The organism is Bacillus sp. DHT2 (assembly GCF_026241455.1).
GTDB classification, from domain to species: Bacteria; Bacillota; Bacilli; order Bacillales; family Bacillaceae_G; genus Bacillus_A; species Bacillus_A pseudomycoides.
Window position 1 is genome coordinate 1 of sequence record NZ_JAPHWH010000006.1, and the last position, 57,671, is coordinate 57,671.

Here is a 57,671-nt window from a genome sequence, read left to right on the forward strand (position 1 = left end):
AGGTCTCATAACCCTTTTGATGAAGTTTATGGGGTGAGCTGCTTGAGGGAAAACCTCACGAGCAGTTCTTATGGGGAGGGGTTGGAAACGGGTCATAACTGATACCGCGCCAGTTCTTTACCCGACAAATTTTATTTAAAACGTGGAAGTCATTCTTTCAAATCCATCATTGTAAAAAGATAAAACCAGAACGATTGGAGTGCCATTTATATGGTCAATTGATTGCCATTCTACTCTGTTCTTCTATCATGTTTCAAATGCGCCAATTGCTCCTCATGAAGAAAAAACGAGAGCTTAGTGAGTATAAAGCAATATATATGATTAAAGACTATTTTCTTCTTCTATTCCAAACTATTCAAAAAGACACCCAAGAGCTATCAAAGGTGTTACTTCGCCTGTTCAATCTCCTACAGCAAAACGGGCGGAAATCTCATCGATATGAGAAAAAAACGGTCTTTGATATATTAGGTGTCGTTTACAATTGTACCATGTCTGATAATCAAGCCGCTTAATTCAAAAAAGTGAAACCCATTAGGGTTTATTTCGTATGCAAATTTTTAAATTACCTACACTTGCCCTTTAGAAAAAAGAAACAATCTCGCCTAAAATTGACTTTGCATAAGCTTAGCTTGATAGCGATGTGGTGCTACCCCTTGATAGACTGTAATATCACCCAAAATAGTAGAAATGGTATAAGTACCCATACACATCCATTAACAATTTAATAGACTGAGAATATAAAGTAGTATAGTACCTCAAAAAATTAAATAAACGAATTAGGAGTGTTATATCATGTCATTTGGAATTGATGTGAGTCACCATGAGGGAAATATTGATTGGAATGAAGTAAAGAATGATCCAAATCAAGTAAACTTTATGATTGCAAAAGTAACAGAAGGTTCTGAGCAAGGCACCAATTTTGTCGATCCAACCTTTCAATACAATATCAATGGTGCAAATAGTGTTGGCATCCTTACAGGAGCTTATCACTTTTTTCGGGCAATCTCTGTTAATGATGCAAGACAAGAGGCTGCTTTCTTCATTAAAAATTTACAGAGCGTAACATTAACTGCACCTGTATTTGTCGATGTAGAAGTTAATGATGCAAATTTAGATCCGGATACATTAACAGATGCTGTGAATGCATTTTTAACAGAATTGAAAAATGCAGGGTATACAAATACCGGCGTTTACAGCAATCTATATTTCTTTCAAAATAGTCTAAACGTTTCACGCTTACAAGATACTTTATTGTGGGTTGCACGTTATAATCCAAGAGGCGCAGGAATGGAATGTGATATTTGGCAATACACAGATACCGGAAGTGTACAAGGCATTAATAGCAATGTCGATTGCAATATATCCTATGTGGATTTGGATAACGGGAATAATAACAACAATGGACCTAATAGCTCCTATATAGGAATTGCTACTATCGCAGGTGATAATGTGAATTTACGAGATCAACCTTCTATGAGTGGCAATGTCATTGGAACATTGCATCGTAACGAGTCCTATAAAGTATTTTACGAACAAAATGGCTGGTTAAACTTAGGTGGGAATGAATTTGTTTTTTATGATCCTAGTTATATTTGTTACTGTAACTATATAGGGATTGCTACAATTACAGGCGATAATGTAAATTTACGAGATCAACCTTCTATGAGTGGCAATGTGATTCGAACATTACATCATAACGAAGCTTATAAAGTATTTTACGAACAAAATGGATGGCTAAACTTAGGCGGAAACCAATTCATTTACTATGACCCTAGCTATATCGATTATCAATTACTTTCTGCATGTTCCGATTGTTAAATAGTGGACAACCTCTACTAGGGGCAGCTGAGATACGTGCATCTCAGCTGCCTCTCTCCTTTTTACTCTACACCTTCTTCTGCTACGATATCACTTTCTAGATTTTCTCTTGATAATTCATCTGTCATAAAAAATAGATTCTAACCTTGAAATCCAATTGTTTTTCGCTCCCTCAATAAGATGTTCAATCACCCATAAAGAGTTTATTCTTCCTGGACCATTAGAATAGTTTATTAGGGGATCGCCGCATGTCCATCAAGCTATTATTTTGAGGTATCCTCATTTTTTCGTATTGAGGAACATTATGTTTCTTAAGGTGATAGCAATAGGGTAGCACCACATGCCCATCAACTTAAGAATTTTATAACACCCCCAAAACAAAAAAATTGTATATTTTCACATGAAGATGTCAATTTTCTCGTTTTGGGGGTATTTGTATTTCTTATCTTGATAGTGATGGAGTAGTGCCACACAGCCATCAACTTAAGAATTTTATAACGCCTAAAAACAAAAAATGAACTAAATTCCTATGGATAACTATAAAAGGATAAAATTTTCGTTTTTGGGGGACTTAGAATTCTTAACTTGATAGCGATGTGGAGGTACCCCTTTAAAGAGTTGTTGTATTTTAGACTCAATAATCATTAATCCCTCATGCCTCCTTACAGCGGGAATGATAAGGCATTTTTTATTTACCCAATTACCGAGTTCTCAAATGTTTTAAATAGTTATCCAACCCCTAATCACCGAGTATGTTTATTTCTCTAAACCGTTGTCCATAATAATAAATAAAGACAAACCCTTTATCCTTAAGATACAAGCTCTTTCTCAAGAGTATCAAACTCGGTGATTAGGGTAGAGTGGTATACCATCACTAATTAGATGTAAATAGTTATTAATGTCTTTTTATGAATAACTGGTGCCAGAATTTATGAACACTAACTGGATAGAGAATTGTGAATTGGTTCACTTAAAGTAATGGGGGCGTTAGTTCAACAACAAAAAATAATGTTGTTGTGGTAAATGAGGTCATTTGTGGTACAAAAAAAGGATAGAACATACAGAATTATTCTGTCTGTCACTATCCTCTTCTTTTATTCTTATATAATGTGTAACATTATATGTCTATTCTTGTTAAGACAAGGATTGATTCAAATTTCTTGAAACTAAATAAAAGAACCGTGCTTCATCCTTTTTGTTCGAAATCAGTTAAAACTGGAAGCAAAGGTAACTTAATGTTCCAAGCTCATAGCTACGATGAATGACTTTCCCTTCAGCATTACCACTTCCCATAGCGATGAAAAGAGGGACAAAGTGCTCTGCTCTTGGAACGGCTAAACGGGCGTGAGGAGCGGCAGTTTCCCAGTTAAACAATGAATCTTTATCGTTATTTTGCATATGATTTATAATCCAATCATCAAATTCAACAGCCCATCGTTCAGGAGTCACTTGATCCCATTTGAGTGCACGTAAATTATGGACAGTAACACCGCTGCCGATTGCTAAAATATCCTCTTGACGAAGTCCTTGAATCGCTTGTCCAATTTCATATTGCTCTTTTGCGGGAAGGAATGGATTTACTGAAATTTGAACGACAGGTATATCAGCTTTTGGATACATACGATGTAATAGTGTCCATGAACCATGATCTAATCCTCGAGTTGTATCTTTGTGAACGGGAATCCCGTTATTCTTAAATTTTGTTTCTAGCATTGTTGCAATGGCTGAAGAACCTTTTGCTTTATATTTTATTTCATATAATTCAGGAGGGAATCCGCCGAAATCATAAATTGTTTCATATTCATTATCTGAAGATGAGATAGTTAATACTTCAGTTTCCCAGTGTGCTGTAAAAATAACAATTGCTTTTGGTTTATATGTTTCTCCAAGTGTTTTTAGAAAACGTGTATAATCTGTATCTTGAATAGCAAGCATTGGTGAGCCGTGCGCTAAAAATAATGATGGCATCATAAGTGAAACCTCCTAAAATATATTAATTACTTTATGTAAGTAACTATAATATTTAATTTGTTGTTCGTCAAGATAATGGTTTGAGTCTTTGCTTAGAAAGTGCAGTGTTTGTCATAATACAAACAATTGCATATAATACATAGTAAGAAGAATGAATAGTGATTCATTTTTTAGATATATAGATTGCTATTGTTAATAGATTATATAGATTTGGGGGCCTTCAAAATGGACATACAGGAAAGCTTTATTACGGTATTGGATGGATCGGAAATTTATTTGCGTAAGTGGCTGCCGGAAAGTGAAATTCGTGGAATTGTACAGATTGCACATGGTATGACGGAGCATGCTGGTGTCTATATAGAATACATTGATGCCTTATTGAAGGCTGGTTATGGTGTATATGCTCATGATCACCGGGGACATGGAAAAACAGCAAAACAAGAAGAGGATTATGGCCATTTCGAACCGAATGTTGGCTGGGATCAAGCTGTTTCTGACATAATCTTTGTATCGGAACTTATTCGTAATGAACATACTTGTCCGCTCTTTTTATTAGGTCACAGTATGGGTTCTTTCTTATCTAGACGTACTGTACAACTTCGTGGTGACCTATATGCTGGATTCCTTATTTCTGGGACAGGTGGAAACCCTGGATTTTTAGGTGTACTAGGTCATAAAGTGGCAACGATTGAAATGAAGCTTCGCGGCACAAAAACGAAAAGTCCAATGTTGAACTTTTTGTCATTTGGAAACTTTAATTCCAATTTTAAACCGAATCGGACAAAGTTTGATTGGCTTTCTTCAGATACAAATCAAGTTGATAGATACATAGAAGATCCGTTATGTGGTTTTATTTGTTCAACGAGTTTTTACCGTGAATTATTTAGTGGTATGCTGGAAGTGAATAGACCAGAAGAATATAAAAAAACGCCGAAAGACCTTCCTATACATATTTTTTCCGGAGATCGTGATCCAGTGGGAGATATGGGGAAAGGCGTAAAAGAAGTATACGATATGTATAAAAATTGCGGTGTGAAAGATGTAACACTTCGCCTATATGAAAATGGAAGGCACGAAATGTTCCATGAAGTAAATAGGGATGAAGTATTTCAAGATTTGATTTCTTGGTTAGATGAACATATTATATAAAAAGAAACCTCACTTTTGTTGTAGTGAGGTTTCTTTTTGGGAATTTGGAGGGAAAGCATGAGTGAATTTGTAAATAACGAGTATATAGAAATAGATTTTCGTGATGTTGCTATAAAAGAAGAGGAATTAAAAAATTGTACATTTATAAAGTGTCGTTTTAGAGGTGTAGATGCATCAGAAATTGTAACGGAAAATTGTAATTTCATAGAATGTGACTTCACAGGCGCTCTTTTTAATGCTTCAATTCACCAGGGAAGTACGTTTGCAAATTGTAAATTTTCTGGAGCGAATTTATTTGTTTCTAAGTTTGAGGAATGTAAAATGACGGGTTCTGATTTTGAAGAGGCGAATTTAGATGGAATAACGATTGTATTTGGCGATTGGTCATATACAAATTTAAGATTTGCGAATTTAAGTAAACAAAAATTAAAGGGTATTCGCTTAGTTGAAGCGGATCTTTGTGAATGTAATTTAGAAAAAGCTGATTTACGTGATGTTGATTTAACAGGTGCACAATTAGGAAAAGCGAAGCTTATAGGTGCAGATTTAAGAGGAGCTGTAGTGGATAGAATTGACTTTAGAGCATTTGATTTACAGAATGTAAGATTGGATATAACGCAGGCGGTTGCTGTGGCGAGGTGTTATGGAGCGAAGGTAGATTAAAATGATGAGAGAACTCTTACTATGATAAAGTATCAGTAAGGGTTCTTTTTGTAATTTAAAGGAAAGGGAGAGGGGGAAATGGTAGTGAGGAAAGCATTATTAAACGAGGCAAATGAACTAAGTCATATAGCACTAGCATCAAAGGCAACTTGGGATTACAGCGAAGAATTTATACTAGCATGTAAGGAAGATTTAACGATTACGGAAGAGTATATTAAAAATCATTACGTATATATTTTAGAAAATAAAGGAGTGAAAATTGGTTTTTTTTCATTTCAACGAAAAGAAGAAGATGTTCTCGATTTTTTATATTTACATCCAAATTATAAGGGAAAGGGTTATGGTAACATTCTATGGCAAAGTGTCGTAGAAAAAGCAGTTGAATTAGGAATTAAGAGTTTTACAATTGATAGTGATCAAAATGCGAAAGGCTACTACATGAAAATGGGTGCAAAATTGATTGGAGAGACACCTTCAACAGTTTTTAAAGATCGTGTTCTGCCACTTTTGCAATATGATGTATAAAAATGAGTATACATGGGAGATGCTGAAATGGATGGTTTTGAAATCGCACAAATCTACAAGATTTTAATGAAATCTTGGTCACTTGAAACAAGTTCAAAGTGGACGATAGAAAATCCGGCAAAAGGGCAATGTGGTGTAACAGCACTTGTTACACATGATTTGTTTGGAGGGGAAATAAAAAAGACGCAAGTTGGCGAAGATTGGCACTTTTACAATGCTATAAATGGAAAGCGATATGATTTTACCGCAACACAATTTTTTGAAGAGATAGCTTATATGGATATTCCTTCTAATAGAGAAGAAGCATTTGCAGACACAAATGATAGGCAATATTATGCTTTAAAACAGAAAATGCATATCTTTATGCAATAGAATTTGTTTGAAGTGAAATATCTTTTGACTCTTAATGTCCAATGAGTTACTATAATGGTGGTAACTTTTTAAAGGGAAACTACTTTATAGAGTCGAGAGGGGAAATACTTTTGAAAACAGCTTATGTAAGCGCTACGATTGCAACGCTAAATGAACAGAATGAATTGTTTGAAAACGGATATATCATTGTAGAAGATGATAAGATTATAGAAGTACAAAATGGAGAATTTTCTAATCGAAATCAAGTGGATCAAGTGATAGATTTGAAGGGAAAGTGGCTATTTCCAGGTCTTGTGAATACGCATACACATGTTGTGATGAGTCTTTTACGTGGCATTGGTGATGATATGTTATTACAGCCGTGGCTTGAAACAAGAATTTGGCCTCTTGAAAGTCAATTTACGCCAGAGCTTGCTGTTGCTAGTACAGAACTTGGTTTATTAGAAATGGTAAAAAGCGGGACAACAACATTTTCTGATATGTTTAATCCAATCGGTGTAGATCAGGATGCGATTATGGAAACGGTTCGTAATAGTGGAATGCGAGCAGCGGTTTCAAGAACTTTATTTAGTTTTGGAACGAAAGAGGATGAAAAGAAAGCAATTCAAGATGCTGAAAAATATGTAAAACGATATTACAGTGAAAACGGCATGTTAACAACGATGGTTGCTCCTCATAGTCCATATGCATGCTCTACCGAAATGTTAGAAGAGTGTGCGAGAATCGCGGTGGAAAACCATACGATGGTTCACATCCATCTTTCAGAAACAGAGCGTGAAGTACGCGATATTGAAGCGCGATATGGCAAACGTCCTGTAGAATATGCAGCGAGCTGTGGTTTATTTAAGAGACCGACAGTTATTGCACATGGCGTTGTGTTAAATGAAGATGAGCGCGCATTCTTAGCGGAACATGACGTTCGTGTAGCACACAATCCAAATAGCAATTTAAAATTAGGGTCTGGTATAGCGAATGTTAAGGGAATGTTAGAAGCGGGAATAAAAGTTGGTATTGCAACAGATAGCGTTGCATCTAACAATAATTTAGATATGTTTGAGGAGCTTCGAGTTGCAACTTTATTGCAAAAGGGTATTCATAAAGATGCGACTGCATTACCAGTTGAAACAGCTCTTTCACTCGCAACAAAAGGAGCGGCAGAAGTCATTGGGATGAAACAAACAGGTTCCATTGAAGTAGGAAAGTGTGCTGACTTTATTACAATTGATCCATCCAATAAGCCGCATCTACAGCCAGCAGAAGAAGTGTTGTCACACCTTGTGTATGCAGCAAGTGGAAAAGATGTATCTGATGTTGTAATTAATGGGAAACATATTGTGTGGAATGGTGAATGTAAAACATTAGATGAAGAGCAAATTATTTTTGAGGCAAGTCGTTATAAACGAGGATTGGAGATGTAGTTGAAATAGAGGAATTGATAACGAACGCTTCCCTTTTTAATAAAATACAAGAGGGAAGCGTTTTTTTTGTGAATTTTATGTGAAACGAATAAATATTCAATAGAATATCACGACTTTATACTGGTCCTTCTGTTATAATGTATAACGTTTTATAATATTATTTGAATTTAAGGAGAAAAATTCATGAAGCAGAAAAAGAGCCGCTTACTAGTAATTACACTTGTCACATCTTTGATTTTATCGGCTTGTAGTAGTACAGCGAATAAAGTTAATAAAGAGGATCAAAAACAAGTGTTAAATGTAACAGTATCAGAAGAAATTCCTTCTCTTGATACAGCGAAAGTGATGGATGGTACATCATCACATGTGATGCAAAATATATTTGAAGGGTTGTATGTGCTAGATAATCAAGACAAGCCCGTACCTGGTGTGGCGAAGTCATTTGAGAAAAGTGAGGATGGGAAAAGATATACATTCCATTTGCGTAAAGATGCAAAATGGTCAAATGGGGAATCGGTAACAGCACATGATTTTACTTTTTCGTGGAAACGGACATTGAGTCCTGAAACAGCATCTCAATATGCATACATGCTATTTTATATAAAAAACGCACAAGAAATTAATAAAGGTACATTGGCTACTGATCGACTAGGAGTAAAGGCATTAGATAATTATACGCTAGAAGTACAGTTAGAGCAGCCTGTCCCTTATTTATTGCAATTATTAGCGTTGCCTATTTATTTACCACAGCATGAATCATTTGTGAAAGAACAAGGAGATCGTTATGGATTAGAACCAGATAATCTTATATATAATGGAGCGTTTGTGTTAGAAAAATGGAAGCATGAACAAGAATTTCAATTGAAGAAAAATGATACATATTGGGATAAGCGGAAAGTGAAGCTAGATGAAATAAACTTTCATATTATAAAAGATACAATGACAGCTGTAAATTTATATGAATCTGGTAGTCTTGATCGAGTACCTATTAATTCTACATTTGTAGACCAATATAAAAACAATAAGGAGCTACATGTGTCAAGTGATCCTGCTATAGCTATGCTTCGCTTTAATGAAGGGAATACTTCACTAGCAAATAAAAAACTTCGGCAATCAATTTCTTTAGCAGTAAATAAAGAAGAGCTTATAAATCACTTTATAAACAACGGTGCATCTCCTGCGCATGGCTTGATTCCAACAGGGTATAAGAATGAAGTAACCGGGAAAGATTTTCGAAAGGAAAATGGGAATATTGCTGATTACGATTTAGAAAAAGCAAAAGAACTTTGGGAAGACGCGAAAAAAGAGCTTGGCACGGAAAATGTTACAGTGGAGTTCTTGACATTTGAGCAAGATAATGCAAAACGTATAGCTGAATATATAAAAGGAGATTTAGAAAAGCATTTACAAGGTTTAACAGTGCAGATTAAACAGCAACCATTTAAGCAAAAATTACAACTAGAACAAACAGGGCAATATGATATATCTATGGTAGTATGGGGACCAGATTACAAAGATCCGATAAATTATTTAGAATTATTTACGACAGATAGCCCTAATAATAAGATGGATTACTCAAATTCTAATTATGATGATCTTATAAAGAAAGCAAAATATGATATTGTACTAGATCAACAAAAAAGATGGAAAGCCTTACAAGAGGCAGAACGAATAGTATTGGAAGATGCGGCAGTTGCTCCTCTTTATCATACTGGTTCAGCATATATACAGAAGGAGCGTATAAAGGGCATTGAGAAGCATCAATTTGGCGGTGTATACACGTATAAACATGCTTTTATAGCTGAAAAATAAAAATACTGAGGTGGAAAAGAGCTAATTGCTTGATACAGAAATATTAGCTCTTTTTTAATTGGTTTTTGAATCATTTTAAAACAAATTTAGAAAAAGCTTTTTCAAGGGAAATGTTGTATTTAAGTTTGAAAATTATATTTTAGTTAAAGTAAAGGGATTGTGTTATTCTTTTTATTAAACAGATTTTAGTAAAGAATAAACGTTTGTATCATATGGAATTCCATTTTGATACATATAATTTTGTAGAACTCCTTCTTTTTTAAACCCTAGTTTTGTTAACAATTTATTGGATGATTCATTTTCAAGAAAAACAATCGCTCCAATACGTGTTAAATGAAGTGTATGGAAACCATATGATATAACTTGAGAAACTGCTTCAGTAGCATAGCCATTTCCCCATTGCTCAGGGAAAAGTGCATAACTTATATTTGCTCTTTTATGTTCAGAAGACCAATCGTGAAAACCGATTGTTCCAATAATGCCTTTCGTCCCCTTTCGTTCAATTCCCCATTTCATACCATGTTTTTCATTGTAACTTTCTGCAAAATTTCTAATGATTTGTTTTACCTGATCTATACTTTTTAATGGATTTTGACCATAGTAACGTAATACATCTGTATTAGAAAAGCAATTTAATATACTTTGTGCATCAGATTCTGTAAGTTCTCTCAAAATGAGTCGTTCTGTTTCTAATATCGGAAACATTTTTTCACTCCTTTTTGTATAAAATTTATTTATTATTCTATATTAAAATCAGAAAAAACAAACTTTTAAAATATTGATCGTGAAATAATTATAATGAGAACTTTAGAAACTGACTAAAAAGAAATGATAATTCTCTTTTGCTACATGTTAATATAATTTTATGGAATATATTTCAAATGATTATGGAAGAGGATGGGTTATGAAACAACAATCTATATTAATCGTAGATGATGACGCTGATATTGTTCAATTAATTGAAGTACATTTACGCCAAGAAGAGTTTCGTGTTTTAAGAGCTTACACTGGGGGAGAGGCATTAAATATTTTAGATATAAATGATATACAACTGGTTATTTTGGACATTATGATGCCTGCCATGGATGGAATTGAGGTATGCCGAAGAATAAGAGAACGGCATACTATTCCTGTTATGTTCTTAAGTGCAAAAGCGACAGATATAGATAAGGTTATTGGACTAAGCACAGGCGCAGATGATTATATAACGAAACCATTTAGTATGATGGAGCTCGTAGCACGGGTGAAGGCACAATTAAGAAGATATACATATTTCAATCAAGTGCCAAGCGAAGTGCATAAAAACAAAATTAAAATCAGAGGTTTGGAGATAGATGAATTATCTAGAAAAGTGATGTTGTACGAGAAAGCTATTAATCTTACAAAAACGGAATACGATATATTACATCTTATGGCTAAAAATAGAAACCGGGTATTCACATTAGAAGAAATATATGAAAGTATTTGGAGAGAAAGAGCTCATGAAAGCAATAATACTGTTATGGTTCATCTTGCAAGGTTAAGAAATAAGATAGAAGAAAATCCAAAGAAGCCAACAGTTATACAAAATGTTTGGGGAGTCGGTTATAAAATTGAAGACTAAATTATTGCAAGGGATTAGGATGAAATTTTTTCTTGTTTTTATAAGTAGCATTTTATTCTCTACTATTTGCATTATAGTATTTCAAAGTTTGGCTGGAAGTATGCATGAGGATGTTATGAGATTAGAAGAAGAATATTCTTTTATTTACTTTGTTATTTTTCTCATTTTAACTTCGCTCTTTTTTCTACTATTATCAAAGAATATGATGAAAAGATTGGAGCAAATCAATCAGGGTGTGAAACAGATAAGTAAAGGTAATTTGGAAGTACGTATACCCGTTTTGAAAAGTGATGAGATTGGAAAGTTAGCGACCGATATTAATGGGATGGTAAAAAGTTTAAAGAAGTCGATTGAAAAAGAAAAACAATCACAAGAAATGAAAAATGAAATGATTCATAACATCTCTCATGACTTACGAACACCTGTAACATCTTTAATAGGTTATGTTGATTTAGTGGAAAGTAAGCTTTATTCCAATATAGAGGAATGTGATCAGTATGTAGCGGTATTAAAGCGAAAAAGTGATGAGTTAAAAAATCAAATAGATGATCTACTAGAATATTGTCATATAAACTATAAGGAACGTCAGTTACATAAAGAAATAATAGAGGCTAAACCATTAATAGAACAAATCATGATTGATTTTGTACCGCAATTAGATGAGGAAAAGATGCATTTTGACATTGAGTGTAAACAAACTGTACAAATTGAAGTAGATATAAAATTAATCATAAGGCTAATGCAAAATGTAATCAGTAATAGTATTTTATATGGGAAGTCTGGAAAGAAAATCGTTATTGAAGTGTTAGTTGAAAACGTGAATGCCCAAATAAAAATAAAGAATTATGGACCACGCATTTCAGACGAAGACATTCCGTATGTATTTGAAAAATTTTATCGTGGAGAAAAGTCAAGGAATGCTCATACTGGTGGAAAAGGAATGGGGCTTGCTATCGCTAAAAGTATTGCTCACATCCATGAAGGTGATCTAACAGTGGATAGTAATAAAGAAGAGACAACATTTACTATCATTTTACCAAGATATAAAAGGAAATCGTAAGAAAGTCGTAAGTATTTCTTTCATATGTCGTAAAGTCTGTTCTGTATCATAGCGAATGAAGATATGGAAACGGAGGATATAATATGTGGAAGAAAATTATACTTACTATTTTTGTTGCAATTTTGTTGATAGGTTGGAGCTTAATTTATTTAGCTAGGGGCATTGTATCTATCTTTGCTTGGTGGGGAATACAAGCTTTTAGTTTCTTTTCTATCGTAATTTTTATCATCACAATGACTACAATTATTTGGATTTTGTTTTCTAGAAGACGTATAGATAAAACAATTATTTTTATTTTGATTCTATCTGTAGCTGGAGCTTGGCCAGCAGGATGGTTTGTTGGAATAGGACAAATTGCTTATCCGGCAGATGTTCATTCTGCAACTCCAAAAGCAACGATTCGTCTTCCATTGAATCAAACTGCATTAGTAGGATGGGGAGGAAATCGACTTGAAACGAATTATCACGCCTGGGCACCAAATCAACGTTGGGCATATGATTTTCTCGTTCCACCAGCGGGAATAAAAAGCTCAAAATTAGAAGATTACGGTATATATGGGGCAGAGGTAGTAGCTCCGGCTTCTGGAACAGTTATATCGATTAATACTGATGAACCTGATTTGAAACCAGGAACTGATGATTTTGATTCTATGGCTGGTAATCACATATATTTACGCTTAGATGAAACAGGAACATACCTTATCCTTGCTCATTTGAAGAGAGGATCGGTACTTGTGAAAGAAGGACAACACATAAACGAAGGAACAGTGGTTGCGAAAGTTGGAAACTCAGGAAATTCCAGTGAGCCACATTTACATATTCATCATCAACGGCAAGATCCATCCAAGACGAGCATGTTTCTTTCGGAAGGCTTACCATTATATTTTCGGGATATTGATGGGCACGCTATGCCAGAAGGTGGTATTCGTGTGAAAAATGGAAATGCGGTGCCAATAGGTGATGTGATTTCACCTTTAACCTAAAATAAATCCCCTTTGTTTAAGCAAAGGGGATTTATCATGGCATCTTATAAAATAAAAATCAAAAACATAATAGCTTTATTGTCCAGTAAATGTTTGATACAGTAAGAAAATATTTAAAGCGATAACTAGAGCCGCGATTAACCAGGCAATTGCGCTTGTAATACGATGATTAACTAGCACGCCCATAATTTTTTTGCTACTTGTAAACATAATAAGAGGTACTAATGCAAACGCGATTCCAAATGATAATACAACTTGACTCATAACAAGAGCGTAAGTTGGATTCACCCCTAAAGCAATAATAACAAGAGGCGGAATCATTGTAATAAAGCGTCTTACATATAAAGGAATATGCATGCGGATAAATCCTTGCATAATAATATCACCAGACATTGTACCGACGGAAGAACTAGATAAACCAGCAGCCAACAATCCAATTCCGAAAAGGCTGGCCGATACAGGTCCAACTAAATTGCTAAATTCATTAAAAGCAACGTCTAAATCTTTAACATGTAATCCGTTTTTGAAGAACAGGGCAGCTGCTACGATTAGCATACTTGCGTTAATTGTTCCAGCAATCACCATTGCAATAATGATATCAATGAATTCAAAGCGAAAAATCTTTTTGCGCTGTTCATCTGTTGTTCCAACTACGCGGCGCTGCGTTAAAGCAGAATGTAGATAAATTGCATGTGGCATTACTGTTGCACCTAAAATCCCAGCTGCAAGTAAAATACTATCTACACCCTGAAATTTAGGAATAAATAGTCCCGAAAGAAGGGGACTTAGCTCTGGTTTCGCATAAAACATTTGTACACCAAATGCAACAACAACAATAAAGACCATCCCTGTAATAACAGCTTCTAATGGGCGGAAGCCTCTGCGCTGAAATTCAAGAATAATGAATGATCCGATTGCTGTGATTAAAGCAGCAGGTAACATTGGAATGCCAAATAGCAAATATAATCCTAAAGCAGCACCGATAAACTCGGCTAAATCAGTAGCCATAATAACGAGTTCACCCTGTATCCATAAACCAATTGAAACGGGTTTTGGGAAATGTTCGCGAGCAACTTCTGGAAGGTTTTTACCAGTAGCAATCCCGAGTTTCGCTGATAGAGACTGAATTAAAACGGCCATTAAATTGGAAGCGAGAATTACCCAAAGTAGTAAATAACCATATTGTGATCCAGCTGCAATATTTGTAGCGAAGTTCCCTGGATCAATATAAGCAACAGATGCGATGAATGCAGGTCCTAGAAAAGGTAATAATTTTTTTAGTCCCTTAGTTTCACCACTTAAAGCTAGATGAGCAGATTGAACGGTTGTACTTTGAGAAGGGACGTGTTCATCTTTTGTTATATTTTTATTCATAGTAGTTTTCCCCTTTAGTTTCTTAGCATGATGCAATTATTGTATTTATTCTTACTATCTATTTCAATACATTTAGATGTTTTAGTTGATTTTTTTATTTGAACACAAATGTTTCCTTAATGCAAATTATATGACTGTGTACAATAAAAGGTGTACTTGAAATAACTATGTAATAAAAATAAATAAATAGCTAACATACAGTTATAACTTTTGGGATTGTAGGAAAATTAACCTATAATATGGAATGGAAAAGGCTGTTTTTTAATTGTAAAACAGGGATTACAGCATATTAATTGCTGGAAACCAATTTGTATGTTATATAATATATTGGGATTACATCACAACTCTATTGGATTGTGATGTAATCTCGTTTTTCATTTGCGTTAACTTATAGGAAAACATTGTAAATAGGAGAAAGTTATTTGAGCAATAGTTAACATATCTTTTCTTATTCTTATATGTTCCGATATGATCGTTAACTTATACATGATTTTAAAATATCGAATTAGATAGGTGGTAAAAATAAAATGTCAAATACAAAACCATACAGAGTGTTACTGTACTACATGTACACTACAATTGAGAATCCGGAAGAATTTGCTGCTCAGCATTTAGAATTTTGTAATTCACTTGAGTTAAAAGGAAGAATTCTTGTAGCAGAAGAGGGGATTAACGGAACTGCTTCAGGTACTGTTGAACAAACAGAGGAATATATGGAAGCAATGAAGAACGATTCACGTTTTGATGGAATCGTGTTTAAAGTGGATGAAGCTGATGAACATGCGTTCAAAAAAATGCATGTGCGCCCTCGTTCAGAGCTTGTTACACTTCGTTTAGAAGATGATATCAATCCGAAAGAAACAACAGGTAAGTATTTAGAACCAAAAGAGTTTTGTGAAGCAATGAAGGAAGAAAATACAGTTATCATAGATGCAAGAAATGATTATGAATATGAGCTAGGGCATTTTAGAGGCGCGATTAAACCTGATATTAAATCATTCCGCGAACTACCAGATTGGATTGATGAAAATAAGGAAATGTTCGAAGGTAAAAAGATTTTAACATATTGTACAGGTGGTATTCGCTGTGAGAAGTTTTCAGGCTGGTTAGTGCGTGAAGGCTTTGAGGATGTAAGTCAGCTTCACGGCGGAATTGTAACGTACGGAAAAGACCCTGAAGTGCAAGGTGAACTATGGGATGGACAATGTTACGTATTCGATGAGCGTATTGGTGTACCAGTAAACCAAAAAGAACATGTTATTGTTGGGAAAGACCACTTTACAAAAGAACCATGTGAGCGCTATGTAAATTGTGCAAATCCAGAATGTAACAAACAAATCTTATGCTCGGAAGAAAATGAAGAGAAATATTTACGTGCATGTTCACATGAATGCCGTGTACACCCGCGCAATCGTTATGTAAAAGAGCATGAATTAACAGAAGAGCAAGTGGCTATCGCATTAGAAAAAATTGAAGAAGAAAATCAAGTGAAATTAGGATAATCGTTTTTTTTTAATCGTTTTAACCGAGAAGCCCCTCTCCTCTAATGGAAGTGAAGGGGAGGGGAGTTCACTTCTATTTAGATGATGAAAAAAATTACACATTGCTCGTTTGAAACAGCTTGCTTATATAAATCCTTAATTTCTAAAAAGTAACTATAGGTATATTCTAATATTTCATCCGGGTCATCACCTTCAACAAGTGGATAAAGCTGTTCATCCATTAATTCTTGAAAGTTGTACATGTTGTTGAAATCAGATTCACTTAAATCTTTTATTGCAGAATAGGTCTCTTCGACTTCACTAGCTGTAAGGTAAAACGTACCGAGAGAATCGTTATCTATGATGGAATCATTAAGCGGTACGACATGTCCAAGCGGTGGTTCGCCTCCGCCAATCTCACCACATAAAATATAATGAAGTAACTGCCATGACTTATCGATATCTAAATCAGATTCTCTAAAATAAATATCTAACTCGTTATTTTTGATTTTACTTAATTCCTCATCTGTAACTAATATATACTGTCCAATCATCCCCATAATAGCCAGCTCCTCTAAAGATTTTGAATTTAGTATATCATATTTTATGTAGGTGTTTTTTGGGGATGGAAGAGGATTTTAACTTATTTATAAGATATGAGAAAATATAGATTACTTCTGGTGAATCAAAACAAGGGAAATGTTTAAATAAAAGAGTAGGCCATAAAAATTTGTGGCCTACTCTTTTTATAATCATTCATTTAGATGTTAAAACGTAATTGTTAAAAGGAGGTTTCTGCGTTTTTTCTTCTTGAAATTTTGATTTTTATGGTGGAAGTAAAGCTTTCGTATTATTGATATTCGCTAAAAAGAAGAGAAGCTACTTACTCTTGTTATAATCAGATCTTGTTAAACCATAAACAACAGTATCTTCATACACTCCCCAATACAAACAACTTTGTTTAAATGTTCCCTCATGTTTCAATCCTAATTTTTGCATGACTTTAGAAGAGGCTGGGTTTTTAGTAAAAGCATCGGCGTAAATACGATTTAGCTGTAATTCTTCAAATGCATATGTAACGATGACCTGACCGGCTTCTGTACAGTATCCTTTACCCCAATATGATTTACCCAGCCAGTATCCTAGTTCTCCTTTATTGTGTTTTTTGTTAATAAAAAGGTAAATACAACCGATGAGCATATTTTGCTCATTAACCATTGCAAAGTGAAAACTGTCTCCCTTATCCATAGCTGTATGAGTAGAGGTAATCCACTCTTCTGCCCAGCCATCTGGATAAGGGTGAGGAATAATTGTAGTAGTTTTCGCAATCTCTTTATCGCCTGCTAATTCTTGAACTCTCGGAGCATCATCTAATTCAAATGGGCGTATCGTTAATCTTTTAGATAAGAACATTGGATATTGCATTTCTTCTCATCCTTTCTAACTATACAAGTCTTTACTAAGTCTATAATACATAATTTTAAAATAAAACCTTATTAAAAAGTTGAATCTTCTGTTTAATTAATGAGTCAGATGTATAATATAGTTATGTTACAAGGAAGTAAAATTTTCATGTTTGGAAAAGGGGAGTTCTATATGCGTATTTTAGTACTAGGAGCTGGAGGAGTCGGGGGGTATTTTGGAGGCCGTTTAGTAGAAAAAGGGGAAGACGTTACTTTTCTCGTTCGTAGTGGACGAAAACAACAGCTTGAGAAAAATGGTCTTGTTATTCGTAGCATAAATGGAGATTTCTCCTTTATACCACAATTAATCATAAAAACTGAATCCGCAGATCCATTCGATTTAATTTTATTTTCAACAAAAACTTATCATTTAGAAGAAGCAATAAACGATTTGAAGCCATTTGTTGGTGAGAACACAATTATTATACCACTACTAAATGGTATAGCCCATCTATCTGTATTACAACGGGTATTTGGTGAGGATAAAGTTATTGGAGGTTTGTGTTTTATTGAAACAACATTAAACGGTGAGGGAGATGTTGTTCAAACTAGCTCTGCTGACCGACTTGTATTTGGGGAAATTAAACATCTACATACAGAGCGAATATATGGGATTGCCGATGCATTAAAGGGTACAAAAGCAAGTTTTGTTTTGAGTAATCATATCGTGCAAGATATGTGGCATAAATATTTATTTATTACTGTTATGTCAGGTGTGACTACGCTAATGCGCGCACCAATAGGACCAATCCGTGAAAGTGATGGGGGACGGGACTTGATTCGGAATTTATTTGAAGAAGCAGCACAGATTATGAAAGCATCTGGAGCCCCAATTCAGGATAATATTGTTGACGAACATATGAAGACGATCGATAAGATTTCATATGATATGAAATCTTCTATGCAGCGGGATATGGAGAAAGATTCACCTATCGAGGGGGAGTACTTACAAGGATATTTGTTAAAATTAGCAAAACAATTTCATATAGATGCGCCATTGTTAAAAATTATTTATCAAAATTTAAAAGTTTATGAAGAGATGCTGTAAGCGAACATTCCAACAGTCTATAGAGAGATTCGTAGACCTGCTGGTGTGACGGGTTTTCGAGGAGACATTTCCAAGTGAGTTACTGTAAATGAGATATAATTGGCTTGTTGTCTCTTGAAACAAGCTACAGCATAAGGAGAGGTGATTACATTGATTAAATTTGTCCAAGTTATGTTCGGTAAACCTTGCAAAAAAGGTGATACGTTCCAAATTAAATTTGCACGTTTTGTTTATTGGAGTGCAATTGTGGGCTACTTTTTTGCGGTGATTCTTTTTGGGATAGCTTCACTTTTTAATAAAATATTCATTCCATCCCTTGTAGGCTCTTTGTTGTTTCCGTTTATATTTAGATTGGTTTATTATGTGAATTTAAAAATGAATGGTCTCGAAAAAGAAGGTGGATATAAAAAAGTACAAATCAGGTAATTGTATATGAACATTCAATATTTTATCCCGCTATTCGCCGATAGTAAGACTCTCACCTTAAAGTTCAACGAAAGGTTGGTTTATAAAAGCGGCTGTGTCACAAGACTCTGCTGATAAATGGCGCGCTGAGGTAACACCAGTAACAGGAAAACGCTTAATAGAAGCGCAACGTATTACAGCTGGATATATCCATTTATGGTTTGATATGTACGTGAATCAATAAGAATTGAACTACCCCCACCTTCACTTCGTTTAGAGGAGGGAGTCTTCTCGGTTAAAATGATAAACTTACACATGACACAACTTAATAGAAAGAGAGGAGCTCTTACCAGAAAGGCCCTCTCTTTCTATTAAGTTCATTCGATCAATCTGTGTATTACAATCATGTTTGGTATACCAATTGTCTGTACAACAAGGATGTCTTTATTAAGATACGGCAACGATTCTAGGAATAATCCACCATATCTAAGAATTTTCCCATTTATGTTTCGAATTTGCTGGTATTTTTACACTATCATCAGCTTCTAATAGATATTGTTCTTCATTTTTTTAAATTAAATTATCCATAATATTTAAAATGAAAAAATTTCTTCTTCTAAACTATAGAAAAGAAACTTTTTACTTTTGAGATGTTTTTATTTTTAAATTTCTGGTGATACGGTGGTACCTAAAAAGATAAATAAGAATATTAGTTTTCGAGAGTAGATATAGGAAGATTTACATTGATTGTCGTTCCTTTACCTACCTCACTTTCAATAAGTATCTTTCCTTGGTGCTTTTCGATCATTTTATAACAGATCATTAATCCTAAACCGATACCATCTTCTTTAATACTATAAAATGGCTCTCCTAGGTAAGGTATACGATCTTTTTCAATTCCACATCCGTAATCAGTAAATCGAATGTTTACCTGGTTTTTATCAGGTATATATTCGATTTGAATCAAGACTTCCCCTCCCATTGCTGTCGCTTCAATCGCATTTTTTAAGATATTTATAAAAACTTGCTTTAATTGATTTCCTTCACAAAGGATGAATGAAGTATCAGATGTAAACTCAGTTGTAATTTGTATGTTGTTCATCATTGCTTGAGGCTGAAGTATCATTACAACTTGTTTCATTAATACATTAAGATCATTTGTTTTAATTTCTAACGCCTGAGGCTTTGCTAGTGCCATAAATTCATTTGTAATACTTTCTATTCGCTCAATCTCTGATAACACGATATCTATATAATGTTCATTTTTCTTATTTTCCGATGATTTTAGTAAATGCATGAATCCTTTCATTGCTGTTAAAGGATTGTTAATTTCATGGGCAATTGCAGTGGCTAATTGACCAACTACAGCAAGTTTCTCTGATTTTCGTAATAATTCCTCTGTTTTTAACCGCTCAGTGATATCTCGAGAGATACTCAAGAAAACGTTTTTGCCATTCAAGTTAAAAACACGGACACCAAACTCAGTTGTTATTGTTTTTCCTGTTGGAAAAACAAATTCATCTTGCAAAGTGAAAGAAGTTTGCCCTTCTCTAATTTTTTTTATTACTCTTTTGACCATTGGAGAATCTGGCGGAACGGTACTAGGAAATGGCATTGAGAGAAGCTTCTCTCTACTATATCCAAATCTTTTACACCCAACAGGATTTACCTCTATAAATCCTGTTGGAAATTGATCCTCATTCAGCTCTACTACATATACTGCGTCAGTTGCTTGTTCGATTAGTGCACGGTATTTCATTTCACTGTCTTTTAATTGTTGATGTAATCGATGGAGTTCTCTTTCTGCTTGTTTCCTTTCAGAAATGTCTCTACAAATTCCTGATAAAGCAATTACATTGCCCCTTAAATCTAGAATGGGTGAAACCGTCAAGCTTACATCAATTAGAGTTTTATCTTTTCTTTGTCTAACTGTTTCTAACCTAGTAATAACAGGGTCTTGTATATTGGTATTTTTAATATTTTTTATAAATTCTAAAGTTTCATTCATTAAAAAATCAGGTATGCAAGGTAATTTTTTTCCCAAGATTTCTTTTTCTGACCATCCAAATATCTTTTCATAAGCTTTATTGGCTTGTATCATATGTCCATCTAAATCAAATATAGTGATAGCATCTACGTTATGATTAATAAATGATTCCAGCCGATCTTTCGTCACCTTTAGTTCATCTTCCGCATTTTTTCTTTTCGTTATATCAACAGTAGAACCAACTACCTCAATAACTGTTCCTTCTCGTTTAACAGGCCTAAGAGAGAAAAGTATAATAGTCTCATCATTGGGCCATGGCAGTTCGAAACTGACTTCTTCACCATCCCATGCCTGTTGATAATATTTTAGTAGTCGAGGAAGTAAATGAAATGAAATAATGGAAGAATCTATGGTAAGTAAACTTCTTCCTACCACTTGTTCTGAGTGAAACCCATGTTGATAAAATAACTGCCCATCACACATAGTATGAATAAAATTTCCATTTACTTTTTTAAATTTAAAAATACCTCCTTGCAATTCATGTACGGTATCCCTTAATTCTTGCTTGGATTCTAGTAATGTTTCATTCGCTTTAGTTAAATTTTGTGTTAAACAATATAATTTTTGATAGGACTCCATAAGAAAAATACAGATCAATAGTCCAGAAGATATAAATAATGTACCTTGAATGTCAAAAAGTATAAGAGGTATAGAAGGAAAAAAGAATCCGAATACCAAATGGATCATAGCTATATAAACAGCTAGATAGAGAAAGACTCTCTTAAAGGGATGAAGCTTCTTGAGATAAGTTTCAAAAATAGTATATATAGTAGCTATTCCTAAAGAAACAATCAAAGATGGTCCCCAATTACCACCAAGATAGAAAATGCGCATAATTATAATAAATGTTATTGTAATCCAACCGGCCGTACGACCAAAATAAATGTACGAAATTATAAGAGGAGCCATTCGGAGATCATAAAACAATCCCATGTGCTTAAAATTAAAGACCATCAGAATAGCAGCTATGATACCGGCAACTACTCCTCCGTATAGCCGGTTTAATTTAGAATTAATATTCAAAATCAACACTCGAATGAATATAGCTGAGCTAACTAGGAAAGCAAAAATAGATAGATTAATGAAGAATCCTTTGAAAATCATGTAATATTCCTCCTCCCATTGAATATATTCGACAAAAAGTAAGGAAATCCTACAAATAAAACGGGTTTTAGATTTAATATTTCGAACAATAAGGGTATTAATAGGGGAACTGATAGAAGTAATCGATGGGTCTAGATATATGTATACTGTAGTTGAAAAAAGGTGAAGTCTATTCATTAATAGATAGCGTATATATAAATAATTTGATTGTGGTGCAAAAACTTCAAAAGCTAATTTTATATGATGCATTATATTCATTCACGAAGTAATACCCTATATAATCATCACAATTCTTCTATTTCTAAAAAATTAAGCCATTGTTTAAAAATTTTTGTTTACTTTTTCTAAATAAGGGAGTATGATAATCGACAGTTTCGAATTTCTAAATCGCTGAAACCTGATGGTACGGGGGAACCGTTTTTATGGATTGATACATAATCCAAGGGGTGAATCCTTGCAAAAGAGGTAGGGCTACTCACAGGCCCGAATCCGACAGCTAACCTCGTAAGCGTTATATGAGAAGGAAGGTGGAGCTTGTGCGACAAAAAAATTAATGTCTACAAGTCTATTTGTTATGGCTTGTAGACATTTTTTGTTTTCTGAAAAATAGCGTATTAATTTGACTAAAAGAGAAATGTACGTACAAAGTTATTGGAGAGTGGACAGCAGTGGTTTCAACTATAAAGAGGTTTTTAATTGGAAGACCCTTAAAATCAACCGAATTAGGAGAGCAAAAGCTTAATAAAACGAAAGCGTTAGCGATTCTATCTTCTGACGCATTATCATCGGTTGCCTATGGTCCGGAGCAAATATTGATTGCTCTATCTACAGTGGGGGCGTTAGCATTTTGGTATTCTATTCCAATCGCAATAGGAGTCTTAGTTTTGCTAACAGCTCTAATTTTGTCTTATAGACAAATTATTTTTGCCTATCCTCATGGCGGGGGGGCATATGTAGTATCAAAAGAAAATTTAGGTGTTAATCCAGGGTTAATAGCTGGAGGTTCCTTATTAGTAGACTACATTTTAACGGTGGCAGTAAGTGTATCTGCAGGTACAGATGCTATTACATCTGCTTTTCCTAGCTTACATGCTCATAATGTAATTATTGCTATTATCTTTGTATTATTTATTACAATTTTGAACTTAAGAGGAGTAACGGAATCAGCTTCTATTTTAGCTTATCCCGTTTATTTATTTGTTTTAGCGTTATTTATATTAATCGGTGTAGGTATATACAACATTGTAACAGGTGAAGTCTCACCTAATTTGCATACACCAATTGGTACACCAGTAGCAGGGGTTAGTTTGTTTTTACTTTTAAAAGCATTTGCATCAGGTAGTTCTGCTTTGACAGGTGTTGAAGCCATTTCCAATGCGATTCCAAACTTTAAAGATCCGGCTCCTAAAAATGCTGCTAAAACGTTACTTGCGATGGGCTCCTTACTTGCAGTGTTATTTTCAGGAATCGTATATTTAGCTTACTATTATGGTATTACTCCAAGTGGAGAGGTAACAGTTGTTTCACAAATTGCCGAAGAAACATTTGGACGGAACTTCATGTATTTCTTTATTCAAGGAACAACAGCGTTGATATTAATACTTGCTGCTAATACTGGTTATTCTGCTTTTCCTTTATTAGCAGTTAATCTTGCAAAAGATAAGTTTATACCTAGAATGTTTACAGTTAGAGGAGACCGATTAGGGTATTCAAATGGAATTATCATACTTGGAATTGCTTCAATTCTTTTAATTATTGCTTTCCAAGGGCAAACGGAACATCTCATTCCACTTTATGCAGTAGGCGTGTTTATTCCATTTACGTTGTCCCAGTCTGGAATGGTGGTAAAATGGATTCGTGAAAAGCCTCAAGGATGGATTTTAAAATTAACGATTAATTTAACGGGTGCTATTATTAGTTTTATAGTTATGAGTATGTTCTTTTTAACTAAGTTTTCACAAGTTTGGACAGTCTTAATTTTCTTACCTGTCATTATTATTGTTTTTCATCGAATTAGAAAGCATTATGAAGCGGTAGGTGATCAATTAAGTCTTAAAACTTGTGAACCAATTGTGCCGATTGAAGGGAATGTCATAATTGTTCCTGTTGCTGGGATGACTCATGTAGTAGAGAATTCATTAAATTATGCTAAATCCCTTTCACCAGATCAAGTCATAGCTGTTTACGTTTCTTTTGAAAGAGAAGATGAGAAGAAGTTTGAAGAAAAATGGAAGAAATGGCAGCCTGAGGTTAGACTGGTGACACTACACTCTCATTACAGAAGTATTATTCAGCCGCTAACCAAATTTATTGATACAGTTCAATATAAAGCTAGCGAATCAAATTATCGGGTTACTGTAGTAATACCGCAATTTATTCCTAAGAAAGGCTGGCACAATATTCTTCATAACCAGTCTAGCTTATTGATTCGTGCATTCTTGCTTTATAAGAGAAATGTAGTTATTACAACTGTACCGTATCATTTGAAAAAATAAAGATTATAGAACAAGCAATTTCTAAGGTAGCTTTACTTATGTAGAGCTACCTTTTTATACAAATAGGTTTTATATCTTATCTTTGTGTATCCAATCCTTATGTTAAATTTGGTATTTCGAAACTTTTTACCACTCCAAAAGTTATTCTTTCTAACCTTGTTAAAATTCCTATCCATTTACTTTCACCAATTTTTTGAACGACCCTGGTTTTTAAAATGATTATCTACATTATATGAATATATTTACTACTATTAAGGCAATAAAGATATATAGTTTTTGATTTTTTCTTTAAGAATATTATTACAAAAGTGCATGTTCCACATCCACATTCGTCATTAAGTAGAAGGGGGGAGTTTATATCTGTTTCTCCATACCAATCTATCTTTTTAAGAAGTTGTTAAAATAGAGTGAATGATAAGACAGAAAAGGATCTGATTTATAGAAGAGCAAGGAGAGGATATATTCGTGCACAAATAATTTTAAGGGTACGCTAGGAAATTTCTAATTTATCAAGAAAAATTAAATTTAGAATGAATGATATAAAGAAGCTTCTTGGGGGGAGGAATGTTAAATTTCAATACATATTTTATAGTAGGGAGTAGATTTTAGTGGGAATTGAACAATACGGTGGTCACTATACTTTCAATTAGGAAGGGAAAAACATGAAATTTTTGTCTCGTTTTGTCCGGCATTTCCGCCGCTTGCAGTGGAAACTGACTTTATTTTATGTATTAACAACCATTGGTGTTCTATTAACCCTTGAAGTGGTAGGCTTTCTTATTTCACTTAGTCTAGTGAAATATAATGCGGACCAAATGTTTGAACAACAGATAAGCATACAGGCCCAAAATATCTCTTCTAACTTTAATGGACCATTGATTAATCAAAATCAACTGAAGAAGGCATTAGAAGATTGGCCCATAGAAGTAGGGACTGAATTCGATGGATTTTCTGTGGTGACTGATCCAAATGGGAAATTACTTGCAAGTGCTGGAGAGAATGTGCCTCAGTTTATTGATTTTAAAACAGAGTTCCCTGCGAAAGTTTATCGAAATATATATACAGCTCTGTCACTGAAACCATCCGAAGCACGTAAGTTAAAAACATATAGCTATCATAAAGGTGGGGTTTTATATATTGTTGCTCCGTTATCTAATGAGAAAGATGTTCTTGGGGTATTAGTAGTTAAAGCAGAAAACATACATTTTTCTTTGTTCGATTTTTGGAAGGCTACTTTTCAGTTTTTTGGATTTAGTATTTTGGCTTTCTTTATTGGTGCAGCAATTGTTGGTATTACTTTTGGAATTATCACCTCTCGAAGTCTCGTTCGTCGTATTCAAAAGATATTAAACTCTACAGATCAATGGAGTCAAGGAGATTTCACAACATTTGTACATGATCCTTCAAAGGATGAATTAGGGCAGTTGGCATATAAGTTGAATCAAATGGCGAAACAATTACGTACCTTACTTAGAGTGCGGCAAGATTTAGCGACACTTGAGGAACGCAATCGATTAGCTCGTGAGCTACATGATAGTATTAAGCAGCAACTGTTTGCTATATCTATCTGGTTGAATACTAGTAAATCTCTTATTGGAAAAGATGATGATACCGCTAAAGACCATTTGTTAAAGGCAGAAAACTTGTTACATCAAACGCAGCGGGAGTTAAGTGCATTAATTCGGGAATTACGTCCTGTCGCACTTGAGGGCAAGAATTTGGCACATGCATTAAAAGATTATGCGGGGATGTGGCAAGAACAAACGGGTATCATGGTTAATTTGGAGACAAGTGGACAGCAACAAGTATCCCCCATTATTGAAGAAACATTTTTTCGCATCACACAGGAGGCACTGAATAATGTTGCACGCCACAGTCAAGCAAATATGGTAATGATTCATCTAGAGTGCGAAGAAGTAGTAACTCTTTCTATTCATGATAATGGTTGTGGGTTTGATATGCAAAGGGGAGCTCGACAAGGAGTAGGTTTGTCCTCTATGCGTGAACGGACTCATGCGTTAAAAGGGAATATCGATATCCAAAGCGGGATAGAGAAAGGTGTGAAAATTACCGTTCAATGTAAACAAGCAGACATTTGGGAAGATAACAATCCGAATGCCAATGGTTATTTAGAAGAGGTGACAGAAAATGGAGAAGGAAGATCCGATTTCGATTTTAATTGTTGATGATCATGCAATTGTAAGACAAGGATTGAATACTCTATTCACAATTCAACCTGACTTTCACGTGGTTGGAGAAGCAGAGAATGGTGAGAATGCTACGGACCTAGCTGCTGAGCTTGTGCCAGATATCGTACTCATGGATTTAGTGATGCCGGGTATCAATGGTGTAGAGGCGATACGAATGATTAAACAAGTTAGTCCTCGTTCTCAAGTGATTGTGTTGACTTCTTATCATGAGGACGAGTACATTTTTCCAGCGTTACGTGCAGGGGCGATATCATATGTGCTTAAAGACATTGAGCCTAATCAATTGGTTGAAACGGTAAGGAGAGGCGTACAAGGCGAATCCATTATGCATCCACGGGTGGCTGCACGGGTTGTTAATGAGATTCGTGCTACGAAACAGGCATCTCCCGATCCATTTTCCGAGCTAAGTGAACGAGAATTGGAAGTATTACGATTGATTGCTAGGGGACTCACGAATGCTGAAATTGCTGAAAGTCTTTTCATTAGTGAAAAGACAGTGAAAGGCCATGTTAGTAACATTTTAAGTAAGCTTCATATGCTTGATCGTACGAAAGCTGCTGTTTTTGCATGGGAACAAGGGTTTATGCGTCCGAATCAGGAAAGCGATTATTGATTTATATTTAGAAAGTTCTCAACCCAATTCCTTTACATGGAATTGGGTTTTTGTTTTCTAGCGACATTTACAAGAAGTGGGCCTAAAGCCTTAATCATGTAAACTCCTGTTTATAAACGGATCTTTAGACCTGTTTATAAACAGGTCCGTGGATTCGTTTCAAATTGTTTCTCCTATTATAGTATGAACTTACTCATCACTATCCACTAAGGAGTTGGAGACTATGGTTTTTAAATTAAATTATATACGACAGTCGACTGAGAATAACTCAGAATACACATTGAAAGATAGGAAGAGGAATCAAAATAAACTGCTGTCAGATTGGCATAGATGGGTTGCTTATATAGCTGCAATCTGGTCTTTCTTGTATGGGATTTTGGGGCTTTATTGGGCTTTAGGAGGCGCAGGATTTCCTTTTGGTGAAAATGATTCAAGAGGGGTTATGATGGGATCATTTTTAGCAAACATACAATCAGATGTGGGAGGAGTGACAATCGCTTGCATTGGAGGGATTGGAGCAATCGCTGCATTGGCTACAATCCGAATGTGGGGGGGAATGATTCCACGTGCAGTCCTGCTCATTTTCGCATGGATAATGTGTATGACTCTAGTGTTGGTGATTCCTGATGTCCGGGTATTACAGAATTTCGCTTATTCATTCATGCTACACTTTCAACTCATTGATTGGTCTGTAATAAATCAACTTCTATGTATGGTAGGAGGATTTTTGTGGGGAGCCACAGCCTTGGCTTATCAGCGGCGGAGCCGGGAAGCATGTGTGAATTGCGGGCGCCAAAAGGAGACTCAGGATAACTCAATTGCCAGAAACAGTTTGGGGAAATATGCAACCTACATTGCTATCGTTATGGCACTTCCTTATGGCATTGTCCGCTTAGCGTGGGCTGCAGAGATTCCATTGGGAGTGAGTGATGCAGCAGCAACATTAATTAGCAATCAATCATTTACGGAACGTTTGATAGAGGTCGTACTTGGGGGATTACCAATATGCGGTGCTATTCTTACATTGGGACTTATCCAAAAATGGGGAGGAAATTTTCCTCGTTGGTGCCTTTATTTGGCTGGAAGACGTGTTCCTATTTGGTTCGCGGTGATACCAGCGACATGTGCATCTGTTCTTATCACTCTTGCGGGATTAAAAATAAGTCCGATTATCATTTTGAAAATATTGGATGGTTCCATCAATGCTGGAAATTGGGGAGAATTAGGGCCTTCACTATTTTGGCTTCCATGGGGAATAGCATTAGGAGTGGCAACTCTTGCTTATTATCAAAGAAGGAAAGGCCAGTGTGGATTTTGCGGAAAGTTTTAGCATTTGAACTTTCTAATAGAAGGGGTGGTTTTCGAGATGTTAAAGATAAAGAAAACAAGTGAAACCGGAATTCATATTGTTGAGCGGTTATCGCTATGGCCAAAATGGATTGGGTATGTTGCAGGTGCGTGGTCGTTTATGTATTTCATATTAGGTTTGTATTGGGCGTTGGGAGGAAAAGGTTTTCCACTTGGGATAGGGGATCCACATTCTGAATACTCAATGCTAGCTGGTTTGAGGCCTGAGATCGGTGCACCTATGATGGTTGGATTTGGATTAATGGGGGTCATTGTAGCTGTCCTGATGATTCTTGGTTGGGGCAAGGGACTTTTCCGAATGATGTTGCTCACGTTTGTGTATATGTTAGTAGCAATTCTATTATTTGCAGTTATCGATTACCGTATTTTGGCGACTGCGGCGTATGGAATTGTCTTTCTGGTTGGAGCGCCATTTGATTTTCCATCTGAAGCTAATTTTTTTGAACACATGATGTATGGGACGGTTGTAAATCAATATATTAGTATGCTCGGATCCTTTCTATGGATTGCTACTGCTTTAGCCTACCAACGCCAAATACGAAATGCTTGTCCGTATTGTGGCCGAAATAGTAATCCTTCTAAATGGACATCACAAACCTCAGCAGCATCTTGGGGGAAATGGTGCACTTACATTGCTATTATAATTCCCATCTGTTATTCCATAACAAGATGGTGTTGGGCGATAGGCATTCCACTAGGAACGACTAAAGAATTACTTGATTCTTTTGAACGTGATTCACCTGGAATTTGGTTAATGGGTGCGTCTTTGGCAACCGTAGCGCTTGGAGGGGCAATTCTTACGCTAGGGCTTATTCAGCGATGGGGAGAAATTTTTCCGCGTTGGTTTCCATTTGTTGCTGGTAAGCGTGTACCTCTTTCATTAGCGATTATCCCGGCTTCACTGGTTTCCATTATGGTTACTTCAGCTGGTTTGATGTACATCCGAGGTTTTATTAATAAAGGGGGCCTAGATCATAGGGGATGGGCATTGGAAGGTCCAGAGTTATTATGGCCAATTTGGGGAGTGGCTCTGTTTGGCGCTACGATAGCTTACTATTATCGGAGGCGTAATAAATGTAGACACTGTGGTAGTTTGTAGTATACTTTGCTAATCAAAAAATAGAAATAGAATAGGATTTCTCAGTAAACTTGACCATTTAATTGGTGCTAGTGAGCGCTCGCTTTTAGATAATGAATATAGGATATAGATGGGACTTACTACCTATGAATAAAAGAGCAGAAAGGGAATGTTTTTATCAGGAGGATGATTAATTCATTTTCTTTTTTATAAAAAGAGAAAATGAATTGTTTTCTGTAAGGGAGAAAAAGTTTTAAAGTAAGGAAATCTGCTTTGTGAAAAGAGTGTATGCATAATTGCATACACTCATAATAGTTATATCGAAATAATAATTGCTATGGCGATTCTTTTAGAGATAAAGGTGCTTTTCAATGAAAAATACTCTTATTAATATTTTATAAAGTTAATGTTACTTTATATTGAAATAAAGACAAAAAGCCTATGGAATAGCGGAAGAAAAAATACACCTTTACGATAAAAAATAGCTGTGTTTAAATGAGGCTACAGTATAAAACTTGAATTTAAACACAGCTATTTGTTTCATAACCTTATTAATGAATTGTGAAAAATGAATAATATTTTTGTGTAACATATGCAATCTTCTTTCTTAGTTTTATAGGGAATTGGAAGAAGATTCATGGTAGGAAATTCATTTAGTAAATAAAAGGTATGATGAATAGCTTATATGATTTAGTTTAAGTCCAAGTGGTGCTATATTTTAAATCTAATGAATCGAAAGAGGTGGATATAGTAAAATATGATTTTATTTTCTTATTAAGATAGTAGTTCTAATTTGAATCAAAAAAGTAAGGGATGAAATCGCTAATAAGGAAATATAAAAACTAATAGAGTTCATACATATTCGAAAAAGATTGAATATGTATGGAAACGTTTCCTATATTTGTCTATTACAAAGAAATAAACAGTATTAAATCTATATAAAAAAATATAATTAGTTACTAATATATTAGGAGGAGTTAAAGTGAAAAAGACTTTACTTACAGGGCTATTGGTTACGGCAGTATCTACAAGTTGCTTAACACCTATAAGTGCTTTCGCAGAAAGTAATCAATCAGAATTTAAACAAACAAGTGTTCAAAATATTACGGCTAGAAATACATTGTCAAATTCGATAAGAACTTTAGGGGCAAACACTCCTTTAATACAAGCTTACGGATTAGTTATTTTACAACAGCCAGATATTAAAGTAAGTGCTATGAGTAGTTTGACAGATTTTCAAAAGATCGCAAAAACGAATGTCCGTGAATGGGTAGATGAGTATAATCCGAAGTTAATGGATCTAAATCAAGAAATGATGAGATATAGTACAAGATTTAATAGCTATTATAGTAAATTATATGATTTAGCTGGAAAAGTGAATGAAGATGAACAAGCAAAAAATGATTTTGTAAGCGCTTTCGGTAGACTCTATAGTCAATCACAAACAATTCAAGATGACATGGAACAAACTTTACTTGAGTTAAATCGTTTTAAAGCTTTATTGGATAAAGATAATGCAAGTCTATCTCAAAAGGCTGACACAGCAATTCAATCATTAAAGGGCTCAAATGGAGATATTGTACAAATAAGAGCGGATATTAAAAGAATTCAAGAAGAGATTCAAGCGGAACTTACAAAGATTTTAAATCGACCAAATGAAATTATTAAAGGCTCAATTAATATTGGGAAACAAGTTTTTACAATTACGAATCAAACAGCTCAGACAAAAACAGTAGATTTTGTATCGATTGGATCTCTTAGCGATGAAATCGTAAATGCTGCAGATAGTCAAACAAGAGAAGCTGCGAATAGAATTCAGCAGAAGCAAAAAGAATTACTACCACTTATTCAAAAGTTATCACAATCTGAAATTCAAGTAACTGAAATTACATTTATTGAAGATCAGGTAAAAAGTTTTACGGAGCTAATTAATAGACAAATTACAACTTTGGAGTATTTGGTGAATGATTGGAAGTCAGTGAATGAAACTATGCTTCAAATGAAAGAGAATCTTGCAACAGGTGTTTCTATTGATAGTAGTACACTCCAAAAACAATTTAGTCAACTTAAAAGATTAAATGATGAGATGGCTAAACAAACGAAGCAATTTGAAGATTACGTGACAAATGTAATGGTACATTAAATTTCTTGCAGACAATACATCATAATAATTAATGATATAGGGAGAGAAGAAAAATGACAAAAAAACCTTATAAAGTAATGGCTCTATCGGCAATCATGGCAGTAGTTGTAGCAGGTAATATCCTACCAGCACATACTTATGCAGCGGAAAGCACAACAAAACCAATTCCGATTCATGCTAGTGTATCAGATGCATCGGACAAGTACTCTGAATATTCATTAGGGCCAGACGGTCTAAGAGATGCGATGGCAAGAACAGGTTCAAATGCTTTAGTAATGGACCTATATGCTTTAACAATTATCAAACAAGCTAATGTTAATTTTAATGGTATAACGACAGTTGATGATTCTTTAAAAACAAAAGTTGTTCATCATCAAGATGTTGCTAGAGGAAATGCAAATCATTGGTTGGATACAATTAAACCGCAATTGATTTCCACGAACCAAAATATTATTAATTATAATACGAAATTCCAAAACTATTATGATACGTTAGTAACAGCGGTAGATAATAAAGACAAAGCAACACTAACAAAAGGACTTACAAGATTATCTGCTAGTATTACAGAGAACAAAGAAAAAGTAGATAAGTTAGTGGCAGACCTAAAACAATTCCGAAATAAAATGACAACAGATACGCAAAACTTTAAAGGTGATGCAAATCAATTAACGTCTATTTTAGCAAGTCAAGATGCTGGAATTCCACTTATGCAAAACCAAATCACAACGTATAATGAGGCGATTGGTAAATATAACGCAATTATTATTGGATCGTCAGTTGCAACAGCTTTAGGACCAATTGCGATTATAGGTGGTGCAGTTGTAATTGCTACTGGTGCAGGGACTCCATTAGGAATTGGACTTATTGCAGGTGGAGCAGCAGCGATAGGAGGAGGAACTGCTGGAATTGTTTTAGCGAAGAAAGAACTTGATAATGCACAGGCAGAAATCCAAAAGATAACAGGACAAATTTCGCAAGCGCAATTACAGGTAGCTGGCTTAACAAATATTAAAACTCAAACTGAATATTTAACAAATACAATCGATGTAGCCATTACTGCACTGCAAAATATTTCAAATCAATGGTATACAATGGGATCAAAATATAACTCTTTACTTCAAAACGTTGAATCTATTAGCCCTAACGATCTTGTTTTCATCAAAGAGGATCTAAATATTGCTAAAGATAGCTGGAAAAATATTAAAGATTATGCTGAAAAGATTTATGCTGAGGATATTAAAGTAGTGGATACAAAAGCGTAATAAATCACTAATGCTTTATATGGAGATACTTGATAATTTTTTCGGACATATAAAGTATGGGATGCAGGTCTCCTGTTCAATTTTGAGCAGGAGATTTTTAATCTCATTATTCGTGAACAGAGAGACACAGAGAATGATTGAGATAAAGGGAATCTCAGCTGATAGAAGTTGTACTTTATACAAAGTAGGTGGAGATATGAATAAGGGGCTTTATAAGAAAATCATGTTGTCAATGATGGTTCTTGGGGTTACGACAAGTAATATTGTACCACTGCATCCTCTTGCAGCAGAACAAAAGGGGCAAATACATTCATTGCAAGAAAGTAATAAAAACTATTCTCTTGGTCCTGCAGGATTCCAGGATGTAATGGCACAAACAACATCTAGTGTATTTGCAATGGATGCATATGCGAAAACAATTCGTGATCAACAAGAAACAGATTTGAGTAAAATAAGTGCAGTAAATAGTAGTTTACGAGAAAATATGATCAAGCACCAAAAAGAGGCCAAGTTGAATGCGATATACTGGTTAGATGAAATGAAACCTCAAATTTTGAAGACGGATCAAAATATTGTGGAATTTAATGATACATTCCAAGCATATTACAACAATTTATTAGCAGCTATGGACCAAAAAGACAGCGGGAAATTGAAATCTGATTTAGAAAAATTGTACAATGTCATTTTGAACAACCAGAGTGAAGTGGATAAGCTGTTAGGAAATCTAAAAACGTTTCGAAATAGAATGGCAGAAGATACAAAAAGCTTTAAGGATGATGCAAATCAATTAACCTCAATTTTAGCAAGTACGAATGCTGGAATTCCGCTGTTGCAACAGCAAATCAATACTTACAATGATTCAATTAAAAAAAGTAATGATATGGTTATTGCGGGAGCAGCACTTTGTGTGGCGTTAATCACTTGTCTCGCTGGTGGGCCGATGATTGCTGTCGCTAAGAAAGATATTGCAAATGCAGAACGAGAAATCGAAAACTTAAAGGCTAGAATTTCTGGGGCACAGACGGAAGTAGCTATTTTGACTGATGTTAAAAATAAGACAATCAATATGACGGAAACAATTGATGCAGCCATTACTTCTCTTCAAAATATATCGAATCAGTGGTATACAATTGGAGCGAAGTATAATAATTTGTTGCAAAATGTAAAAGGCATCAGTCCTGAGGAGTTTACTTTTATCAAAGAAGATCTGAATACAGCTAGAGATAGTTGGCAGGATGTCAAGAATTATACAGAAAAATTACATGAAGGTGTAGTAGAATAAAGTAAGACTCTAATCAGTGGGGGGGCCTCCGCTGATTTTTTTGTTTTGGTTGAAGTTTGAAACGAGGATAAATAGAGGTTTAAGGAACTTCATATGTGTTAATTCAAGGGACCGAAAAAAGAAACTTATTGATAGAAAATTTTTTCGCCCAATAAATAAATTTGATTGAAGTTACTCTGAAAATGTTGGCTATCAATTTAGATGGTCGAAATTCCTAGAATAAAGCGGTATAATGCTTGTAAATGATAGAAAAATGTAGGAAAGGATATATAAATAGCTACTATGGATAAAGATAAACAACAATTAAGTGTTGAAGTTGCAAGATTATACTACCAATCTGATTATAGCCAACAAGAAATTGCTAATAAACTGAATATTTCCAGACCGACCATCTCAAGGCTTTTAAAATATGCGAAAGAAAAAGGATTTGTTCAAATTAACATAGCAGATCCATTTGCTGATTTAGATAATGTAGGAAATCTACTTAGAGAAAAATATAATTTATTAGAAGCGCACGTCGTATTTTCTCCGGTACCAGAGTATGCGACTATTACGGAATATATTAGTAAATATGCTGCTGAGTATATGGAGAAGACTGTTACAAATGGTGATATCGTTGGTGTGAGCTGGGGAACCACTATGTATGAAATCGCAAGAAAAATTGTGCCGCAACATGTAAAAGGGGTAGAGGTTGTTCAATTAAAAGGGGGTATTAGTCACTCAAGTGTTAATACCTATGCGAATGAAACAATCGCTTTATTTGCAGATGCATTTCAAACGACACCACGAAATCTACCGCTTCCAGTTATATTTGATAACGCAGTTACAAAGGAATTAGTGGAACAGGATAGACATATTCACCATATTATTGAAATGGGAAAACAAGCAAATATTGCAATTTTTACGGTTGGAACTGTTAGAGACGAAGCTCTATTATTTCGATTAGGCTATTTAGATAAAGAAGAGATGAGTTTATTGAAAGAACAAGCTGTTGGTGATATTTGTTCACGTTTCTTTGATGGAGCTGGTAATATTTGCAGTGAGGAAATTAATCAGCGTACAATTGGTATTGATTTAGAGGAGTTGCGCTTAAAAAAACGCTCTGTTCTTGTTGCTGGAGGTTCTAGAAAAGTAAAAGCAATAGATGGTGCGTTAAGCGGAGGATATGCAAATGTGTTGATTATAGATCAGCATACCGCGAAAGAGCTTTTAAATTATTAAAAAGGTTAAAAAAGAAGGTTTCTCAAAAATATGAATTTGAGAAACCTTCTTTTAGTATGTGGTTGTGCAATATCTGAGTTTTTCAGTAAAAAATTCATGATGAAATAATGGTTTGTATAAGAGATTTGTGAAAGGAATTTTTTAATCCCGTAAAAGTCGGATTGGTGAGGGCTGATAATCAGTGAGGGGTGAAGCCCCTTCACTGATTAAAATTTCACTTTATAAATGAATAAATACTGTGTTTTATGAGGGAGCTGTTAATAGGGTATCCCCTTTTTTGTGTCAATTTTAAAAACTTAGTTCGCTATCTCAAAAAAATATTGAACATAATTTCAAAAGTGTGTTTACATTTGTTCAGAGTGGAGTTAGAATGAAGTTGTTAAAAGATATGAGGAGTGAAGAAAATGAACATTGCAAAGTTAATTGATCATACAGTTTTGAAACCGGATACTAAAACAGAAGACGTTATGAAAGTTTTAGAAGAAGCAAAAAAATACAATTTCGCTTCTGTTTGTATTAATCCTACATGGGTGAAATTAGCAGCCGAAGAATTAGTAGGACATGATGTAGATGTTTGTACAGTTATTGGTTTCCCTTTAGGTGCGAATACAACTGAAACAAAAGTATTTGAAACAAAAGATGTAATTGCAAAAGGTGCAACTGAAGTTGACATGGTAATCAACGTTGGCGCTTTAAAAGATGGCGATAATGAATTCGTTGAAAAAGATATTTACGAAGTTGTACAAGCTGCAAAAGGAAAAGCACTTGTAAAAGTTATTATTGAAACATGCTTATTAACAGATGAAGAAAAAGTACGTGCTTGTGAATTATCTGTAAAAGCTGGAGCTGACTTTGTAAAAACTTCAACTGGATTCTCAACTGGTGGAGCGACTGCTGAAGATATCGCATTAATGCGTAAAACTGTTGGAGAAAATGTTGGTGTGAAAGCATCTGGTGGTGTTCGTACAAGAGAAGATGCAGAGAAAATGATTGAAGCGGGAGCTTCTAGAATCGGAGCAAGCGCTAGTGTTGCAATCGTATTAGATGACAAAAATGGTGCTTCAGATAACTACTAATTCATAAAACGTTGTAAGTAATAGATACACAAACTGCAAGGAGCATGGTGTATCTATTACTTTAACACTTGATAAATATGTAAGCGGATACGGAAAAGGAGGGGGAATTTTATGAAATATGTAATCGGTATCATAGGCTTGATCATTGTGTTAGGCATTGCATGGCTTGCTAGTAATAATAGAAGAAAAGTGAAATATCGCCCTATTATAACGATGATTGTGCTTCAGTTTATTTTAGGTTTCTTACTATTAAATACAAGCATCGGGAACGTGTTAATTGCTGGGATTGCAGATGGTTTTGGACAATTGTTAAAGTATGCTGGTGATGGTGTTAATTTTGTATTTGGTGGTTTAGCAAATCAAAAAGAATTTTCATTCTTTTTAGGGGTATTAATGCCAATTGTTTTCATATCAGCTTTAATTGGTATCCTGCAACACATTAAGGTATTGCCATTTATTGTGAAATACATTGGTTTAGCTTTAAGTAAAATAAATGGAATGGGGAAACTTGAATCGTATAACGCTGTAGCTTCAGCCATTTTAGGACAATCAGAAGTTTTTATTTCAGTTAAGAAGCAGCTAGGTCTACTATCAGAAAGAAGATTATATACATTGTGTGCATCTGCAATGTCAACAGTTTCTATGTCGATTGTTGGATCATACATGGTTTTATTAAAACCGCAGTATGTTGTAACCGCTTTAGTACTTAACTTGTTTGGTGGATTTATTATTGCTTCTATCATTAACCCTTACGAGGTTACTGAAGAAGAAGATATGTTAGAAGTACAAGAGGAAGAGAAAAAGACCTTTTTCGAAGTATTAGGGGAGTATATAATTGATGGCTTTAAAGTTGCTATTACAGTAGCGGCTATGTTAATTGGATTTGTTGCTTTAATTGCTTTTATTAATGCAATTTTTAAAGGGGTAATTGGTATCTCATTCCAAGAAATCCTTGGCTATGTATTTGCGCCATTTGCTTTTATTATAGGTGTCCCTTGGCATGAAGCTGTTAACGCAGGTAACATCATGGCAACGAAACTTGTATCAAATGAATTTGTAGCCATGACAAATTTAGCACAAGGGAACTTTAATTTTTCAGGCAGAACAACAGCAATCATATCAGTGTTCCTTGTTTCATTCGCAAACTTCTCTTCAATTGGAATTATCGCCGGTGCTGTTAAAAGTTTGAACGAAAAACAAGGGAATGTAGTAGCAAGATTTGGTTTGAAATTACTCTTTGGTGCAACTTTAGTAAGCTTTTTATCAGCAACAATAGTTGGTTTAATATATTAAGAATTTAAGAGCTAGACGAATAAAAAATAAAAAGGATTGGTGATTCAGATGAGAATGGTAGATATTATCGCGAAAAAACGTGATGGTAAAGAATTAACAACAGAGGAGATTCAATTCTTTATCAAAGGGTATACAGATGGATCAATACCTGATTACCAAGTAAGTGCACTGGCAATGGCTATCTTTTTCAAAGACATGTCTGACCGTGAACGTGCCGATTTAACGATGGCTATGGTGCATTCTGGAGAAACAATTGATTTATCTGAGATTGAAGGAGTTAAAGTAGATAAACATTCAACTGGTGGTGTTGGTGATACAACAACATTAGTGTTAGGACCATTAGTAGCTGCTTTAGATGTACCAGTTGCAAAAATGTCTGGTCGAGGTTTAGGTCATACGGGTGGTACAATTGATAAATTAGAAGCAGTAGAAGGCTTCCATGTTGAAATTACGAAAGAGCAATTCATCGAATTAGTGAACCGTGACAAGGTTGCAATTATTGGACAAACAGGAAATTTAACGCCTGCCGATAAAAAAATATATGCACTACGTGATGTTACTGGAACAGTGAATTCAATTCCGTTAATCGCAAGTTCGATTATGAGTAAAAAGATTGCGGCTGGTGCTGATGCGATTGTTCTTGATGTTAAGACAGGTGCTGGTGCATTCATGAAAACAGAAGAGGATGCGAAAGAATTAGCACACGCAATGGTACGAATCGGAAATAATGTTGGACGTCAAACAATGGCTGTTATTTCAGACATGTCACAACCTCTTGGCTTTGCAATTGGTAATGCTCTTGAAGTACAAGAAGCGATTGATACATTAAAAGGGGAAGGTCCAGAAGATTTAACGGAATTAGTACTTGTATTAGGTAGTCAAATGGTTGTACTTGGGAAAAAAGCGAATACGTTAGAAGAAGCACGTGAAATGCTAAAAGAAGTTATGAAAAATGGAAAAGCAATTGAGAAGTTCAAGGAGTTCTTGAGTAATCAAGGTGGAGATAGCTCAATTGTAGATCATCCAGAAAAGTTACCACAAGCTAAATATGTAATTGATGTACCTGCTAAAACTTCAGGTGTAGTCTCTAACATTGTGGCAGATGAAATAGGTATTGCTGCCATGCTTCTAGGAGCAGGTCGTGCAACAAAAGAAGATGAAATTGATTTAGCTGTTGGCTTAATGCTACGTAAAAAAGTTGGTGAAGCTGTAAAAGAAGGGGAACCACTTGTTACGATTTACGCGAATCGTGAAAACGTGGAAGATGTAAAAGCTAAAATTTATGAAAACATTTCTGTATCAGAAAAGGCTGAAACTCCTAACTTAATTCATACAATTATAACTGATTAATGGTTCATAGGATTAATTTACTCTGAGGAGGAAATAACATGGATAAAAAAAGATACATTGAAGAAGCAACGAAGATGTTAGAAAAAGCTTATATTCCATATTCTAAATTTCCTGTTGGTGCAGCGTTGGTTACGAAAGAAGGTAAGATCTATACAGGTTGTAATATAGAAAATGCTTCTTATGGTCTATGTAATTGTGCTGAAAGAACGGCTATATTTAAAGCAGTATCAGAAGGGGAACGTGATTTTAGTTATTTAGTAATTACAGGTAAAACAGATGGACCTATTTCACCATGCGGAGCTTGTAGACAAGTCATTGCAGAGTTTTGCGATCCTAAAATGCCAGTGTTATTAACAAATCTAAAAGGCGATGAAAAAGAAGTAACGGTTGAACAATTGTTACCGGGTGCATTTTCGATTGAGGATTTAATCTAATTTCAAATGAATATAAGAAAGAAGCTGTCCTAAAATTTATATGTTGGGAGAGCTTCTTTTTTTGTGTGAAGAATATGTTTTTATTTATATAACCATTGAAATTCTGTTCATGAAAGCCATTTTTCTATTTGAATGGGAATTTGCTGGGGATGGATCGACCGTTTTGCAGGATTACTCTTTCTGTCTGCTTCTTATCTATTTCAAACTCGTAAACTGTCCACAAGGTTAGGTGAAGTTCTCTCTAATGGTATTGTGCATCTATAAAGAGTTCCGTACTAAATGAGGGTGGCTACGAATAAGGTTGGTAGAAGAGTAGAAGGAAGGGAGGGCTAAAATGAAACCGTATCACATTATTGGAAAAAGTATTAAACGAAAAGAAGGTGCGGATAAAGTAACGGGTAGAGCAAAATATGTGGATGACGAGATTGAGATAGGTACTTTATACGCAAAACTCTTAACAAGTGTGTATGCGCATGCTTTTATTGAAAGTATTGATATAAGGAGAGCTGAGGAAATCCCTGGTGTTCATGCTGTAATAACAGGCGCAGATTATCCCGTTCTGGTCGGTTCCAGTATTGTAGATCGTCCCCCGTTAGCCTACGAAAAAGTTCGGTATTTTGGTGAGCCTATTGCACTTGTCGTAGCGGATAGCGAAGCGATTGCTAAACACGCAACAGCACAAATACGTGTTATATATAAGAAACTGCCTGTAGTTCACGCCCCGCTGCAAGCCTATTTAGAAAGGGATATACTCGTACATGAAAATATAGAACAATATGAATTGGAAGAAGAAGTATATCCAGAAGCGCATACAAACATTGCAAATAGAACGAAAATTCGTAAGGGAGATATTCGAGAAGGGTTTGTAAATAGTGAAGTTGTTGTAGAGGAAACGTTTTCTTTTCGGCAATCTGATCATACTGCAATGGAGACTCGATGTGCGAAAGGAGAAATTAAGCCAAATGGAGAGGTTATTATTCATTCTACTTCGCAAGCCCCTTTTGAAATTAAAAGATTGCTTAGTAAGACGTTTCAAATTGATGAGGAAAAAATAATTGTACATGTGCCTTTAGTTGGAGGGGCGTATGGTGGAAAAACAACGGTACAACTTGAGTATTTAGTGTATCTTGCTTCTAAAGCAGTGGGTGGGAGGCGTGTTACCCTGCGGAATAGTAGGGAAGAAGATTTTGTAACATCGCCTGTTCATATTGGTTTACAAGCAAAAGTAAAGCTTGGATGTACAAAGAATGGGACATTGCAAGCTGCAGAGATTTTATATTTATTTGATGGCGGTGCGTATGCTGATCGGGCAGTGACCATGAGTAAAGCGGCCGGATTAGACTGTACAGGTCCATACTCAATTCAGTATGTATCGTGTGATTCGCTTTGTATGTACACGAATCATCCATATGCGACATCGTTTCGTGGATTTAGTCATGCCGAGTATACATTTGTAATTGAAAGAATGATAGATATATTAGCAAAAAAAGTAAATATATGTCCGCTTGAGTTTCGTATGAAAAATACAATTGAGCGAGGAGATACAACACCAACACAAGTATTAGTCACAAAAAGTAATACGGGGGATATTCGGGCGTGTTTACAAAAGTTAAAATCGCTTATTAGTTGGGAAGAAGGGAATCGTATTGTTTTACCAAATGGGAGGATACGGGCAAAAGGAATTAGTTGCTTTTGGAAAAATTCGACTACACCAAATAATGCTGGAGCGGGTGCGACTATAACCTTTAATGGTGATGGGAGTGTAAATGTCAATTGTGGTGCAGTGGAAATTGGACAAGGAACGAAAACAACTTTAACACAAATGGTTGCAGAAAAAATGAATATGAATATTAAAGATGTATCTATTATGATGGAAGTCAATACACAAATAGCGCCAAAACATTGGAAAACAGCTGCCAGTCGAACGACACATCTCGTTGGAAATGCAGTTGTAAAAGCGACGGAAGATGTAATGAAGCAGTTACTAGATACGGCGGCTAATGTACTTGGAATACCAGCAGGTGAATTAACAATTGCAAATAAGACTGTATATGTAAAAACAAATCCAGATGTTTACGTACCATTTTCAAAAATTGTTTTTGGATATGTTGATTCGAGTGGGAATGTGGCAGGGGCGCAAATAATCGGAAGAGGTACATATATCTTTAAAGGAATAACAAAGATTGACTATGAAACAGGAAAAGGGCAACAAGGACCAGAGTGGGGAGTGGGAGCACAGGCAATAGAGGTTGAATTTGATTCACAATTATATACGTATAAATTAATTAAAGCAGTAACGGTTGCAGATGCTGGAAGGATTTTAAATAGAAAAGGAGCAGAAACACAAATTATAGGGGCTATGAGTATGGGATTAAGTTTTGCGACGAGAGAAACATTTCACTATGACTTGTATGGGAGAGTTCTTAATAATCAGTTTCGTTCTTATAAAGTGATGCATTATGGGCAACACCCAAAATACATTGCTGAATTTGTAGAAGTACCGCATGATCAAGCTGCATTTGGGTCTAGAGGGCTTGGTGAGCATGGAATTATCGGCATGCCAGCTGCTTTAGCGAATGCGTTATCTATTGCGGCTAGTATTTCACTTCGTCAATTACCTATTAATCCTGAATTGATTTGGAAAGTAAAACAAGCGGAGGAGAATGGTGTATATGATACCATTTGACTTTGAATATTATCGTCCGAATTGTATCGAAGAAGCAATCCGATTATTTCATCAGCTGGATAAAGAGGGAAAAAAGCCTATTTATTATGGAGGAGGCACTGAAATTATTACAATGGGGCGTTTGCAACAAATAATTGCGAAAGCGGTCATTGACTTGAAAGATATTCCCGAAGGTAATATTTGTGCATGGAATAACCAAAAGCTTATTCTTGGAGCTACATTAACATTAACACAAGTTCAAGAGGAAAAAGTATTCCCCCTTCTTGGAGAGACTGCCGGAAGAGCTGCAGATCACACAGCAAGAAATAAAATTACGCTTGGTGGCAATATTGCAGGGAAAATTATATATAGAGAAGCAGTACTCCCTTTTTTACTAGCTGATAGTACATTTGTTATTGCAGGAAAAGAAGGTGTAAAGTATATCAAGGCACAGCAAGCGTTTATTGAGAAGTTACAATTGCAAAAAGGTGAGTTTCTCATACAAATTATCACCGATCAAAAATATATAGAATCATCTTATTACAGTGTAAAAAAAAGGCAATTAGAGAAAATTGATTACCCACTTGTAACAGTTGCTGCGTTAAAAAGTGATGAAAACATTCGAATTGCATTTAGTGGATTGTGTGCCTTTCCATTTCGGTCGCTCGCAATGGAGGCAGTGTTAAACGATTGGGATATTCCAGTAAGGAAGAGAATTGAGCGCGCCCTTCTTCATATTCCCGCACCTATATTAGATGATATACGAGGTTCGCGTGCTTATCGTATGTTTGTTTTGCAACATGTGCTTTATGATGTGCTGATGAAGCTGGAAGGGGTGAAATAATGGGAAAGGGGCAATTTATTCTTCATGTAAATGGGGAAGGTAGAGAAGTGATTGTCAGAATGGCAGATACGCTATTATATACATTACGACATCAACTCGATCTAACAGGAGCTAAGCCGGGATGTGAAAACGGTGATTGCGGTGCTTGTACAGTTCTTGTTGAAGGAATACCCATTAAGTCTTGTATTATGTTAGCTGTGGAAGCGATTGGTAAGCGGATTACAACGATTGAAGGCTTACGGGAAACGCCTATTCAGCAAGCTTTTGAAGATAAATGGGCTTTTCAATGTGGGTATTGTACGTCTGGGTTTATCATGAATTGCCATGCGCTCGTGACACAAAAAATAGATGTGGATGATACAGTTATTGAAGAATGGCTAAGTTCTAATATTTGCCGGTGTACAAGTTACCAAGAGATTGAAGAAGCTGTGAAATCTGTCTTACAAAAACAACGGGAGCATCAATGATGACTTCTGTTCATACTGTACTAGAAGCACTACTATCTTGTGAACAACGATGTGCTTTAGCGACGATTATTCACGTAGAAGGATCTGCATATTGTAAAGAAGGAACAATCATGCTTTTTGGTGAAGATGGAACGAAGGTCGGAATGTTAAGTGCAGGTTGTTTAGAAGAAGAGGTTTCTGTTTATGCAGCTGAAGTAATAGAGAATCAAACTTGGTCTATCCATCAGTTTAATACAAAAGCAGAAGATGATTTATCTTGGGGAATGGGATGTAACGGTATCATTCGTATATTAGTTGAGCATATAGATGAGGAGTACAAAGCTTTTTTGCAAACACTATATGAATATCTTAAGAAGGGTATTTCAGTTCGAATGATAAAGAACCTTTCTTCATTACAGACTTTGTTTGTAAGTGAGAATGGTGACACGTTTGGGAATGAAGAAGCTTTATTTTCAACTCATTCCTTACATGGTTTATACGGTAAATGGTTTTATCAACACTTTGTACCAAAGCCACGACTCTTTATTTTTGGAGCGGGGGAGGATGCGAAACCTCTTGTTCGGTTTGCAAAAGAAGTAAACTTTTTTGTAACAGTTTGTGATTGGCGTGAATCGTTATGTAATTCTTTACATTTTCCGAGTGCAGATGTTTGTATGAATGGGTTTCCGAAAGAGATTGTACCACGACTTCTATTAAGAGAAGAAGATTTTGTTGTGATTATGACTCACCATTTTCAACGCGATCAGCAATTGGTTGAACTTTTATTGAAACAATGTGTTCGCTATATTGGTATTTTAGGTCCACGTCACCGCACTGCTCGTCTATTAGAAGGAAAGGCGATACCAAAAAATATTCATTCTCCGGTAGGGCTTGCAATTGGTGGAAAAGGGCCAACTGAAATAGCGATTAGTATCATAGCTGAAATCATCCAAGAATTAAGGGGGAAGTAAAATAAAGATTGCAGGGATATATTTAGCTGCTGGAAACAGTCGAAGGATGGGGCCAGGAATAAATAAATTATACTTACCATTACAGGGGAAACCACTTGGAAACATAGCGTTACAAGCGGCATTTTCTTCAAGGCTCTCTCATATTATTGTTGTTACAAATGACCCCACGTGGATATTAAAGAGGATGTGCCGTGAAAATGTGTATATTCTTTCTTGTCCAAACGCTGATAAGGGACAGTCATATTCTCTTCAGTGTGGTGTTAAAATGGCGAAAAAAATAAATGTAGATGCAGTGGTTGTTCTTTTGGCGGATCAACCATTCGTTACAGCTGAATTTATTAATAAGATAATGGATTGCTATGAACAAAATAAAAACATTCATTTTGTAGCAGCGAGTTATAGGGGAGTAAGGCAACCTCCTGTTTTATTTACAAAGAAAGTGTTTCCGTTTTTTAAAGCGTTGAAAGGGGATGAAGGAGCACGTGCAATTTTTATGAAGCCTACGATAAATGGAATTTCATTGTTGTCTCAAAATGACAAAATATTTTTTGATATCGATACATGGGAAAAATATCAACAGGTGAAACAAAAATATGCGGATTGATATGGTGTTTGAATTACAATGTAGTAGACATAAAACTATGTCAAAAAGAGCCGGAATTTCTCGATATAGAAATTTGGCTCTTTTTACGTTGATATTATTTTGTAAAATTGGTCGTTTGAATCGATTTTGGATCTCAATTTGTAAGGTTCATACGATTTTGTGCATGCTGTAAAGCAAGTGGAGTAACGTTCTCCCCGTTAGGATCTACAATCGTTGTATTTAATAAAATGGAATCTAAACTTCCGCGAAATTCTGTCATATAGTGTTGTCTTAACATTTGTTGTTCCTGGTTTTCAGTTTTTTAGTCCGGAAGCTTTTTCTTTTTTTGCTAATTCATTAATGCGAAATAATATATTTTTCATTTTGTTCACCTCTTTTAACTATAAATTAGTAACTCACTAATTTATAATGATTTTGATATTTCTTTTTGATTATGTCAATAGTTGTAAATGAAAAAGACACTCCTTTTTTAAAAAAGGTGTCTAACTAGATTACATTAGGTTTATCCATCATTTTTATAAATGATTTCTATTAAAATAATTCATTTTATTTATTTGCATTCTAAATATATAATAGCGATTAGGTGAGTGCACAGGAACAGCTATTTAATTGTCCTTCTTTTCGGAATGCTATTTGTGCATAAATCGTTCGATTTAATAAGTCGTTTAGATAGTTAATCAATGATTTTTTAGGGAATCGCTCAAGCTCGCAGAATAGAAAATATATGAGATTGTTACTAAAACCAACTAATTTCATGAGAATGATTATTTTTATTGGTGTCTCGGTGAACAATGGACTGCATTTCTGCGTAAGAGAAAACTATGTAACCTACATATTAACTTTTTCATTATTATGAAGATATGGTTATAACAAGAAAAACATCCGAAAATTATATTTTAGCTTTATATAAAACAAAAGAATGATCGTACAACAGGAGGAGTAAGTATGGAGCTGCGCCATTTGAAAACTTTTATTATTGTAGCGGAAAGCGGTGGCTTTACACGGGCTGGAGAACAACTTGGGTATACGCAATCGACAATTACTAATCATATTCGATCATTAGAAGAAGAGATTGGAAATCCATTATTTGATCGTCTTGGAAAAAAGGTAATTTTAACTGATGTAGGGGAGCATATGCTTTCTTATGCGCATAAAATATTGGAATTATCAAATGAAGCATTGGAATCATCTCAAATGAACGGGAAATTTTCAGGGACAATACGCATTGGAGCGAATGAGTCTTTAATGATTTATCGATTACCTGCTGTTTTATATGAATTTAAAAGGAAGTATCCGCAAGTACATATCATTTTACAACCATCAGAGAGTCAAGAATTGCACAATGAGCTAAAATCAGGAAAATTTGATTTCGCTTTATTTACACATCCGGAGCAACTAGGTACAGACATTGTTACTCATTCTCTTGTTCAAGAGAAGATTGTGCTTATTGCTCCGCCCAAACATCCACTAACAAAAAAGGTGAGCGTTAGTCCTGCTGATTTAGAGGGAGAAATGTTGTTGCTTACAGAGCCAGGGAGTTACCGAGATTTGTTAGAAAGACGGATTAAAGAAGATGGTATTAATTGTTCTCATATTCATTTTTGGAGTATTGAAGCGATTAAGCAAACCGTTATGTGTGGGCTAGGGATATCTTATTTACCGTTTATAACGGTAAAGGAAGAAATCGAGCAAGGCAAGCTAAGTGTACTACCATGGACGTATAGTAAAGATTTCGTTACAACGGAATTGGCATATCATAAAAGCAAATGGTTAACTCCTGCAATGAAGAAATTAATTGAAATGATAGAAAAGCATGCAGAGAAATGGAAAGAATTCGCTTGATTCTCTGATCTGAAAGTAGGCTGGAAACTATATATTGGGGGAAAAGTAATGAATGAAAGAGTAATAAATGAAAGAGTGAAAGAAGTAGCGCTTGTCGTAATAGGATCATTATTGTTTGCGATTGGGATTAACTTTTTTGCTATTCCAAATCGGTTATCTGAAGGTGGAGTTATTGGGCTTACAGTTATTACATATTATTTGTTTGAATGGTCACCAGGTACTGTAAACCTTTTAATAAATGCAGTATTACTTGCAATTGGGTATAAGTTTTTTGATAGAAAGACAATGGTGTATACAATACTTGGTATTGTCTCTTCATCTTTCTTTTTATATATCACAGAAGATATAGCGACTCCGGTAAATCATGATACATTGTTAGCAGCTCTATTTGCGGGTGTTTTCGTTGGTGTTGGTTTAGGATTTATGTTCCGTGCAGGTGGTACATCAGGTGGATCTGCAATCATAGCACAATTAGCAAACCAATATTTAGGTTGGAGTGTTGGAAAAGGTGTATTAATTATTGATATCGTCGTTATTGCAGGTTCAGTATTTATTATTGGGCAGGAAAAAGCGATGTATACGCTGGTAGCGGTATTTATCGGTGCAAAGGTTATTGATTTTATTGTAGAAGGATTGAATACAAAGACTGCTGTAACAATTATTTCAAACTATCCAGACATGATCAGAGAATCCATTATGAAGAGTATGACACGAGGTGTAACAGTACTAGATGGGAAAGGTGGTTACACAGGAAATAACAAAGAAGTATTATATGTTGTCATCAATAAACAAGAGCTCATTCAATTAAAGAAAGTCGTGAGTCAAAAAGATGAAAATGCATTCGTTGTCATTCACGATGTGCGTGATGTATTAGGTGGTGGTTTTAAAGCGAGTTAAAAAAGCTGGTCTTCAAATTTTGAGGACCAGCTTTTTGTTTAAGGAGGTAAAAAAATAATCATTAGTTTATAGTTTTAAGAAACAACGTCATAACAAATACGATAAAAAAAACGAAACACTATAATATATAAGGGTTTCGTTTTTTTTTTTTTGAGTATCGTTTGAATGCAGTATAATCTATGCTGTTGTATTCATTGGTTCAATGTCAAAAGAAATTTCTTTAGCTGCTTCTAAAGCTATTCTTTTAGCTTCTTGTTTAGAAAATGATGCTGCTAAAACGTAGCCGCACCGATCCCCCATTGATTTAGGAGGTTTTAGGATACTTCCCTTTTTAGGTTTTATATATACTTCTTCTACACCAGGATATTTAGAGCTACGCTTTTTTCCTGTAACTCGAATTAATTTCCCTCTATAAGCGACTGTTAAGTAGTGCGTATACACATATTTATAATGTTTTTTATTCAGTGAAGGTTTATTTCCTAACATTAACTGAATCGTTTCCTGTACTAAGTTGATTCCATGTCCAACTTCAATCATACGATTCATAGCTCCGCCTGATATCCTTGGGTTTATCTCAATTAACTTCCAAATACCATTTACTCTGCGGAGCTCCAGGTGACAAGCACCATTTTTTATATCAAAAGCATGTACAACAGAATGAATAGCGTTAAGAAGACTATAATGTAGTTTAGTGTCTAATTGTCCTAACAAAGAATAACCAGTGACGATAAAACGTTCAAAAAATGTAATTTCTTGTTCAATCACTGCAATAATATGAACCTTTTTATTGTGAACTAAAACTTCAACTAAGTACTGAGGTCCATCTACATATTCTTCAAGTAGAATTTCTTCATTAGGTCGTTTTTTTAAAAGGGTTTGCATAGATGAAATTAATTGATCTCTATCCTTTGCCAACAATACATCTTTTGATCCTGCTGATTCAGGGGATTTAACGACAAGAGGAAATTTCATCTCTACAGTTTTAAGAAAAGATGATAAGGATTTTATTGGTTTGTAAATTAAATAATTGAGTGAAATCGGTAAATTCTTAAGCACGTTACGGGTCAATATTTTATTTTCCATATGATAAATTGCGTCAGTAGATACCATACTTTTACAGAACTTCTCAGACAAACATGCAGCGACATAAACAAAATAATCAATAAAACTAAAAATTCCTTTTATATTTTTCCCTGTTTTTTTTAGATTGTGGATTACTGTAATTAAATTATCATAATCATTTATATCGGTAAATATCATCTGATGTACATCCGGAAATTCACTTCGTTCTTCAAGAAATCTTTTTTGGTCTGTTAACAAAACCGTAAAGAAATTAAGTTTCTCTGCTGCTTTAATTGCTTCCCTACTCGATCCAGATTTATTTGTTTCAATAAAAACAATAGTATTCATAATCTTACCCCACCCTATCTTTACTTGTTTTTATAAAATAAGCTCTGTTATCTATATAAATAGAATATAAAAATGGGACAAAGGTTGTTCTTAATCTTTTGAAAATTGGTTAAATGTGGAAATGATATGAATATATATAAGTTGAATTTGATCTGTATGTTGAAAAAGAACTTTAGAAAGAGGGGAAGGGAACCAATATGACTATAATTGGTATGCTGCATCATCGAGAAGATCCAAGAAACGTAAGAAGAGCATATGCTTGTGCCGCTGTAGCAAAAGCTGAAGGTGTCAACTTCTTTTACTTTACCCCAGGGAAAGTAAAAATAGAAAATCAAACGATTTTAGGAAAAATCTATGAAAACGGCGAGTGGATTGAAAAAGAATTTTCTTTTCCCGATGTCATTTATAATGCAAGCGCTCCTGTTAGTGATAAAACTGAGAAAATCTTTGATTATCTATACGATAGGATTCCATTCACAAGTCATTCGATTGGAGATAAATTAAGTGTATATAACAGAATTAAAAAAGCAAAAGAGTTTGAACAATATCTTATTCCTTTTTATGAATTAACTGATGCTAGCAAGTTTTTTGACATGATTAAGCGCTATAAAAAAGTTATTATCAAACCGATGTCTGGGCATCAAGGTGGGGGCATCGTTTTTATTGAAAAATATGGGGTAGAGCATTACAAAATGAATGAGGCAGGGCAAGTCTCATCTATTAATGAAAAACAATTGTTAGACTTTATATCTCATAAAATACAAGAACAAGATTACCTAGTTCAACAATTTATTTCATGTCAAATGAAAACTGGTCATGTTTATGATTTCAGGCTGCATGTTCAAAGAAACGGAGAAGGAAAATGGGTCATTACTTCAATTTTTCCAAGGATAGGTCCATTGGGAAGCATTGTATCAAATATGGGTAGTGGTGGTTATAGCACGTATCTAGAAATTTTTTTAAAAACAGAGTTTGATGACAACTGGTACAATATTCAAAGGTATTTGGAGCGGTTTGCAGTAAGCTTTGTTAACCATTTTGATTCTTTATATGACAGTGTATCATTTGATGAATTAGGAATTGATGTTGGAATTGATGCGGACCAAAAATTGTGGCTGTTTGAAGTGAATTGGAGACCAGGTGCACCTAGTATATTTAATCTTGAATTAGATGTAGTTAGAAACACGATTCACTATGCTAGATATTTAGCCAATAAATACAAACAAAATAGAGGATAAAAACAAGGGAAACGGTAGGGTGATGCTTTTAAAAAAATCAATATTAGTGAAGAGATGATTGAGAATGTACTACATGGCAATCTATACAATGGGATTGCAACATATCCCAATCGTTTATTTGCTACTAGCTTTTTTGATAATATGGTATTGAACAGTATTGGAGTCCCTATTCAAAACAATGATCAACGATATACACTATTTTTTTGTTTTTAAGGAAAAATATATATAAATAGGGGGCATGCAAAAACAAATTTTAGTGTAGAGTTAAAATAAAGTTAATATGCTTAAAATAAAGCTCCGGTGTTTGTAAAAAAGTTGCATGGTTTCATCCCTTTAGGTTCGAATATCTAAAGGGATGTTCTTATATCTAAGGGAAAAGGAACGGGTTCTCCGCAAAAGATGGTTTATTTGCATGGTTTTTCTTTGGATCTCCCGCATCCTATATGAATTCCATATCTTTATTAAATCTATTGTTTATATAGTCTCCTATTGTGAAGGTGTGAAGGTTAAGCGTATAATATTATAGGTCTAAAAAATATAGGATAAATTGTGAATGATAAAAATGATAGATATTTTTCATCACTTATAAAACAGAGATAAAATGAAAGTAGCATTGGAATTTAGATAGGGAGTTATAAAATGAAATTAATCATAGCCGAGAAACCAGATCAAGGTTTGGCCCTTGTTTCTCAATTTAAATATCGCCGAAAAGACGGCTATTTAGAAGTAGAAGCAAATGAGTTATTTCCAAATGGAGCTTATTGTACATGGGCAATTGGTCATTTGACGCAGTTATGTAATCCGGAACATTATCACGCTGAGTGGAAAAAGTGGTCACTCGATACATTACCAATGATTCCGGAACGTTTTCAATTTGAAGTTACAAAATCAAAGTATAAGCAATTTAATGTTGTGAAACAGCTGTTACATAATCCGCAAGTGACGGGAATTATTCATGCAGGCGATGCGGGGCGTGAAGGGGAATTAATTGTACGAAATATTATCAATCTTTGTAACGTGCAAAAACCGATGAAACGTCTATGGATCTCCTCCTTAACGAAGCAAGCGATTTACCAAGGATTTAAAAATTTACTTGATGAAGCAGATACAATCAATACGTACTATGAAGCATACACACGATCATGTGCCGACTGGGTGGTTGGGATGAATGCATCGCGTGTCTTTAGTATTTTGCTAAAGAAAAAAGGAATGAATGATGTGTTTTCGGCTGGTCGTGTACAGACGCCGACATTAGCTTTAATTGTGAAACGTGAAAAAGAAATAGAAAACTTTAAATCAGAGCCGTTTTGGGAAGTGTTTGCAACTTTTAATATAGAAGGAAAGAAATATGAAGGGAAATGGGAGAAAGATAATGAGTCCCGTTTAAAAGACCCTGATATGGCAAATAAAATTGCAGCATTTTGCCAAAATAAACCGGCTGAAGTAAAAGAAATGAAAACGGAGCGGAAGGAGTTTCAACCACCGTTTTTATTTAACTTATCATCACTGCAAGCAACAGCGAATAAAGCATTTAAGTTTTCACCAAAAAAGACTCTTGATATTACACAAGCATTGTATCAAAAAGGTATTGTGTCTTACCCACGTTCGGATTCTAACTATGTAACACAAGGAGAAGCAGCAACGTTCCCTGACATCTTACAAAAATTAAGCCAGTTTGAGGAATATAAAGACCTATTACCAGCGCCGATTGAGTCCATTATGAATAATAAGCGATATGTGAATGAGAAAAAGGTTACAGATCACTATGCAATTATTCCAACAGAACAAGCGACAAATCCAAATAAACTATCTGGCGATGAAAAGAAAATTTACGATATGATTGTAAGGCGTCTCATTGCGGCTCATTATGAAGTTGCGATCTTTGACTATACAACAATTACAACACTTGTTGATAGCCGTGCTGAATTTATTTCAAAAGGGAAACAGCAAATTCAAGAAGGATGGCGCAAAGTTATTTTCCAAGATGATAAAGAAGATGAAACCATTCTTCCAATCGTAGTAGAAGGCGAACAAGGGAAAGTTGTAACGGTGAAAGTGAAAGAAGGAAAAACACAGCCACCAAAGCGTTATACAGAAGGGCAGCTTATTACGCTAATGAAGACAGCTGGGAAATATTTAGAAAATGAAGAGCTAGAGAAAGTATTAAAAAAGACAGAAGGGTTAGGGACAGAGGCAACCCGTGCAGGCATCATTACAATGCTGAAAGATCGTAAGTATATTGATGTGAAGAAAAATCAAGTGTATGCAACAGATAAAGGAAAAGTATTAATTACCGCAATTGGTGATAAAATTTTAGCTTCTCCAGAAATGACTGCGAAGTGGGAGCAGCGTCTTGCTGAAATTGGGGAAGGCATAGCTTCTCCAGCAACCTTTATGGAACAAACGAAAAAGCTATCAGCGAAAATTATTGAAGATGCGATTGAAATGTCTGAGAAGTGGGACTTTACTGGATTACATGTTGAATCGATTGAACGTAAAGAATCGAAGTTTACAACAGGTAAAAAAGTAGGGAAATGTAAAAAATGTGATGGTGATATAATCGATAAATCAACTTTTTATGGGTGCTCGAACTATAATACAACACAATGTGATTTCACGATTTCAAAAAAAATATTAGGGAAAACAATATCACAAAAGAATATGACTAAGTTATTAAAAGGTGAACAAACAGATTTAATTAAAGGCTTTAAGAAGAATGATAAAACTTTTGATGCGAAATTAGAGTGGAAAGAGAATAAAATCAATTTTGTGTTTGAGAAGTGAGAGTGTCAACAAATAAAAAAGTTCTTTACTGAATAAAAAAGTCCTTTACTAAATAAAAAAGTTCTTTCCCGAGTAAAAGATTCTGTAACAGGTTAGGTTTGAAAAAAATATTTATAGAAAAGAAAAAGCATGACAAATTTATGTCATGCTTTTTCTACGATTGTTTAATTAAGAGTTCGGTATCGGTGTTGGAGTAACGTTTATACCTTCTTTCTTATATTGTTTGTCGATATATTCACGAATTTCTAAAGTAGAGGCTCCATTTTGTTTCATTAAAACGGCTTGGAATGCAATATCTACACAAGCAGCTTGACTCATTGCATGCGATTCCCATGTAACTTCACCGCTCTCTTTAATTTCACGGATAAAACAATCTTTATTGCTTTTATGGTCGGAGTTTTCGTCACACCCACAGTAACAAGGAATCCATTGTAAGAGTTCGGTGTCTTTTCCTACCATTCCATAAATTTGAGAGACTTGTCCATTTGTGGTTGACGATAAAAAAGAAGGAAGAGTTTCTATATTAGCTGTTGTTTCTAGAGTATCGCCTTTAAAATGTTCACCTTTATTTTTTGTTCCTTGTAACTGATTTTGTGTTTTTTTGTTCTTAGTCGGTGATGAATCATTAACGGAACTACAGCCGATTAATAGGCTTACTAATAAAACTACAGGTATGATCTTTGACATCATACTGTCTCCTCTCTGTAGAAATTCCTTTATATGTAATACTTCGATTTACATATTGTTTTTTTATTAATTCGTTTAGGTGCCTGAATAAGAATTATTCAATAATCAAGATAATTACTTACCACCATTTTTATTTATATGTTTTAAATAAAAAACAGAAAAAATCCTTATTTGAATAGAGAAAAGAAAAAAGACAACAACCGGAGGGCTTGTTGTCTCAAAAAAAGTGGAATGACACTAAAATATTAGTTTAAGACATAACAGGTTATTTAAAGTATATGAATCGCGTGTAAAAATATACACCTTTCAAACAAAATCGTTATTTCATAGCAAATACAAAAGAGCACACAAATAAGCGTGCTCTTAGATAAGAAAGGTAAGAATCTTATGATTGGAGAGTCTCCATACAATAACATATGCTTGTCTAGTTTAAATGTGAAAGTTTTTTAATAAATACGCTATTTGCGCGACACGTTTCCTTATAAGTGCGTAAACACGAAATAGGAGGGTTATCAATTTCGATAACAACAACTGATTGACTGAAAGTAGGAATGAAAGCCGTCAGGTTGAGCTGAAACTACTTATCTAATACTCCTACATGCAAGGCGTGATAGTAGTCACAAATTGTATGAAGCTAGGTGAAGTCGGCTGAACAAAACCTAAGTGATAAATCATATGGTAATGGATAGGTCGGGGTGCTACAAACTATCTATGGTGAGAATGTCCAAACGGGCTGACGAACTTGCGAATGTACGGGTCTAAACGTTTAATACATTAGAAATATGTATGTCGTTAATGACGACGTTATCTACCGAAAAGTAAGAGTAAATAGTATGAAATTCGGGACATCTAACGATGAGGGTGTAAAGATAACAGGCTTACAGCAAGCGCCTAAGGATATATGAATAGCTAAGTCAATCGGAACGTGGTAAGCAAGAAACTGTCATCAACGCCTACTAGCAGACAGGTGCATATAAGGTTCTAACGAACCGAAATTGCTTCATTCTTGTGAAGGTGGGGACATAGTACCGAAGAAGCATGTAATAAATGTGGAGGGATAGTCTCTAGTCTTATTCTTTGAAAACTAAATCAATTAGATGTAACTCACAGGATCGAGTAAGATGATGTGACCTTTCGTAAGAAAGGGGAATTAATACGTTGGTGAGTACAACATTGTTTGTAATCTAGTTGCTTTAGTATAGAAGAATAAGATGGGGCGCTGTATGCGATGAAAATCGCACGTACAGTGTTAAGCGGGGGAAAAGATGGAGATAACTTCAAAGTCTTACCTATCGCAACGATCAATAGGTTATGGAGACAAAAATAGTGCACAAATTTTTTTGTGCACCACTATATATAAACTATGTCTTGTCTTGTTAATTATATGTCCACCTCAGAAAATCGTGAACAGATTAAAGTGGAATTTAAAAAGAGAAAACTTAAAAGGTGCTCCTCGACCAAACCTTTATTTGATAAAACAAAGCAGTCAGCTTAATTAGCTAACCACTTGTTGTACAAAAGAAATTAGGCCTTACAAGTACAGATATGTAACTTGAAGTTACAGCTATAGTATAAACGTAATTGGAAATGTTATACGGGGATAAAAAGGAATCTAATAAAAATTTCATTTTGTAGAAAAAGTAAAAAGAGCACTATCAATTAGTGCCCTTTGTAAAAATAGCGTAAGTAGCCAGCTCACGTTATAAAGAAAGGTAGAATTTAATATATTCAAACCCTGCTTAAATGGTGAAAACAAAAGAGCAGCTAGTAAAAGCTAACTGCTCCATTATCAAAAAAAGGTTCCAGGCTGCAAACACTGTTAAGAAAGCAGCTTACGGATAGTATGTACAGAATTGTGAGGATTATTCGGATGAATAAAAAGAGCACCTTCGAACAGTGCTCTTTCATGAAGGTTATGCGGAAATAAAATGACGAAATCACCTAGTAGAAAGGGTGGCACAAAATAATATATGAACGTTTATCTAATGGGTGACAGTGAAATAAAAAGAGCAGCTAACAAAAGCTAACTGCTTTGCCCCAGTAAAGACTGGGGAGTGCTTTAATAGGTCTAAGGCTGAAATAAGGGTTTTAGATGTTAATACCTAAGACCTAAATATAGTATGGATTTCACTTCAGAAATTATGCATATAAATTGTATTCCAATAAAAATGGTTAAAAAACAAAGCAGCTAGCTCAATTAGCTAACTACTTGTTGTACAAAAGAAATTAGGCCCTACAAGTAATGATATGTAACTTGAAGTTACAGCTATAGTATAAACGGACTTGGAAATGCTATGCGGGAAAGGGAACTTAATAAACACTTCATTTTGCACAACAAAGCAGTTAGATTAATTAGCTAACTGTTTGTTGTACAAAAGAAACTAGCGTTTACAAGTAATCATTTGTAACGGCTAGTTACAGTTGTAGTATAAACGGAATCGGGAGACATATGCGGGAATAAAACTTAATAAACACTTTAATTAAGAAGAAGGTGGTGATACAAATGTATATCTGCCCAAAATGTTTCGTTGATCAATATGAGATTTTTGAACATTTCACGTTATGTGAAGAGAGTAGTGATGAATAGTGAGTAATTTTAACAAGTTCAAAGGAATATACGGTTTATAATGGAGATTCATTAGTATGAATATCATATGGGTGTACTTCCTAAAATGATTCGCTATTATACGTTGTCAGACTGAGTGGCATTTCAAATTATTAACAGGGAGAGGGATAATTGAATAGGATTATAGTAATTACTTAATGCTGGGATAGGTTATAAATGGAGAACCAACTTAAAGAGATATTTGGTGCATTGGTAGCAGCGATAGGCACAATTACTTCCGCTATTGGAAGCACGCCTTTTCATTTTATAAGCGGTAATGTAAGAAAAGATTTGAATGTATATGGAAACGTATTACAAGCCGTTGGTAATGCTTTAGAGGCCGATGGTCAAGGGGAAATATCTCTTGAAAAGATTGGGAATGAAATTCAATCACTTGGTAATGTAACTGTAATATCTGGATTGGTTATTGATTTTAAAGAAGAAACACAAATTAAATTAGTGATTGCTGGGAATTGGACACAGGCTTTAGGCGGACTTACAGCTTTAGCAGATGAATTTAATGATACTTCGGATAACGATGAATCCTTAAACATTAT

46 protein-coding genes, 3 pseudogenes and 1 riboswitch (1 of these 50 running past the window's edge) are annotated in these 57,671 nt (G+C 34.8%); of the genes and pseudogenes, 40 read left to right on the forward strand and 9 right to left on the reverse strand.

Going from position 1 to position 57,671, the window contains the following annotated elements:
• Positions 1-125 precede the first annotated feature (125 nt).
• Together ORL93_RS15790 and ORL93_RS15795 are read left to right on the forward strand one after the other, a co-directional pair.
• Positions 126-512 (forward strand): annotated as a pseudogene (locus ORL93_RS15790) (IS4 family transposase); the annotation flags it as partial.
• A gap of 280 nt (positions 513-792) precedes the next feature.
• Entirely contained in the window at positions 793-1,818 is a 1,026-nt protein-coding gene (locus ORL93_RS15795) for a GH25 family lysozyme (protein ID WP_018765629.1), read from the forward strand.
• A 1,209-nt stretch (positions 1,819-3,027) separates the two neighbouring features.
• Here the strand turns inward: ORL93_RS15795 and ORL93_RS15800 are convergent.
• Positions 3,028-3,789 carry a DODA-type extradiol aromatic ring-opening family dioxygenase gene (locus tag ORL93_RS15800; protein WP_018781421.1) on the reverse strand — a complete coding sequence of 254 codons (762 nt, stop codon included), beginning with the start codon at positions 3,787-3,789 and terminating at the stop codon, positions 3,028-3,030.
• Between the two features lie 225 nt (positions 3,790-4,014).
• On the opposite strand from ORL93_RS15800, the gene ORL93_RS15805 reads away from it, so the two are divergent.
• The 6 genes from ORL93_RS15805 to ORL93_RS15830 all read left to right on the forward strand — a co-directional run bounded on the left by ORL93_RS15805 (position 4,015) and on the right by ORL93_RS15830 (position 9,728).
• Positions 4,015-4,938, forward strand: coding sequence for an alpha/beta fold hydrolase (locus tag ORL93_RS15805; RefSeq protein WP_265959195.1), 924 nt, complete (start codon positions 4,015-4,017; stop codon positions 4,936-4,938).
• A 57-nt stretch (positions 4,939-4,995) separates the two neighbouring features.
• Positions 4,996-5,601, forward strand: coding sequence for a pentapeptide repeat-containing protein (locus ORL93_RS15810; RefSeq protein WP_018781419.1), 606 nt, complete (start codon positions 4,996-4,998; stop codon positions 5,599-5,601).
• A gap of 78 nt (positions 5,602-5,679) precedes the next feature.
• Positions 5,680-6,126: a GNAT family N-acetyltransferase gene (locus ORL93_RS15815; protein ID WP_265959196.1), complete on the forward strand. Its 447-nt coding sequence runs from the start codon at positions 5,680-5,682 to the stop codon at positions 6,124-6,126.
• 27 nt (positions 6,127-6,153) lie between these two features.
• Positions 6,154-6,498: a YunG family protein gene (locus ORL93_RS15820; protein ID WP_040119406.1), complete on the forward strand. Its 345-nt coding sequence runs from the start codon at positions 6,154-6,156 to the stop codon at positions 6,496-6,498.
• 41 nt (positions 6,499-6,539) lie between these two features.
• Entirely contained in the window at positions 6,540-7,916 is a 1,377-nt protein-coding gene (locus ORL93_RS15825; RefSeq protein ID WP_176524588.1) for a bifunctional S-methyl-5'-thioadenosine deaminase/S-adenosylhomocysteine deaminase, read from the forward strand.
• Between the two features lie 183 nt (positions 7,917-8,099).
• The gene (locus ORL93_RS15830; RefSeq protein ID WP_097794134.1) at positions 8,100-9,728 is read left to right on the forward strand and encodes a peptide ABC transporter substrate-binding protein; all 1,629 of its coding nucleotides are present in this window, start codon (positions 8,100-8,102) and stop codon (positions 9,726-9,728) included.
• 174 nt (positions 9,729-9,902) lie between these two features.
• On the opposite strand, the gene ORL93_RS15835 is transcribed toward ORL93_RS15830, so the two are convergent.
• Complete coding sequence (locus tag ORL93_RS15835) at positions 9,903-10,433, reverse strand: GNAT family N-acetyltransferase (RefSeq protein WP_097794133.1); 531 nt, start codon at positions 10,431-10,433, stop codon at positions 9,903-9,905.
• Between the two features lie 199 nt (positions 10,434-10,632).
• Between ORL93_RS15835 and ORL93_RS15840 the strand changes: the two genes are divergently transcribed.
• From ORL93_RS15840 to ORL93_RS15850, 3 genes are all read left to right on the forward strand, one after another.
• Positions 10,633-11,331 carry a response regulator transcription factor gene (locus ORL93_RS15840; RefSeq protein ID WP_097794132.1) on the forward strand — a complete coding sequence of 233 codons (699 nt, stop codon included), beginning with the start codon at positions 10,633-10,635 and terminating at the stop codon, positions 11,329-11,331.
• Positions 11,297-12,391 (forward strand): sensor histidine kinase, encoded by a 1,095-nt coding sequence (locus ORL93_RS15845; RefSeq protein WP_265959197.1) that lies wholly within the window; start codon positions 11,297-11,299, stop codon positions 12,389-12,391. Before ORL93_RS15840 ends, ORL93_RS15845 begins: the two co-directional genes overlap by 35 nt.
• 83 nt (positions 12,392-12,474) lie before the next feature.
• Entirely contained in the window at positions 12,475-13,374 is a 900-nt protein-coding gene (locus ORL93_RS15850) for a M23 family metallopeptidase (protein WP_098161033.1), read from the forward strand.
• Between the two features lie 75 nt (positions 13,375-13,449).
• Here the strand turns inward: ORL93_RS15850 and ORL93_RS15855 are convergent, their stop codons facing one another.
• Positions 13,450-14,748: an Nramp family divalent metal transporter gene (locus ORL93_RS15855; RefSeq protein WP_265959198.1), complete on the reverse strand. Its 1,299-nt coding sequence runs from the start codon at positions 14,746-14,748 to the stop codon at positions 13,450-13,452.
• Between the two features lie 527 nt (positions 14,749-15,275).
• Between ORL93_RS15855 and trhO the strand changes: the two genes are divergently transcribed.
• Positions 15,276-16,250, forward strand: coding sequence for an oxygen-dependent tRNA uridine(34) hydroxylase TrhO (gene trhO / locus ORL93_RS15860; protein WP_097794129.1), 975 nt, complete (start codon positions 15,276-15,278; stop codon positions 16,248-16,250).
• A 77-nt stretch (positions 16,251-16,327) separates the two neighbouring features.
• Here the strand turns inward: trhO and ORL93_RS15865 are convergent, their stop codons facing one another.
• Positions 16,328-16,789, reverse strand: a complete 462-nt coding sequence (locus ORL93_RS15865) for a YfbM family protein (RefSeq protein WP_097794128.1) — start codon at positions 16,787-16,789, stop codon at positions 16,328-16,330.
• Positions 16,790-17,108: 319 nt separating this feature from the next.
• Complete coding sequence (locus ORL93_RS15870) at positions 17,109-17,654, reverse strand: GNAT family N-acetyltransferase (RefSeq protein WP_097794127.1); 546 nt, start codon at positions 17,652-17,654, stop codon at positions 17,109-17,111.
• A 171-nt stretch (positions 17,655-17,825) separates the two neighbouring features.
• On the opposite strand from ORL93_RS15870, the gene panE reads away from it, so the two are divergent.
• The 3 genes and pseudogenes from panE to ORL93_RS15885 all read left to right on the forward strand — a co-directional run.
• Positions 17,826-18,740 carry a 2-dehydropantoate 2-reductase gene (gene panE, locus ORL93_RS15875; protein WP_097794235.1) on the forward strand — a complete coding sequence of 305 codons (915 nt, stop codon included), beginning with the start codon at positions 17,826-17,828 and terminating at the stop codon, positions 18,738-18,740.
• 150 nt (positions 18,741-18,890) lie between these two features.
• On the forward strand, positions 18,891-19,166 hold the full coding sequence (locus ORL93_RS15880; protein ID WP_018765378.1) for a hypothetical protein: 276 nt from the start codon (positions 18,891-18,893) through the stop codon (positions 19,164-19,166).
• 64 nt (positions 19,167-19,230) lie between these two features.
• Positions 19,231-19,389, forward strand: a pseudogene (locus ORL93_RS15885) (phospholipase); the annotation flags it as partial.
• 465 nt (positions 19,390-19,854) lie between these two features.
• Here ORL93_RS15885 and ORL93_RS15890 read toward each other — a convergent pair.
• Positions 19,855-22,296, reverse strand: coding sequence for a PAS domain S-box protein (locus ORL93_RS15890; protein WP_018781408.1), 2,442 nt, complete (start codon positions 22,294-22,296; stop codon positions 19,855-19,857).
• Positions 22,297-22,674: 378 nt separating this feature from the next.
• Positions 22,675-22,823, forward strand: a riboswitch (cyclic di-AMP (ydaO/yuaA leader).
• Between the two features lie 141 nt (positions 22,824-22,964).
• Between ORL93_RS15890 and ORL93_RS15895 the strand changes: the two genes are divergently transcribed.
• From ORL93_RS15895 to ORL93_RS15985, 19 genes are all read left to right on the forward strand, one after another.
• On the forward strand, positions 22,965-24,791 hold the full coding sequence (locus ORL93_RS15895) for an APC family permease (RefSeq protein ID WP_003196822.1): 1,827 nt from the start codon (positions 22,965-22,967) through the stop codon (positions 24,789-24,791).
• 662 nt (positions 24,792-25,453) lie between these two features.
• On the forward strand, positions 25,454-26,977 hold the full coding sequence (locus ORL93_RS15900) for a sensor histidine kinase (RefSeq protein ID WP_098161029.1): 1,524 nt from the start codon (positions 25,454-25,456) through the stop codon (positions 26,975-26,977).
• Positions 26,940-27,614: a response regulator gene (locus tag ORL93_RS15905; protein ID WP_040119411.1), complete on the forward strand. Its 675-nt coding sequence runs from the start codon at positions 26,940-26,942 to the stop codon at positions 27,612-27,614. The genes ORL93_RS15900 and ORL93_RS15905 overlap by 38 nt, the downstream gene beginning before the upstream one ends.
• 223 nt (positions 27,615-27,837) lie before the next feature.
• Positions 27,838-28,944, forward strand: coding sequence for a hypothetical protein (locus tag ORL93_RS15910; RefSeq protein ID WP_265959199.1), 1,107 nt, complete (start codon positions 27,838-27,840; stop codon positions 28,942-28,944).
• A gap of 36 nt (positions 28,945-28,980) precedes the next feature.
• Positions 28,981-30,081 (forward strand): hypothetical protein, encoded by a 1,101-nt coding sequence (locus ORL93_RS15915; RefSeq protein ID WP_265959200.1) that lies wholly within the window; start codon positions 28,981-28,983, stop codon positions 30,079-30,081.
• Between the two features lie 961 nt (positions 30,082-31,042).
• Positions 31,043-32,203 carry a non-hemolytic enterotoxin subunit A gene (nheA, locus tag ORL93_RS15920; RefSeq protein WP_097794124.1) on the forward strand — a complete coding sequence of 387 codons (1,161 nt, stop codon included), beginning with the start codon at positions 31,043-31,045 and terminating at the stop codon, positions 32,201-32,203.
• A gap of 53 nt (positions 32,204-32,256) precedes the next feature.
• Positions 32,257-33,465, forward strand: a complete 1,209-nt coding sequence (nheB, locus tag ORL93_RS15925; RefSeq protein ID WP_265959201.1) for a non-hemolytic enterotoxin subunit B — start codon at positions 32,257-32,259, stop codon at positions 33,463-33,465.
• Between the two features lie 196 nt (positions 33,466-33,661).
• Positions 33,662-34,747, forward strand: a complete 1,086-nt coding sequence (gene nheC, locus ORL93_RS15930; protein WP_097794234.1) for a non-hemolytic enterotoxin subunit C — start codon at positions 33,662-33,664, stop codon at positions 34,745-34,747.
• Positions 34,748-35,029: 282 nt separating this feature from the next.
• Positions 35,030-35,968 (forward strand): DNA-binding transcriptional repressor DeoR, encoded by a 939-nt coding sequence (locus ORL93_RS15935; protein WP_003196838.1) that lies wholly within the window; start codon positions 35,030-35,032, stop codon positions 35,966-35,968.
• A 404-nt stretch (positions 35,969-36,372) separates the two neighbouring features.
• A complete protein-coding gene (gene deoC / locus ORL93_RS15940) occupies positions 36,373-37,044 on the forward strand; it encodes a deoxyribose-phosphate aldolase (protein ID WP_265959202.1) in 672 nt (223 codons plus the stop codon).
• Between the two features lie 111 nt (positions 37,045-37,155).
• Positions 37,156-38,337, forward strand: coding sequence for a NupC/NupG family nucleoside CNT transporter (locus ORL93_RS15945; protein WP_003196842.1), 1,182 nt, complete (start codon positions 37,156-37,158; stop codon positions 38,335-38,337).
• A 48-nt stretch (positions 38,338-38,385) separates the two neighbouring features.
• The gene (locus ORL93_RS15950) at positions 38,386-39,687 is read left to right on the forward strand and encodes a pyrimidine-nucleoside phosphorylase (RefSeq protein ID WP_006094518.1); all 1,302 of its coding nucleotides are present in this window, start codon (positions 38,386-38,388) and stop codon (positions 39,685-39,687) included.
• Positions 39,688-39,725: 38 nt separating this feature from the next.
• Positions 39,726-40,121, forward strand: a complete 396-nt coding sequence (locus ORL93_RS15955) for a cytidine deaminase (RefSeq protein WP_003206815.1) — start codon at positions 39,726-39,728, stop codon at positions 40,119-40,121.
• 132 nt (positions 40,122-40,253) lie between these two features.
• A complete protein-coding gene (locus ORL93_RS15960; protein ID WP_265959203.1) occupies positions 40,254-40,385 on the forward strand; it encodes a hypothetical protein in 132 nt (43 codons plus the stop codon).
• Between the two features lie 70 nt (positions 40,386-40,455).
• Positions 40,456-42,807 (forward strand): xanthine dehydrogenase family protein molybdopterin-binding subunit, encoded by a 2,352-nt coding sequence (locus ORL93_RS15965; RefSeq protein ID WP_265959204.1) that lies wholly within the window; start codon positions 40,456-40,458, stop codon positions 42,805-42,807.
• Complete coding sequence (locus ORL93_RS15970; RefSeq protein WP_098161024.1) at positions 42,794-43,630, forward strand: FAD binding domain-containing protein; 837 nt, start codon at positions 42,794-42,796, stop codon at positions 43,628-43,630. Before ORL93_RS15965 ends, ORL93_RS15970 begins: the two co-directional genes overlap by 14 nt.
• Entirely contained in the window at positions 43,630-44,097 is a 468-nt protein-coding gene (locus ORL93_RS15975) for a (2Fe-2S)-binding protein (RefSeq protein WP_097794119.1), read from the forward strand. The genes ORL93_RS15970 and ORL93_RS15975 overlap by 1 nt, the downstream gene beginning before the upstream one ends.
• Positions 44,097-45,047 (forward strand): XdhC family protein, encoded by a 951-nt coding sequence (locus tag ORL93_RS15980; protein ID WP_018781395.1) that lies wholly within the window; start codon positions 44,097-44,099, stop codon positions 45,045-45,047. The genes ORL93_RS15975 and ORL93_RS15980 overlap by 1 nt, the downstream gene beginning before the upstream one ends.
• Before the next feature lies 1 nt (position 45,048).
• The gene (locus tag ORL93_RS15985) at positions 45,049-45,651 is read left to right on the forward strand and encodes a nucleotidyltransferase family protein (protein ID WP_078211539.1); all 603 of its coding nucleotides are present in this window, start codon (positions 45,049-45,051) and stop codon (positions 45,649-45,651) included.
• Between the two features lie 133 nt (positions 45,652-45,784).
• On the opposite strand, the pseudogene ORL93_RS15990 reads toward ORL93_RS15985, so the two are convergent.
• Positions 45,785-46,013: pseudogene (locus ORL93_RS15990) on the reverse strand (DUF896 domain-containing protein).
• A 583-nt stretch (positions 46,014-46,596) separates the two neighbouring features.
• Between ORL93_RS15990 and ORL93_RS15995 the strand changes: the two are divergent.
• On the forward strand, positions 46,597-47,493 hold the full coding sequence (locus tag ORL93_RS15995) for a LysR family transcriptional regulator (RefSeq protein ID WP_006094525.1): 897 nt from the start codon (positions 46,597-46,599) through the stop codon (positions 47,491-47,493).
• Between the two features lie 48 nt (positions 47,494-47,541).
• A complete protein-coding gene (locus tag ORL93_RS16000; RefSeq protein ID WP_003196864.1) occupies positions 47,542-48,390 on the forward strand; it encodes a YitT family protein in 849 nt (282 codons plus the stop codon).
• Positions 48,391-48,567: 177 nt separating this feature from the next.
• Here the strand turns inward: ORL93_RS16000 and ORL93_RS16005 are convergent, their stop codons facing one another.
• On the reverse strand, positions 48,568-49,800 hold the full coding sequence (locus ORL93_RS16005; RefSeq protein ID WP_265959205.1) for an ATP-grasp domain-containing protein: 1,233 nt from the start codon (positions 49,798-49,800) through the stop codon (positions 48,568-48,570).
• A 197-nt stretch (positions 49,801-49,997) separates the two neighbouring features.
• Here ORL93_RS16005 and ORL93_RS16010 point away from each other — a divergent pair, with 197 nt between their 5' ends.
• The 3 genes from ORL93_RS16010 (at position 49,998) to topB (ending at position 53,822) form a co-directional block, all read left to right on the forward strand.
• Positions 49,998-51,038 (forward strand): YheC/YheD family endospore coat-associated protein, encoded by a 1,041-nt coding sequence (locus tag ORL93_RS16010; protein WP_018781391.1) that lies wholly within the window; start codon positions 49,998-50,000, stop codon positions 51,036-51,038.
• A 54-nt stretch (positions 51,039-51,092) separates the two neighbouring features.
• Positions 51,093-51,251 carry a hypothetical protein gene (locus tag ORL93_RS16015; protein ID WP_006094528.1) on the forward strand — a complete coding sequence of 53 codons (159 nt, stop codon included), beginning with the start codon at positions 51,093-51,095 and terminating at the stop codon, positions 51,249-51,251.
• 426 nt (positions 51,252-51,677) lie between these two features.
• Positions 51,678-53,822 carry a DNA topoisomerase III gene (topB, locus tag ORL93_RS16020; RefSeq protein WP_006094529.1) on the forward strand — a complete coding sequence of 715 codons (2,145 nt, stop codon included), beginning with the start codon at positions 51,678-51,680 and terminating at the stop codon, positions 53,820-53,822.
• A 168-nt stretch (positions 53,823-53,990) separates the two neighbouring features.
• On the opposite strand, the gene ORL93_RS16025 is transcribed toward topB, so the two are convergent.
• Positions 53,991-54,509, reverse strand: a complete 519-nt coding sequence (locus ORL93_RS16025) for a PCYCGC motif-containing (lipo)protein (protein WP_265959206.1) — start codon at positions 54,507-54,509, stop codon at positions 53,991-53,993.
• 2,782 nt (positions 54,510-57,291) lie between these two features.
• Here ORL93_RS16025 and ORL93_RS16030 point away from each other — a divergent pair.
• Positions 57,292-57,671, forward strand: partial view of a DUF6944 family repetitive protein gene (locus ORL93_RS16030; RefSeq protein ID WP_070129309.1) — the 5' portion only. It continues 274 nt past the right edge of the window; 380 of the gene's 654 nt are visible here — the first part of the coding sequence; it begins with the start codon at positions 57,292-57,294; its stop codon lies off the right edge, out of view.

Excerpts from the sequence above, each read along its gene's own strand:
- ORL93_RS15795 (WP_018765629.1), top strand. The coding sequence starts at position 793 with ATGTCATTTGGAATTGATGTGAGTCACCATGAGGGAAATATTGATTGG.
- ORL93_RS15800 (WP_018781421.1), bottom strand. The coding sequence starts at position 3,789 with ATGATGCCATCATTATTTTTAGCGCACGGCTCACCAATGCTTGCTATT.
- ORL93_RS15805 (WP_265959195.1), top strand. The coding sequence starts at position 4,015 with ATGGACATACAGGAAAGCTTTATTACGGTATTGGATGGATCGGAAATT.
- ORL93_RS15810 (WP_018781419.1), top strand. The coding sequence starts at position 4,996 with ATGAGTGAATTTGTAAATAACGAGTATATAGAAATAGATTTTCGTGAT.
- ORL93_RS15815 (WP_265959196.1), top strand. The coding sequence starts at position 5,680 with ATGGTAGTGAGGAAAGCATTATTAAACGAGGCAAATGAACTAAGTCAT.
- ORL93_RS15820 (WP_040119406.1), top strand. The coding sequence starts at position 6,154 with ATGGATGGTTTTGAAATCGCACAAATCTACAAGATTTTAATGAAATCT.
- ORL93_RS15825 (WP_176524588.1), top strand. The coding sequence starts at position 6,540 with ATGAGTTACTATAATGGTGGTAACTTTTTAAAGGGAAACTACTTTATA.
- ORL93_RS15830 (WP_097794134.1), top strand. The coding sequence starts at position 8,100 with ATGAAGCAGAAAAAGAGCCGCTTACTAGTAATTACACTTGTCACATCT.
- ORL93_RS15835 (WP_097794133.1), bottom strand. The coding sequence starts at position 10,433 with ATGTTTCCGATATTAGAAACAGAACGACTCATTTTGAGAGAACTTACA.
- ORL93_RS15840 (WP_097794132.1), top strand. The coding sequence starts at position 10,633 with ATGAAACAACAATCTATATTAATCGTAGATGATGACGCTGATATTGTT.
- ORL93_RS15845 (WP_265959197.1), top strand. The coding sequence starts at position 11,297 with ATGTTTGGGGAGTCGGTTATAAAATTGAAGACTAAATTATTGCAAGGG.
- ORL93_RS15850 (WP_098161033.1), top strand. The coding sequence starts at position 12,475 with ATGTGGAAGAAAATTATACTTACTATTTTTGTTGCAATTTTGTTGATA.
- ORL93_RS15855 (WP_265959198.1), bottom strand. The coding sequence starts at position 14,748 with ATGAATAAAAATATAACAAAAGATGAACACGTCCCTTCTCAAAGTACA.
- trhO (WP_097794129.1), top strand. The coding sequence starts at position 15,276 with ATGTCAAATACAAAACCATACAGAGTGTTACTGTACTACATGTACACT.
- ORL93_RS15865 (WP_097794128.1), bottom strand. The coding sequence starts at position 16,789 with ATGGGGATGATTGGACAGTATATATTAGTTACAGATGAGGAATTAAGT.
- ORL93_RS15870 (WP_097794127.1), bottom strand. The coding sequence starts at position 17,654 with ATGCAATATCCAATGTTCTTATCTAAAAGATTAACGATACGCCCATTT.
- panE (WP_097794235.1), top strand. The coding sequence starts at position 17,826 with ATGCGTATTTTAGTACTAGGAGCTGGAGGAGTCGGGGGGTATTTTGGA.
- ORL93_RS15890 (WP_018781408.1), bottom strand. The coding sequence starts at position 22,296 with ATGATTTTCAAAGGATTCTTCATTAATCTATCTATTTTTGCTTTCCTA.
- ORL93_RS15900 (WP_098161029.1), top strand. The coding sequence starts at position 25,454 with ATGAAATTTTTGTCTCGTTTTGTCCGGCATTTCCGCCGCTTGCAGTGG.
- ORL93_RS15905 (WP_040119411.1), top strand. The coding sequence starts at position 26,940 with ATGGAGAAGGAAGATCCGATTTCGATTTTAATTGTTGATGATCATGCA.
- ORL93_RS15910 (WP_265959199.1), top strand. The coding sequence starts at position 27,838 with ATGGTTTTTAAATTAAATTATATACGACAGTCGACTGAGAATAACTCA.
- ORL93_RS15915 (WP_265959200.1), top strand. The coding sequence starts at position 28,981 with ATGTTAAAGATAAAGAAAACAAGTGAAACCGGAATTCATATTGTTGAG.
- nheB (WP_265959201.1), top strand. The coding sequence starts at position 32,257 with ATGACAAAAAAACCTTATAAAGTAATGGCTCTATCGGCAATCATGGCA.
- nheC (WP_097794234.1), top strand. The coding sequence starts at position 33,662 with ATGAATAAGGGGCTTTATAAGAAAATCATGTTGTCAATGATGGTTCTT.
- ORL93_RS15935 (WP_003196838.1), top strand. The coding sequence starts at position 35,030 with ATGGATAAAGATAAACAACAATTAAGTGTTGAAGTTGCAAGATTATAC.
- deoC (WP_265959202.1), top strand. The coding sequence starts at position 36,373 with ATGAACATTGCAAAGTTAATTGATCATACAGTTTTGAAACCGGATACT.
- ORL93_RS15945 (WP_003196842.1), top strand. The coding sequence starts at position 37,156 with ATGAAATATGTAATCGGTATCATAGGCTTGATCATTGTGTTAGGCATT.
- ORL93_RS15950 (WP_006094518.1), top strand. The coding sequence starts at position 38,386 with ATGAGAATGGTAGATATTATCGCGAAAAAACGTGATGGTAAAGAATTA.
- ORL93_RS15955 (WP_003206815.1), top strand. The coding sequence starts at position 39,726 with ATGGATAAAAAAAGATACATTGAAGAAGCAACGAAGATGTTAGAAAAA.
- ORL93_RS15960 (WP_265959203.1), top strand. The coding sequence starts at position 40,254 with ATGGGAATTTGCTGGGGATGGATCGACCGTTTTGCAGGATTACTCTTT.
- ORL93_RS15965 (WP_265959204.1), top strand. The coding sequence starts at position 40,456 with ATGAAACCGTATCACATTATTGGAAAAAGTATTAAACGAAAAGAAGGT.
- ORL93_RS15970 (WP_098161024.1), top strand. The coding sequence starts at position 42,794 with ATGATACCATTTGACTTTGAATATTATCGTCCGAATTGTATCGAAGAA.
- ORL93_RS15975 (WP_097794119.1), top strand. The coding sequence starts at position 43,630 with ATGGGAAAGGGGCAATTTATTCTTCATGTAAATGGGGAAGGTAGAGAA.
- ORL93_RS15980 (WP_018781395.1), top strand. The coding sequence starts at position 44,097 with ATGACTTCTGTTCATACTGTACTAGAAGCACTACTATCTTGTGAACAA.
- ORL93_RS15995 (WP_006094525.1), top strand. The coding sequence starts at position 46,597 with ATGGAGCTGCGCCATTTGAAAACTTTTATTATTGTAGCGGAAAGCGGT.
- ORL93_RS16000 (WP_003196864.1), top strand. The coding sequence starts at position 47,542 with ATGAATGAAAGAGTAATAAATGAAAGAGTGAAAGAAGTAGCGCTTGTC.
- ORL93_RS16005 (WP_265959205.1), bottom strand. The coding sequence starts at position 49,800 with ATGAATACTATTGTTTTTATTGAAACAAATAAATCTGGATCGAGTAGG.
- ORL93_RS16010 (WP_018781391.1), top strand. The coding sequence starts at position 49,998 with ATGACTATAATTGGTATGCTGCATCATCGAGAAGATCCAAGAAACGTA.
- ORL93_RS16015 (WP_006094528.1), top strand. The coding sequence starts at position 51,093 with ATGATTGAGAATGTACTACATGGCAATCTATACAATGGGATTGCAACA.
- topB (WP_006094529.1), top strand. The coding sequence starts at position 51,678 with ATGAAATTAATCATAGCCGAGAAACCAGATCAAGGTTTGGCCCTTGTT.
- ORL93_RS16025 (WP_265959206.1), bottom strand. The coding sequence starts at position 54,509 with ATGTCAAAGATCATACCTGTAGTTTTATTAGTAAGCCTATTAATCGGC.